At 46.0% G+C, this 57671-nt stretch carries 47 protein-coding genes and 1 riboswitch (2 of these 48 running past the window's edge); of the genes, 22 read left to right on the forward strand and 25 right to left on the reverse strand.

The window, feature by feature from the left end; translation table 11 throughout:
• A protein-coding gene (locus HUB64_RS07785) for a glycerophosphodiester phosphodiesterase family protein (protein ID WP_173496745.1) crosses the window boundary here: on the reverse strand, positions 1-450 show its beginning. Its footprint begins 828 nt before the window's first position; 450 of the gene's 1278 nt are visible here — the first part of the coding sequence; it begins with the start codon at positions 448-450; its stop codon lies beyond the left edge, outside the window.
• A 370-nt stretch (positions 451-820) separates the two neighbouring features.
• Between HUB64_RS07785 and HUB64_RS07790 the strand changes: the two genes are divergently transcribed.
• Positions 821-1123 carry a DUF3622 domain-containing protein gene (locus tag HUB64_RS07790; RefSeq protein ID WP_105250177.1) on the forward strand — a complete coding sequence of 101 codons (303 nt, stop codon included), beginning with the start codon at positions 821-823 and terminating at the stop codon, positions 1121-1123.
• A 380-nt stretch (positions 1124-1503) separates the two neighbouring features.
• Positions 1504-2688: a DUF3103 domain-containing protein gene (locus HUB64_RS07795; RefSeq protein WP_173496746.1), complete on the forward strand. Its 1185-nt coding sequence runs from the start codon at positions 1504-1506 to the stop codon at positions 2686-2688.
• A gap of 97 nt (positions 2689-2785) precedes the next feature.
• On the opposite strand, the gene azu is transcribed toward HUB64_RS07795, so the two are convergent.
• The 3 genes from azu to rihA form a co-directional block, all read right to left on the reverse strand.
• Positions 2786-3262, reverse strand: a complete 477-nt coding sequence (gene azu, locus HUB64_RS07800; RefSeq protein ID WP_028759449.1) for an azurin — start codon at positions 3260-3262, stop codon at positions 2786-2788.
• A gap of 294 nt (positions 3263-3556) precedes the next feature.
• A complete protein-coding gene (gene rbsK, locus HUB64_RS07805; protein ID WP_173496747.1) occupies positions 3557-4468 on the reverse strand; it encodes a ribokinase in 912 nt (303 codons plus the stop codon).
• 19 nt (positions 4469-4487) lie between these two features.
• Positions 4488-5444, reverse strand: coding sequence for a pyrimidine-specific ribonucleoside hydrolase RihA (gene rihA / locus HUB64_RS07810; RefSeq protein ID WP_173496748.1), 957 nt, complete (start codon positions 5442-5444; stop codon positions 4488-4490).
• A 234-nt stretch (positions 5445-5678) separates the two neighbouring features.
• Here rihA and HUB64_RS07815 point away from each other — a divergent pair, with 234 nt between their 5' ends.
• From HUB64_RS07815 to HUB64_RS07825, 3 genes are all read left to right on the forward strand, one after another.
• Entirely contained in the window at positions 5679-7121 is a 1443-nt protein-coding gene (locus HUB64_RS07815; RefSeq protein ID WP_173496749.1) for a hypothetical protein, read from the forward strand.
• A gap of 134 nt (positions 7122-7255) precedes the next feature.
• Positions 7256-7491: riboswitch (cobalamin riboswitch) on the forward strand.
• Positions 7492-7599: 108 nt separating this feature from the next.
• Complete coding sequence (locus tag HUB64_RS07820; RefSeq protein WP_173496750.1) at positions 7600-9561, forward strand: TonB-dependent receptor; 1962 nt, start codon at positions 7600-7602, stop codon at positions 9559-9561.
• Positions 9562-9839: 278 nt separating this feature from the next.
• Positions 9840-10568 (forward strand): HDOD domain-containing protein, encoded by a 729-nt coding sequence (locus HUB64_RS07825; RefSeq protein ID WP_105250172.1) that lies wholly within the window; start codon positions 9840-9842, stop codon positions 10566-10568.
• A gap of 79 nt (positions 10569-10647) precedes the next feature.
• Here the strand turns inward: HUB64_RS07825 and HUB64_RS07830 are convergent, their stop codons facing one another.
• Positions 10648-11553 (reverse strand): LysR family transcriptional regulator, encoded by a 906-nt coding sequence (locus HUB64_RS07830; RefSeq protein ID WP_105250171.1) that lies wholly within the window; start codon positions 11551-11553, stop codon positions 10648-10650.
• A 200-nt stretch (positions 11554-11753) separates the two neighbouring features.
• Here HUB64_RS07830 and metE point away from each other — a divergent pair, with 200 nt between their 5' ends.
• Positions 11754-14024 (forward strand): 5-methyltetrahydropteroyltriglutamate--homocysteine S-methyltransferase, encoded by a 2271-nt coding sequence (metE, locus tag HUB64_RS07835; protein ID WP_173496751.1) that lies wholly within the window; start codon positions 11754-11756, stop codon positions 14022-14024.
• A gap of 105 nt (positions 14025-14129) precedes the next feature.
• On the opposite strand, the gene queG is transcribed toward metE, so the two are convergent.
• Positions 14130-15332, reverse strand: a complete 1203-nt coding sequence (gene queG / locus HUB64_RS07840) for a tRNA epoxyqueuosine(34) reductase QueG (RefSeq protein ID WP_173496752.1) — start codon at positions 15330-15332, stop codon at positions 14130-14132.
• A gap of 174 nt (positions 15333-15506) precedes the next feature.
• Here queG and HUB64_RS07845 point away from each other — a divergent pair, with 174 nt between their 5' ends.
• Complete coding sequence (locus HUB64_RS07845) at positions 15507-16304, forward strand: ABC transporter substrate-binding protein (RefSeq protein ID WP_173496753.1); 798 nt, start codon at positions 15507-15509, stop codon at positions 16302-16304.
• Here the strand turns inward: HUB64_RS07845 and HUB64_RS07850 are convergent.
• On the reverse strand, positions 16301-18157 hold the full coding sequence (locus tag HUB64_RS07850; RefSeq protein WP_173496754.1) for a GGDEF domain-containing protein: 1857 nt from the start codon (positions 18155-18157) through the stop codon (positions 16301-16303). The two genes, HUB64_RS07845 and HUB64_RS07850, sit on opposite strands and share 4 nt — an antisense overlap.
• A 220-nt stretch (positions 18158-18377) precedes the next feature.
• Between HUB64_RS07850 and HUB64_RS07855 the strand changes: the two genes are divergently transcribed.
• Positions 18378-18902 (forward strand): phosphatase PAP2 family protein, encoded by a 525-nt coding sequence (locus HUB64_RS07855; protein ID WP_105250166.1) that lies wholly within the window; start codon positions 18378-18380, stop codon positions 18900-18902.
• 32 nt (positions 18903-18934) lie between these two features.
• Entirely contained in the window at positions 18935-19369 is a 435-nt protein-coding gene (locus HUB64_RS07860; protein WP_105250165.1) for a DUF3069 domain-containing protein, read from the forward strand.
• Positions 19370-19501: 132 nt separating this feature from the next.
• Here HUB64_RS07860 and HUB64_RS07865 read toward each other — a convergent pair whose 3' ends face one another.
• The 4 genes from HUB64_RS07865 to HUB64_RS07880 form a co-directional block, all read right to left on the reverse strand.
• Complete coding sequence (locus HUB64_RS07865) at positions 19502-21190, reverse strand: NAD-dependent malic enzyme (protein WP_105250164.1); 1689 nt, start codon at positions 21188-21190, stop codon at positions 19502-19504.
• Between the two features lie 269 nt (positions 21191-21459).
• A complete protein-coding gene (locus HUB64_RS07870; protein ID WP_168824742.1) occupies positions 21460-21924 on the reverse strand; it encodes a DUF1456 family protein in 465 nt (154 codons plus the stop codon).
• Positions 21925-22064: 140 nt separating this feature from the next.
• Positions 22065-23339 carry an Nramp family divalent metal transporter gene (locus HUB64_RS07875; protein WP_173242876.1) on the reverse strand — a complete coding sequence of 425 codons (1275 nt, stop codon included), beginning with the start codon at positions 23337-23339 and terminating at the stop codon, positions 22065-22067.
• Between the two features lie 151 nt (positions 23340-23490).
• Complete coding sequence (locus HUB64_RS07880) at positions 23491-24030, reverse strand: PH domain-containing protein (protein WP_113939056.1); 540 nt, start codon at positions 24028-24030, stop codon at positions 23491-23493.
• A 242-nt stretch (positions 24031-24272) separates the two neighbouring features.
• Here HUB64_RS07880 and HUB64_RS07885 point away from each other — a divergent pair, with 242 nt between their 5' ends.
• Positions 24273-26858, forward strand: a complete 2586-nt coding sequence (locus HUB64_RS07885) for a TonB-dependent receptor (RefSeq protein ID WP_113939055.1) — start codon at positions 24273-24275, stop codon at positions 26856-26858.
• A gap of 127 nt (positions 26859-26985) precedes the next feature.
• Here HUB64_RS07885 and HUB64_RS07890 read toward each other — a convergent pair whose 3' ends face one another.
• The 5 genes from HUB64_RS07890 to HUB64_RS07910 all read right to left on the reverse strand — a co-directional run bounded on the left by HUB64_RS07890 (position 26986) and on the right by HUB64_RS07910 (position 31989).
• A complete protein-coding gene (locus HUB64_RS07890; protein ID WP_173242879.1) occupies positions 26986-27486 on the reverse strand; it encodes a DUF4447 family protein in 501 nt (166 codons plus the stop codon).
• Between the two features lie 30 nt (positions 27487-27516).
• A complete protein-coding gene (locus HUB64_RS07895) occupies positions 27517-27924 on the reverse strand; it encodes an SMI1/KNR4 family protein (RefSeq protein ID WP_113939053.1) in 408 nt (135 codons plus the stop codon).
• A gap of 173 nt (positions 27925-28097) precedes the next feature.
• A complete protein-coding gene (locus tag HUB64_RS07900) occupies positions 28098-28883 on the reverse strand; it encodes a RelA/SpoT domain-containing protein (RefSeq protein ID WP_173242882.1) in 786 nt (261 codons plus the stop codon).
• Positions 28884-29088: 205 nt separating this feature from the next.
• Positions 29089-31173 carry a M13 family metallopeptidase gene (locus HUB64_RS07905; RefSeq protein WP_168824750.1) on the reverse strand — a complete coding sequence of 695 codons (2085 nt, stop codon included), beginning with the start codon at positions 31171-31173 and terminating at the stop codon, positions 29089-29091.
• 261 nt (positions 31174-31434) lie between these two features.
• Positions 31435-31989, reverse strand: coding sequence for a sugar O-acetyltransferase (locus HUB64_RS07910; protein ID WP_173242885.1), 555 nt, complete (start codon positions 31987-31989; stop codon positions 31435-31437).
• Positions 31990-32066: 77 nt separating this feature from the next.
• On the opposite strand from HUB64_RS07910, the gene rsuA reads away from it, so the two are divergent.
• Complete coding sequence (gene rsuA / locus HUB64_RS07915; protein WP_173248550.1) at positions 32067-32819, forward strand: 16S rRNA pseudouridine(516) synthase RsuA; 753 nt, start codon at positions 32067-32069, stop codon at positions 32817-32819.
• Between the two features lie 71 nt (positions 32820-32890).
• Here rsuA and HUB64_RS07920 read toward each other — a convergent pair whose 3' ends face one another.
• From HUB64_RS07920 to HUB64_RS07930, 3 genes are read right to left on the reverse strand one after another with little or no spacing between them, the layout of a single operon-like run.
• Positions 32891-33847, reverse strand: coding sequence for a DUF4097 family beta strand repeat-containing protein (locus HUB64_RS07920; RefSeq protein WP_105250154.1), 957 nt, complete (start codon positions 33845-33847; stop codon positions 32891-32893).
• Positions 33844-34428 carry an anti-sigma factor gene (locus HUB64_RS07925; RefSeq protein WP_113939048.1) on the reverse strand — a complete coding sequence of 195 codons (585 nt, stop codon included), beginning with the start codon at positions 34426-34428 and terminating at the stop codon, positions 33844-33846. Before HUB64_RS07925 ends, HUB64_RS07920 begins: the two co-directional genes overlap by 4 nt.
• Entirely contained in the window at positions 34428-34961 is a 534-nt protein-coding gene (locus tag HUB64_RS07930; RefSeq protein ID WP_105250152.1) for an RNA polymerase sigma factor, read from the reverse strand. Before HUB64_RS07930 ends, HUB64_RS07925 begins: the two co-directional genes overlap by 1 nt.
• A 439-nt stretch (positions 34962-35400) precedes the next feature.
• On the opposite strand from HUB64_RS07930, the gene HUB64_RS07935 reads away from it, so the two are divergent.
• A complete protein-coding gene (locus tag HUB64_RS07935; RefSeq protein ID WP_173496755.1) occupies positions 35401-37263 on the forward strand; it encodes a methyl-accepting chemotaxis protein in 1863 nt (620 codons plus the stop codon).
• Between the two features lie 185 nt (positions 37264-37448).
• Here HUB64_RS07935 and HUB64_RS07940 read toward each other — a convergent pair whose 3' ends face one another.
• The 3 genes from HUB64_RS07940 to lolB form a co-directional block, all read right to left on the reverse strand.
• Positions 37449-38396, reverse strand: a complete 948-nt coding sequence (locus HUB64_RS07940) for a ribose-phosphate pyrophosphokinase (protein WP_006080255.1) — start codon at positions 38394-38396, stop codon at positions 37449-37451.
• Between the two features lie 112 nt (positions 38397-38508).
• Complete coding sequence (gene ispE / locus HUB64_RS07945; RefSeq protein WP_173242894.1) at positions 38509-39363, reverse strand: 4-(cytidine 5'-diphospho)-2-C-methyl-D-erythritol kinase; 855 nt, start codon at positions 39361-39363, stop codon at positions 38509-38511.
• A 1-nt stretch (position 39364) separates the two neighbouring features.
• Positions 39365-40009 (reverse strand): lipoprotein insertase outer membrane protein LolB, encoded by a 645-nt coding sequence (lolB, locus tag HUB64_RS07950; protein ID WP_173496756.1) that lies wholly within the window; start codon positions 40007-40009, stop codon positions 39365-39367.
• Between the two features lie 253 nt (positions 40010-40262).
• On the opposite strand from lolB, the gene hemA reads away from it, so the two are divergent.
• The 3 genes from hemA to prmC are packed head-to-tail and all read left to right on the forward strand — an operon-like array spanning position 40263 to position 43470.
• Positions 40263-41513 carry a glutamyl-tRNA reductase gene (gene hemA, locus HUB64_RS07955; RefSeq protein ID WP_028761678.1) on the forward strand — a complete coding sequence of 417 codons (1251 nt, stop codon included), beginning with the start codon at positions 40263-40265 and terminating at the stop codon, positions 41511-41513.
• Positions 41514-41527: 14 nt separating this feature from the next.
• A complete protein-coding gene (gene prfA / locus HUB64_RS07960) occupies positions 41528-42619 on the forward strand; it encodes a peptide chain release factor 1 (RefSeq protein WP_113939045.1) in 1092 nt (363 codons plus the stop codon).
• 2 nt (positions 42620-42621) lie between these two features.
• Positions 42622-43470, forward strand: a complete 849-nt coding sequence (prmC, locus tag HUB64_RS07965) for a peptide chain release factor N(5)-glutamine methyltransferase (RefSeq protein ID WP_113939044.1) — start codon at positions 42622-42624, stop codon at positions 43468-43470.
• Positions 43471-43824: 354 nt separating this feature from the next.
• Here prmC and HUB64_RS07970 read toward each other — a convergent pair whose 3' ends face one another.
• Positions 43825-44376 (reverse strand): outer membrane beta-barrel protein, encoded by a 552-nt coding sequence (locus HUB64_RS07970; RefSeq protein ID WP_173242900.1) that lies wholly within the window; start codon positions 44374-44376, stop codon positions 43825-43827.
• A gap of 625 nt (positions 44377-45001) precedes the next feature.
• Here HUB64_RS07970 and HUB64_RS07975 point away from each other — a divergent pair.
• From HUB64_RS07975 to HUB64_RS07985, 3 genes are all read left to right on the forward strand, one after another.
• On the forward strand, positions 45002-45874 hold the full coding sequence (locus HUB64_RS07975) for a pirin family protein (RefSeq protein ID WP_173242903.1): 873 nt from the start codon (positions 45002-45004) through the stop codon (positions 45872-45874).
• 337 nt (positions 45875-46211) lie between these two features.
• A complete protein-coding gene (dbpA, locus tag HUB64_RS07980; RefSeq protein WP_173497897.1) occupies positions 46212-47588 on the forward strand; it encodes an ATP-dependent RNA helicase DbpA in 1377 nt (458 codons plus the stop codon).
• A 288-nt stretch (positions 47589-47876) separates the two neighbouring features.
• Complete coding sequence (locus HUB64_RS07985) at positions 47877-48950, forward strand: hypothetical protein (RefSeq protein WP_173496757.1); 1074 nt, start codon at positions 47877-47879, stop codon at positions 48948-48950.
• Positions 48951-49146: 196 nt separating this feature from the next.
• On the opposite strand, the gene HUB64_RS07990 is transcribed toward HUB64_RS07985, so the two are convergent.
• Entirely contained in the window at positions 49147-50691 is a 1545-nt protein-coding gene (locus HUB64_RS07990) for a DEAD/DEAH box helicase (RefSeq protein ID WP_131524303.1), read from the reverse strand.
• Between the two features lie 653 nt (positions 50692-51344).
• Here HUB64_RS07990 and HUB64_RS07995 point away from each other — a divergent pair.
• Positions 51345-52391 carry a DUF3626 domain-containing protein gene (locus HUB64_RS07995; protein WP_173496758.1) on the forward strand — a complete coding sequence of 349 codons (1047 nt, stop codon included), beginning with the start codon at positions 51345-51347 and terminating at the stop codon, positions 52389-52391.
• 135 nt (positions 52392-52526) lie between these two features.
• Here the strand turns inward: HUB64_RS07995 and HUB64_RS08000 are convergent, their stop codons facing one another.
• Entirely contained in the window at positions 52527-53045 is a 519-nt protein-coding gene (locus HUB64_RS08000; protein ID WP_173496759.1) for a type II secretion system protein, read from the reverse strand.
• 279 nt (positions 53046-53324) lie between these two features.
• On the opposite strand from HUB64_RS08000, the gene cydD reads away from it, so the two are divergent.
• The 3 genes from cydD to cyaB all read left to right on the forward strand — a co-directional run.
• Positions 53325-55274, forward strand: coding sequence for a cysteine/glutathione ABC transporter permease/ATP-binding protein CydD (gene cydD / locus HUB64_RS08005; RefSeq protein WP_173496760.1), 1950 nt, complete (start codon positions 53325-53327; stop codon positions 55272-55274).
• Positions 55271-57022 carry a cysteine/glutathione ABC transporter ATP-binding protein/permease CydC gene (gene cydC, locus HUB64_RS08010; protein WP_173496761.1) on the forward strand — a complete coding sequence of 584 codons (1752 nt, stop codon included), beginning with the start codon at positions 55271-55273 and terminating at the stop codon, positions 57020-57022. Before cydD ends, cydC begins: the two co-directional genes overlap by 4 nt.
• A gap of 91 nt (positions 57023-57113) precedes the next feature.
• Positions 57114-57671 carry the 5' portion of a class IV adenylate cyclase gene (gene cyaB, locus HUB64_RS08015; RefSeq protein ID WP_173242923.1) on the forward strand. Its footprint extends 30 nt past the window's final position, so the window shows 558 of its 588 coding nt (coding positions 1-558); the start codon lies at positions 57114-57116; the stop codon falls past the right edge of the window.

The following is a 57671-nucleotide window of genomic DNA, read 5'->3' on the forward strand; positions in this document are numbered from 1 at the left end:
AGTGAATGGGCTCGAACATTTATTGGCAAGTTCGGGTATGGCTAAAATGTTGGTCGTGCTAGCAAGATCGCACTGTGAGTGGCGGCAAACTAAAGCTTTATCGGCGGTGAATGTGACATCACATTCGACTATGCCTGCGCCCGAATCGATAGCCGCTTGGTAGGATTCCTTTGTATGCTCAGGGAATTTCATTGGCGCGCCACGGTGACCTATGGAAAATTCGCTGCGATAAAAATTGTCAGTGGTGCATTGTTCTAAGCGGGTTTTAAGTGTGCTGTCTTGCATCTGACGTACGAGGAATAAGGGTCTTTCTCCCACTTGAGCTGGAACGGGTTTGCTGGTGGGTGGCGTGACTGCGGCGTTATCATCGTCATTATTGCAACCGGCTAATAAAGCGCTCGTGGCAATTAACAGGCCGAGTGAGAGCGACGAAATAGGGCGTAGTTTCATCAGATTTACCTATGAGTAATGATGTAAGTTATTAATATTAATCAGAAACTCTAAAGTGTTAATGTGACTGAAAAAGCCTATTTGTATGACATAAACAAGAATATATACCGTTTGCACGACTATTATCTAAGGCACGCTAGCTTGCGATAAACTGCCTTAGACAGAGGACGGTCGGGATATATGCACAGTGTTGCTTTAGATGTGAGCATTGACTCCACTGAGCGAGTCGATGAAACTGGCATGAATATTTTCATCTGGGCGATCTTTCTGGGCCGAAATCAAGTACACTGCGCTCCTTTTGTTTTATGATGAGCGTTTGGTTCGCTTGATAAGACAAACGTGACAAGCATCATTTAGGAAATAGAGCAGAATGAGCAAGGGCAAAAAATACGATTTTCGCGTGACACAGGGCGACAACGGTTGGAAAACTGAAATCACTCGTCGCATGACATCAACTAAAACAGTTGTGTCTAAGAGCCACGATGGCTTTGCGACTGAAGCCGAAGCGCAAGCTTGGGGCTTAACTGAATTACAAGTGTTTTTAGGCACGTTAACTGAGCGCAATAAACGTCGCTCAGAGAAACAAGCTAAAGCAAAATTAGCCGCTGCATTAGCGGCTGAAGCGGCAACTGATGCCGAAGATCTTGATGAAGATGATTTCGACGAAGAGTAACACTCATTCGTTTAACCTTGTCTTATCAAGCCAGTGTGACTGTTAGGGCGCGCATAACGGGTTCTGAAACGTCACTTTGGCGATGAACAGCAAAAGGCAGATCTTAAGATCTGCCTTTTGTGTTTTTGTCGCTCGCGAAACTGTGCATATCAATTCATTTCATCCTATTTCCTCGTTTATCTTCATACACTCTGTTCGGCTGGACTGATCTGTTGATGCTGTCATTAGCTTGTTTTTATCGCATTTAGCCGGGATTACGTACCCTATACCATTAATAATTAACGATAACTATTATCATTTGATTTACTTAGATGCTGCTCTGTGCTCATATGTAAGGAATTCGAACGCACGTTTAACTTTATCAAGGTAAGGGAACTCCTATGAAACTACTTCAATCCAGTTTATTGCTGTGTTTGTCGGCTTCGGCAACCCTGAGTTATGGCCAAGCCTTAGATGGAGAGGCGTTACGCTTACTACAAGCGTCGCTAAAGGATTCGACTTTGGATGCACAAGCTCAGTTAACCAATACAAAGCGGGCATTGGCGTTAGATTTAAGCCATCAATATGCGCAGCTTGCGCCTATCTTACAGACTGAAATAAACCAGTATCAGTTAGCAGTAAATGCCGATGAGATTCTGTCCCAACATAGGCTCAATGATAATGTGATCACCAAAGCCGATGCATCAATTCGCCGAGTGAAGGGCTTAAGTGCCAAAGCGGATTCTCTGGTGCAAGTGCGTCTGGCGGATGAAACCATGTTAACCCCATGGCAGCAAGGTGAGTCTCCTCTATTTGCCTATGAGCCCGATGGTGACGAGCGTCAGTGGGATTATATTGAAGCCTTTGATATTCATGGGCAAGTGCATCAATTAGACGTGTATAACCTGCCGCAGCAGCCAGTGTTTGTGGTCGGTATCGATAGCAAAAAAGCCTTTGTGGCTGGCTTAGAGGTGATGCGGGCGACATTTGCCGAGGCGCAGTCAGCGAAAAAAGAGGGCGCGCTACTGAGCCGTGCGCAAACACAGGCGGTGGCAGACAAGCCGATTTCAACCACAGTGATCAAGCAAATATCCTTGAAGGATGACCATGAGCCGTGGATTTCTGGTCGTGCCGAAATTTACGGCATAGTGACTGGGGTTGATCCAAGCCGTGAAGAGCCAGTGCTCGATATCGTCGAAATGCCCTATTTAGATTATGCGGATACGACCTATTATCCGAATCAAATCATCATACATTGGGAGCGTTATCGTTGGGCGGCTGCGGACATGATCTTAATGGAGCATGACGATGGTACTAACTATAAAGTGTTGGCCACTAAGCTGTTGGAAGCGGCGGAGCAGATCTTAAAGTCGATCCCCGATCCTGAAGCTCAGGGTTATGCGCTGATTCCGCAAATTACCAATGGTATTTTAAGTGTGATGCCGGATGCTTGGTTCACCAATGACGATGACTTTGTCGACGTGTATTACACTTTACAGGAAGGGGTTGAATATCCTAACTTGAACGGCGCTAACGGTAATGCGATGACAAGCTTTGCGCCATTAGTCATCCAACCAAGACCATGATGGATTAGTGCGGCTAAATGCAATGGCTGAAATGTAAAAGCGGATCCTAAGATCCGCTTTTTTATTGACTAACTTAAGGTGAGGCTAGGCTATTCCTTTAAGCTTTTAACTTGAAACTGCCTTGCATAATCGCCCAGTGACCTGGGAAGCTGCAGAAGAATTGGTAGGCTTCGGTAGCGCTCATACCGGCAGTGCTAAAGGTGATAGACGTTGATTCGCCACCGCCCACTAAATCTGTGTGTGCGATAACGCGCGTATCACCGGCTTTGACATAGGCTGCATCAGGACCGGCACTCATGCCTTCAGTTGCTACTGCTGACATATCGGCTGCTTTAGTTAATACCCAGTTATGGCCCATGGCTGCTTTTGGCAAAGTGCCTGAGTGGGTTAAGGTTAAGGTCACTTCTTTACAGCTTGCAGGCACGGACAGCTCTTTAGTGTCAAATTGCATTGCATCAGTGGCGGCAATTTTCAGTTCACATTCGTTGGCACTCGCTTGGCTAGCGAATAATAATCCTAGGCCGATTAGGCTAGTGCTGGTCACGTTACGTAAAGCTGTGCTTTTTGCTTTCATCTGGTACTTCCTTATTTGAACAAGGGTAGCCGAGCCGTTTTGACTCGGACATGCACCTGCCAGCATAAGCAATCTTCATTAAATGGGAATGAAATCAGCGTGTAAATTATGTATATGCAACTTTCGGTTGAAAGCTTACATTGTTATTGGCGGCAAAATTGTTAGCGGTAAACATAGGTGAGTACTTAGTTGGAGTGAACTAAGTACTCAGCGCTTATTATTTATATGTTTGATTTATAGATGATAATTTGTAGGTTCTAACGCAGGGCGTCTACTTCAGAACTTCTTACGTTTTTAGTACGAAAGCTCCTGTCGATAGGGAATCGCACGTTGTGCACCTGGGCGAGTGACAGTAATGGCACTGGCTGCATTGGCAAATCCCACGGCTGCAGCAATCGACATGCCCTCGCTTAAGCCCACAACTAAGGCGCCATTGAAGGTATCCCCTGCGGCGACTGTGTCTATGGCCTGCACTTCAAACGCAGGTATTAGCCCATTAAAACCTGGGCTGCTGATATATGCGCCACGGCTACCTAAGGTTATGACCACAATCTTTACTCCCTGCTGGTGGAGAAGTTGCGCTGCCATGTGTGCATCATCAATATGGTTGATCTCAACTCCCGTTAAGGCTTCTGCTTCGGTTTCATTGGGGGTAATAATATCTACCCACTTGAGTACATCTTGGCCAAGTGCCGTCGCTGGAGCAGGATTTAGTACAGTCGTCACGCCAAGATTCTTGGCTATTTGCAGCGCCTTTGCCACTGTGGCAGCGGGAGTTTCCAATTGTGCTAACAAGTACTCCGCATTAGCAAACAGAGCGTAATGAGCTTCTAAGTCATCGGGTGAAAGGCTGGCGTTGGCACCTGCGGCAACGCCAATCGTATTCTCACCGTTATCACCGATAAAAATCATGGCAGTGCCAGTGCTCAGTCCGGCTATTTGGCGGATCCCTTCTGCACTGATGCCATCTTTCATCCAGCTTTGACGCATATCATCGCCGATACTGTCTTGGCCGAGATGGCAGATAAAATCAGTGCGTGAACCTGATTTGGCTAAGCGCGCGCAGGCGACGGCTTGATTGGCCCCTTTGCCGCCCTGTTCGAGGCGGTAATCTCGGCTCATTAAGGTTTGCCCTGCAGCGGGCAGGTACTCAAATTTCATCACATGGTCGGCATTTGCACTGCCGATAACGAGTATCTGGCTCATAGAAGACTCACTGTCATTTTTATCTGCGATTGAGATAAGTTGCATCATAGACGCGTAAACTGTCTACCAGTAAATCGACAAAGCCTTGCCTATCGATCCCAAACAGCACAGTCGCATTGGCGGCTTTACCTGTGAGCTGATAGCGATCGACCACTGTCATGCCTAAGGTTAACTCACTTTGGCTTTCAATCCCGACCCAACAATCTTGTGCTTCAAACAGTTCAGGTTTAAGCAACCAAGCGATAGTGCAGGGGTCGTGCAATGGCGCACCAATAAAGCCCCATTTAGGATCTCTGTGGTAAATCATAAAGAAATCCAATAATTCGGCGACGCACTGAGCAATTGGATTTTGAATCGCGCGAATGCGTTCTATGTCTTCATCCATGATTTGCGCCTGATGAGTCACATCGAGCCCACACATAGTGATGGGAATACCTGACTTAAAGACGATATCGGCAGCTTCCGGGTCGACAAAAATATTAAACTCGGCGGCTGGTGTCCAATTGCCGACACCGGCTGCACCGCCCATTAGCACTATGCGTTCGATCTTGGCGTGTAATTCGTGGTGGCTGGCGAGCAAAAGCGCGATATTGGTGAGTGGTCCTGTGGGAATTAAGGTTACTGGCTGATGACTTTGGCGAATTTGCTGCGCCATTAGTTCAACTGCGGTAATGGCTTGAGGACTAAAACTTGGATTAGGCAATGCAGGGCCGTCGAGTCCGGTTTCACCATGGACATTGTCGGCAATGATTAATTCGCGAGCTAATGGCTTGACTGCGCCGCCAGCGACAGGAATATCACTGCGATTTAATAAGGTTAAGATCCGCAGGGCATTATTGAGCGTTTTATCCGGCGTTTGGTTACCGGCGCTGGTGGTGACGGCCAGTGGAACCAGCTCTGGATGGGCGAGAGCTAAAATGAGCGCAATAGCGTCGTCATGGCCGGGATCGCAATCCAGAATAATAGTGCGAGTCATACTGTTACTCCTTTAAACAGCGGTGATGGGGGCTTAGAATAGCATGCCATCAGTTAGGCGCTAGCCTGTGTAGGGGACTTGCAGAGTAAACTGTGAGCATTTTCGTCTTTTTATCAACAAGCTGCTAGAATTCTGCCCATTTTTGACATTAGGCGATGTTAGGTAAATCCATTCTCGCTCTGTCCGCTGCACAACATTGAATGACATCTCCAAGCAAATATAAGGAAATAAGTAATGCTCACTCATCGAATCACTTGGCCTAAGGTTTTACTCGTGGGCATGGTTGCCATGCAGATCTCTGGCTGTAGCGATCCTCAACCTATGGCCGTTGTGGAAAGTAATAACGAGTCATTGCTACAGTTTGATAACGGTAAACTCATCCAATTTAAGGAAAATCCGAGTCCACAGTATCGCCATATTCCTTGTGATTTACCCGCAGTCGAGACTGTGGTCACCAACAGTTCGGCCTTTGCGGCGTTAACTACATCCGGTGAGGTGATCACTTGGGGTGACAGTTATGCTGGCGGTGATAGCCGCGAGGTGACGGAGCAGCTTAAGCAAGTGAAGCAAATCGTCCCAGTTAAGGACGGGTTTGCCGCGCTACGTCAAGATGGCACTGTGGTGTACTGGGGCAATGCGGGAAAATATAGCCTCGACAAAGCCCTACAAAACCGCATGACCAATATTACCAAGTTGTTCGCCAATCAAGAGGCCATTGCCGCCCTTGATGCCAATGGCAAGGTGCATACTTGGGGTTATGGCCCCTACGGCGGCAATAGCTTACATGTGCAGGATCAATTAGTTGATGTTGTCGATATCTTTGCCAGAGGTCGCAGTTTTGTCGCCCTCAAAAAAGAGGGCAGTGCTGTGATTTGGGGGCAGGTTGAAGAGTCGACCAATATGAAAAAGTTACTCCCGCAGCTTACGGATGTAGCGAAGATCGAATATTTTCAACACACTTATGCCGCCTTGAAAAAGGACGGCACTGTGGTGAGTTGGGGTTGGCGCAGTGATGCTTACTCGATCCGCAGCGCCTTAAAGGATGTGGCGAGTATGACGGCAAACAATTGTGCCTTTGCGATTTTAAGCCCTACGGGGGATGCGCATTTTTGGGGCGATGGGATTAACTGTGGTGTCGATTGGATTAAAAAAACCGATATCACAGGGGTAAAAGAGATTATCAGCATTGGCTCGGGCTTTTTATTACTGCGGGATAAGGCCGTGCCGCAAATAGTGGCCGACGATACTGATTACGCTCATATGTTTGGGTTTCACTATGCCCAAGAGATTCTTGATAAATATTGGCAGGAAGGCAGCGTCATTACTCGAGGGCCAGCCTCCTTTGTGTTTACGCGTCCCGATGGCAAAGTGGTGCCTGTTGGTTATCGCGCCAACCGTGAAAATGTGGAGAAGTTGATTGCACGTATTCCGCGCCTTACTTGGTTAGATGGCGCAAATGACGGTTATGTTGGCATCAGCGAAAAGGGGGAGTTGGTCTCTTGGTCGATGAATTTGCCAATGTTCGACAAGTCGCCAGTGCAACCTGCTGACTCGTTAGTGATTAAACAGCTGGATTTTACCCCCGTTGCCCAATGCGAAACCCCTGAGCAGCGTCAGGCGATTTTGAGTAAAGACAGACCAAAACCTGCGGCAAAAAACTGGGATGGTGTTTTCTAGCTCATGTGAGTTTTCTCGCTAATTTGAGATTAATGGACTTTCATCCGTATAGACGTCTATAATGCGCGCTCTCAGGTCTGATATGCCCTGAGCCTTGTTGGGCGTTAACAGGTTGTACGCCCTTTGAACCTAATTTTGAGTCAACCTTCTGTGGTGCTTGCGATGATAGCGTCGTGAGATAATCGGGAAGCCAGTGAAATTCTGGCACTGCCCCCGCAACGGTAAAAGGTGAGAGACGACCGCGTTTGATTGGTGTGTTCAAGACAGAACCCGAAAGTCAGAATGTGAAAGGTCAGTCTCGCGTTAATCTAACTTTTAATGGACTAACATAGCCTAAGTCCGGAGACCGGCCCTAAAGGTGTTTTTGAGATTTCGGTGGGCAGATCTCAAAATGCGATAATCACCGTCAGTATTTACGACTGAATTAACGGTATCGTGGCGTCAATGCCCCGTTTTCCTTGCAGGAGTTAAAGGTAAAATGGGAACAAATCCAACAAAAATCGCGCTGCTGATCGGCAGCCTATGCAGTTTTTCAATTATCGCGCCCGCTGTGGCGGCTGACGATACCAGCACAGCTAAAGTCGACGAGCATCTTGTCGTGATCGGCCGCTCTGATAAGACCCCGTTAAATATTGCCGCCAATGTGAATGTGATTGATGCCGCTGCAATTGAAATGAGTGGCGCGACTAATTTGACCGACGTCTTACGTGGTCAAAGCGGTATTCAAATTTCGGATAACAATATTGGAACTAGCTTTGCGATGCGCGGTTTTAGCGCCAGCACTGCCGTTAATAACACGCTGATTTTACTTGATGGTCGTCGTCTCAATAATATCGATATCGCAGCGCCTAGCCTTAATGCCATTCCGCTTAATCAAGTGGATCGTATTGAAATTTTATCGGGTAGTGCAGGTGTACTTTATGGCGATCAAGCCGTGGGCGGGGTGATTAATATTGTCACTAAGTCCCCTGAAAATACTGGCGGCAGCGTGCAGTTATCCGGCGGCAGTTTTGATACCTATGAAGGTCGTGGTGATGTGTCTGGCGCGATCAACAAAGATTGGCGTTACTTTTTCACCGGTAGTTACAACCAAGGTGACAACTATCGCCAGCATAATGCCAACGAAACCGGCTCTATTCTTGGCCGCATTCAATATAAAACAGCCACAGACTCGTTCTTTGTTGAAACCAGCTACTACGATAACGATCGTGAAAATCCGGGCTCGCTTACTGAAAAGCAATTTAAAGACGATCCCCGTGCTTCATCAAATAAGGTAGAGTATGCCCACGAGATGACCACTGCGGCGCGAACGGGTTACCAGCATCAGCTTAATCAAAACTGGGCGCTGGCGGCGGATTTAGATTACAGCGATACCTTAGTGTCTTCTCTTAATTGGGGGGCGAACAGCCATAACACACGCTCACTGTTAATGTTTAGCCCTAAAGCGTTAGCGAATTACAGTACGCGTCAAGGCGAGCTAAACCTAGTCACAGGTTTAGACATCAGCCGTGGCAAGGCTGATTTTGACACTATGGCACGCAGTAATGTGCAGCAAATGCAAAGCGCCTATCTACAAGCTACAGTGCCTTTAAGTCATACTTTAAGTTACGTTGTGGGTGGACGATATGCGCGGGTGACCGATGAGTTAGTCGATGGCAATGTCTATCCTAATGGCATGGATTTAGACGAAAATGCCCACGCATTCGAACTGGGTTTAAATTACCGCCCAACTGCGGAGCACAGACTCTATGTGCGCGCCGATGATAACTTCCGTTTTGCCAAAGTGGATGAGCAAGCTTATACATCGCCGGGCGTATTTGGCTTAAAGCCGCAAACAGGCCGTTCCTATGAGGCGGGTTGGGATTGGGCTGTCGCTAGTCAAACTCTGCGAGTCAGCCTATATCGTCTCGATTTAGAGGATGAAATTGTTTATGACTCGAGTGCAGTTAAACCCATTGGTGGAAATTTCAACGGTGCAAACGTCAATGCTGACGCTTCTCGTCGTTATGGCGCGGGTGCCGATTGGGATTGGCAGATCACTAAAGCGCTGCAGCTAGGGCTGGAATATAACTATACCGACGCCGAATTTACCGATGGTGCTAACGATGGCAAAGAGCTGTCTTGGGTGGCAAAACACACGGGACGCGGTTATGTCAGCATGGATTTTGCTGAGCATTTCCAAGTATTTGCCGAAGCTATCTACACGGGTGATCGTTTTCTCGAAGGCGATAACGCTAATCAAGGTGATAAGCTAGCAAGTTACGTGCTTGGTAATTTAGCCTTGAATTATAATCGTGATGCTTGGCTTGCCAGTCTGCGTATCGATAATGTATTCGATAAAGATTATGTCAGTGCAGGTTATTACGGTGGCGATTGGGGGGATAGTTACTATTCTGGTCGAGGCCGTGATATTCGTTTCACTGTGGGCTACCGCTTCTAAATATTAATGAGCTATTTAATAAAAAGCCAGACTCAGTCTGGCTTTTTATTTTTTACGCTGAGTTCAAAGAATAAATCTTAAAATAGGTATAGTCTTGAATATCGTTTTAGTAGAGTGGTTTAATTGTCGTTATCTATAGTGTTAGCGGGCAGTCATTACTAAATAGGAGTAATTTATATTTTACTCTGCTGTTTATGGCTGAAATTCTTAGTATTTTAGGTATGATGTGAGCTGTAACCGAATCATCTTATTGTTAATAAACAGGTGTAAAGTGTCTTATGACTGATCTTGAGCAACAGGTTTTTACTCAAGTTAGAGCTATCATAGCGAACGAAGAGCAAGTGATTGGCCGCCGAGGAATTCTAATTCCACTCAAAAAAGCGATTCTTGCTGAAGGCGACATTCGTAATGTGATTGACATTATCTCGAGCGATCCCGCATTGGCAGCGCACATGCTTATGCGCAGTAATTCCGCGCAGGCTGCTGTAGTGGAAAATCACAAAACTCGCTCGTTGAAAGAAGCTTTGATCCGCTTAGGTCAAGTTAATATCTATCGCTACGCCTTTACGTTCTATTTAAAAGAACGCCTCGATGAACTGCCACAGCCCTATAAAAAGTTGGTCCAAGGTTATTGGAAGCTGACTGAAGATATTGCAACGGATGCGGTAGATAGCTTAGCGGATATGGAAGGTGTGGAGGTTGATGCTGACGAAGTACAAACCTTAGCTCTGTTCAGTGTGTTCGGCCAAATTATCGCACTGACCGCATTTGCCTATTTAAATGCTAATGCCGAACAGTCATTTCCTTTAAGTGTGATTAAGTCATTGATTGATAATCAACAACAGACCTTAACCATCGAAGCGTTCGAGGCGTTAGATCTCGATCAGGATCTGCGTCAAGAATTTATGATCGCCCATAATTTGCGTCAGACCCGTAATCCTAATTCATCAGGGTTGATACTGCGCCGTGTCTTGTCTATGCGTGGATTGTTGATGAATCCGCTGTAATTTGTCGATGCTATGAAATAGTCATTTGACTCAATAAACAAGCCTGCATTCGCAGGCTTTTTACTCTATGTCACCCGCATTAATTCGTCTTCTGCTGGCGGGATAAACCTTCCCTCGCCACCAGTTGTAACCAATTTTGGATCAATGCAGAGTTAGCACTGTGGCGGCGATAGGCACCAAATAGCGGTCGTTTCAGACCTTCTTGGCCGAGTTTTACCGTAGCGAGACTCAGTCCATGTCCTTCATTAATCGACCAGCTTGGCAGTGCGGCTATGCCGTCTTTACAGGCGATGCGTTGCAATAACATCATGGTTAAATCACAGGTTTTTTGCTCGCCCGCCTCTATGCCCGCAGGCTCTAAAAAGTGGCGATAAATATCTAAACGTGTCAACGGCACTGGATAACTGATAATAGGCAAGTGTGCTAATTGCTTAGGGGTGACATAGGCTTCTTTCGCTAAAGGATGATCCTTAGCAACCACTAACTTCACTTCAAAATCAAACAAATGCTGGTAGGCGAGTGAATGCCCAGGCACAGGATCTGAGGTTAATACAATATCCAGTTCACCCATTTCTAAGGCATTGAGCGAGTCGAACAGATGACGGCTCGACAAGTCTAACTCGGCTGCCGGATGATCTTGCCTAAATTGCTCCATCACAGGCATTAACCAGCGAAAACAGCTATGGCACTCAATGCCGACCCGCAACTGATTGGTTTCGGTTTCCAGCCCATTCTTCAAATCTGTCTCTGTTTCTAACACCTTAGGCAAAATCTCTTCGGCCAGATGCAGCAGGCGTGCACCTTCTTGGGTGAATGACAGTGGCTTACTCTTACGCACAAAAATGGGCGAGTTAATCCTTTGCTCCAACTCCTTAATCTGGTGGGAGAGGGCGGATTGAGTGACAAAACGTTTTTTGGCTGCGCCCGCCAAACTGCCGCTTTCTTTCAGGGCCATTAAGGTTCGCAGGTGTCTTAGTTCGATCATGTTCACTCCAAGTGAATTTCGCTCATGTTGTGCTTGAAATCAATTCGGTTGCTGGAATAGAGACTAACACAATAAACTTCTAGACGTCCAGACGCCCATTGTTATTTATCAAGGCTGAAGTGCTTAAAAGTGCCAAGAGAAAACAATCTGGTGGGTGCAAGTGCCGAATGTGGCTTATCTCAAATAAAGGAAGATAGAGTATGCAATTAAATAGTCTTGGGTTTCCCCGTATTGGGCGTCGTCGTGAATTGAAATTTGCCTTAGAAAAATACTGGCGTGGTGAGAGCACTCAGGCACAATTACGTGAAGTGGCGAGTGAACTTCGCCGCACCCATTGGCAGTGGCAAGCTGCTGCGGGCATTGAGCAAGTTCCCGTAGGTGATTTTGCCTTTTATGATCAAGTGCTGACCTTAAGCGCGACTTTAAATGCCATTCCTGATCGTCATCGTGGTGAAGGGGCAATCGATCTCGATACTTTATTCCGTGTTGCCCGCGGCAGAGCGCCAACGGGTCAAGATGCGCCAGCCTCTGAAATGACCAAGTATTTCAATACTAACTATCACTATCTGGTACCTGAGCTCAGCCAAAACCAAGAGTTTTCGATTGCCTATGAGCAGTTCTTTGATGAAGTCAGCGAAGCGCAGTCCTTAGGTTATAAAGCAAAACCTGTGCTACTCGGCCCTGTTAGTTACTTGCACCTTGCTAAAACTGTGGGCCAAGAGTTTGATAAGTTAAGCTTATTACCCAATTTATTAACTGCTTATGCTGACATTTTGGCGCGTTTTGCTGCTCAGGGAGTGCAATGGGTACAGCTCGATGAACCTATTCTCGCATTGGAATTGGATGGTGAATGGCAAGCGGCGATCACTGAGGCGTATCAAGCCCTCAGCATTACTAAGGTGAAGATCCTTCTTACCAGTTACTACGGCGGTATCGCACACCATCAAGCGCTGGTATCGACCTTGCCGGTCGCGGGGTTGCATGTCGATTTAGTCACAGCGCCGGATCAATTGGCAGTCTTTGCCCATGCGCTTGGTCAAGATCAAATTTTGTCGGTGGGTGTGGTCAATGGTCGCAACGTGTGGGCGGCAGAGGCGGATTTGATTGCCGAACGCATAGGCACGGTTGCCCGTGATCTCGGAGATCGCTTGTGGATCGGTACTTCTTGCTCACTCCTGCACAGCCCTGTGGATTTAGAGGTAGAAGCCACGCTTGAGCCCGCTCTGCGTCAACAACTCGCGTTTGCGAAGCAAAAATTACTCGAACTTGCCAATGTGCGCCAATTGCTACTGGCACCTGAATCGGTCGCGGCAAAAGAGATTGTGCAAACCTGTTTGGCACGCCGTGAGGCGAAAGCGCAGGCCGCCGACAGTCAAGTGATTGCCCGCGTTGCCGCGTTGACATCTGCCGATTATGAGCGCGTCAGTGATTTCACCGTACGCCAAGCAGTGCAGCAGCAGAAATACCGTTTACCTCTGTTGCCGACCACCACCATTGGCTCCTTCCCACAAACACCAGCAATCCGTGGACTACGCAGTCGTTGGCGCAAGGGCGATCTGAGTGATGCACAATATACAGAGCAATTGCAGCAAGTCACCCGCGATACTATCGACCGCCAGCTTAAACTCGGTATCGATGTACTGGTTCATGGTGAGGCCGAGCGCAACGATATGGTGGAATACTTTGGTGAGCAGCTTGCGGGCGTTGGCTTTACCAAAAATGGTTGGGTGCAAAGTTATGGCTCACGCTGTGTTAAGCCGCCGTTGATCTATGGTGATGTCAGTCGTCCAAAGGCGATGACGGTCGATTGGGCCGAGTTTGCCCAAAGTCTCACCGACAAGCCTGTAAAAGGCATGCTGACTGGCCCGGTGACGATTCTGCATTGGTCATTCGCCCGTGAAGATATCGGCCGCGATGTGATTGCGACTCAGCTGGCGCTGGCGATTCGTGATGAAGTGGTGGATTTACAAAATGCAGGTATTGGCATTATACAAATTGATGAGCCCGCCTTCCGTGAAGGTCTGCCATTGAAACAAAGTGAGTGGCAAACCTATTTAGATTGGGCGGTTAATGCCTTTAAACTCAGCGCTGCTGGCGTGACTGATGAGACTCAAATCCACACCCACATGTGTTACAGCGAGTTTAACGACACTATTGCCGCGATTGCCGCCATGGATGCCGATGTGATTACTATCGAGACTTCGCGTTCACGGATGGAGTTACTCAACGCCTTTGAAGATTTTGAATATCCCAATGAAATCGGCCCCGGTGTGTATGACATTCACTCGCCAAACACCCCAAGTGTGGAGGCCATGGTGCACTTAATCGAGAAAGCGGCGCAAAAAGTGCCCGTACGTCAGCTGTGGGTCAATCCAGATTGCGGCCTAAAAACCCGTACTTGGGATGAAGTTGAACCTGCACTGAAAAACATGGTCGATGCCACGCGAGAACTACGTCACCGCCTTGGTTAATATTATGCTTGAGTGAAATATTTTTTTACTGAGCTTATTGAGCTTATTGAATTAGTAACAGCGGATGCTTATGCATCCGTTGTTGTTTATTGCTTGTCGACTAACTTAAGCATCTCGCGGTAAGCCTTTTTCGATAATGCGCACCATACGCTCGGTTTTGCGGCGGGCTTTTTGTTGTTCAGTTGCAGCGCTTTCAGCAAGGCGCGATTGCTGGGCATTAAGCGCCCATTCAATATGCTCACGCACTATCTCATCGATATCTTCGCTGTGATTGCGGGCGTTAAGTGCGGCAACAATGCTTGGGCTTGCGGGAGCGTTACCCAGTGCTACTGCAATATTACGTAGCCAACGTTTATGTCCAATGCGACGAATGGCGCTGCCTTCAGTTTGTTTAAGAAACTCGGCCTCGCTCCAAGCAAAAAGGCTGAGAAGGTCAGGTTGCTTTAACTGCGGACGAATATGAAAGTCAGTTTCTTCAGTCAGCGGCGCTTGGCGATTGATGGGACACGCGAGTTGGCAATCATCGCAGCCATAGATGCGATTGCCCATGAGTGGCCTAAATTCTTCAGGAATAGCGCCCTGCAGTTCAATGGTGAGATAGGAAATACAGCGTCTGCCATCGACTACATAAGGTTCTACGATTGCACCCGTTGGGCAAGAGGTAATGCAGGCGACACAAGTGTTACAGCCTTCTTGAATGGGAATATCCACTGGTAGAGGCAAATTGATCAGTAGCTCACCTAAAAAGAACCAACTGCCAGCCTCATGGTTGAGTATGAGTGAGTGTTTACCTGTCCAGCCTATACCGGCTTTTTCGGCTAAGGGGCGCTCAAGTACAGGGGCTGAGTCAACAAAGGGGCGAAAGTCAGCGGCATCGAAACCGAGAGCAACTAACTCTGCACTGATTTGATCTCCCAGCTTTTTAAGTCGAGCGCGGATCAACTTGTGATAGTCGCGACCTCCGGCATAACGGGAAATATAACCTAAGTTGGGATCGGTGAGATTCGTTGCAAAGCCAGCTTCGGGTGGCAAATAGTCCATCCGTACGGAGATCACCCGCACTGTGCCCGGATGCAGTTCTTGCGGGCGAGCGCGCATCATGCCATGGGTGGCCATATAGGCCATTTCGCCATGAAAACCTTTGTCTAGCCATGCTTGGAGTTTGGCTTCTTCAGCGGTTAAATCCGTATCGCAAATGCCAACCTGGGCAAATCCGAGTGCTTTTCCCCACGTTTTAATTTGCAGAGCGAGCCGCGACAGCATGCTGGCATAGGATTGGCTTGGGGTTTGATTGGCTAAAGTTGACATGAATTGATGGCAGCGAGGCTCTTGGCTAGGTGGCAATATGATAGCAGTTTTCACTTATTGAGGACGAGTTTACTCAGAAGGGGGCGTGAGGCGATATTTTCTTTGGGGTATTTGTTTATTTGCTGTTGGGATTGAGTCTATGATTAGGTCTAATGTTTATCGTTTGGTATTCGTATGCTGAGTGCGTTTCCCCTTAGGGCGTGTTTTCTTGCGATGAGCTTATTAGGCTTGATGCCTAATCTTGTTTTTGCGGCGCCTGACAAGCTGAAATTGGTGACCGAAGCTTGGCCTCCCATGAGTTACGAGCAAAATGGTGTGCCGCAAGGTTTTGCGGTGGACTTAGTCAATACCTTGCAATCAAGACTGGGTCAGAGTGAAAAAATCGATGTGTTACCTTGGGCTCGGGCGTATTCGATTGCTAATACCTCTGCGAACGTTTTACTTTTTGCTACGTCAATTAATGATGAGCGAGCTGACCAGTTTGATTTTATCGGTCCTATTGCAACCAGCAAAATTGCATTGTACGCAAGGGCGGCAGATCCTATCGCTCTCGATCAACTTGCTGAACTTCAATCGACAGATATTGTGGGGGTTTATCGGGAATCGGCGGGTGCGCAGTTGCTACAACAAGCGGGCGTGGATAATTTGCTGGTGGCGAGTTTTCCACAGCAATCGGCGAAACAGTTGCTGTTTTCTCGAATTCGTTTTTGGTGCCAAGCGGATCTTGCGGTAAAGCAGATACTCGAAGAAGTAGGCGCGAGTGAGACAGATATCCGCCAAGTGTTTGTGGTATCGGAGATTAATCTCTATTTAGCTTTTTCTAAAGGGACATCGGCGGCAACCGTTATCAGTTGGCAAACAGAGCTTGAGAAAATGAAAGACTCAGGTGAATTTAGTCGTTTGTATCAGACATGGTTTGGCACTTTGCCACCGCCATTACAACATCAAGTGTTTTGGCATAAGGCCGTTTAATCCTCTCTTAAAGCCTCATTCTTGGCTGATTTCACACAATTTCTGCCCGAATTTTTAGCCTCATAAAGAGCATTGTCGGCCCGCTTTAGCAAGGTGGCAAAATCTTTATCTTGATATGCATCTTCAGTATTATTTTGTGGTTCTAAAGTGGCGACACCAGCGCTAACGGTTAATTTGAGTTCTGCTGGTAAATTCTGTGCGCTAAGGCGGCTAATATGGTTCTGCAATTGATGCGCCAGCGCTAACGCACCTGTGGCATCAGTGTTAGGCAATAGGATTAAAAACTCTTCACCACCGATGCGGCCAACGAGGTCTTTATTACCCGATAAGGCTCGGCCTGCATTTGCAATGGTCATAAGGGCGCGATCGCCTAATTCATGGCCGAAGTTATCGTTGATTTTTTTGAAGTGATCCGCATCAAAAATAATCACTGAAAAAGGGCTTTGATGTTTTAAGGCTTGCTGAAAATATTTCGCGGCTTGGGCATAAATATGCCGACGATTAGGGAGTTTGGTAAGGTAATCCGTGAGGGCAATAACTTGCAGTTGGCGATTTCTATGTACTTGTTTATAAGCGAATATAGACACTATGGTCAGGATAAAGCCCGCTAGTAATAGGATAATGTGTTGCAGTGATTTGTTCTTTTCGAGTAGCGCGAGCTCTTGTTCTTTAAGGTTTTGGTTTTCAATCAAGCGTTGATTTTCAGATTCAATCCGACTGGTATCAAACTTGACCTTTAATTCTGTCGTATGATGGGAGAGAGAATTGCCATCGACTTTTTTTGTTAGGGTAACAAATTCTTGCAGCGCTCCGTAGGCGGCAGATAAATCATTCATAGCCACATATATGTTACTTTTAAGCTGCAGCAGTTGAGTGAGTCCCCGATTATTCTGCAGAGTGCGAAAGGCTTTTTCCCCTTGCTCAAGTTCGGTAAGTGCCTCTTTATAGCGAGCTTGTTGAAACTTTATATCGGCCATAAATAGCTTCATGAAGCTGTAATCGGTCAGATCTTTTTCATTAATAACAGTATCGGCTTCGATTAAATACTTTTCGGCTTCGTTTAGACGATTGAGTTTGATTAAGCTGTAGGCAATATTCGTTGCCATAGTTGCTGCCACTTTTTCCTGCTGATGTTCCTTGAAGTATTGATAACTTACTAAGAAATTATCTACGGCCTGTTGATGTTCACCGAGTTCATCTAAGGCAAGGCCAATGTCCGAGTTGACATACATTGCCTGTTCTTGGTTATTGTTTTTTAGATAGAGAGCTTTGAGTTTGGTGTAATAGCGGATTGCACTTTGGGGATCGCCATAACGTCTAAAACTGGTAGCAACATCGGCAAGGTTAATGTTAGCCCAACCGCTTAAATTGAGTGATTCATAGAGATCTTGCGCTGTGACGAGATCGTCTAATGCCGCAGAAAAATCGCCAATATAAGAGTAAAGTGCGCCGCGAATGCTGCGCGAGTCGGCGATTAGCTTAAGGTCTTCATGCTCATAGGCACGTTTAACACTGAGATTATAGCCTTCCATCGCGCCATCCATATCACCACTTAATTGCAGAAACCAAGAGCGGCAGAGCGTGAGGTCGGTAATGAAATGGGGGGAGGCGGTTGGCGGAATATTGCTCAGTGCTTGGTTAGTATTTTTAAGTGCCAGTGCAATAGCGGTGTCGTTTTCTGTATTCTGATCCCAGCATTTAAGCAGTTGCAGCTTTTCATGACGGGTGACATCGTCAGTTGAAATTAGTTTGCTTAATAACACTAGATTGCTTTCGATTTCTTCACGGGTCATAGGGACGCCGCTTTCAAATCTTGCAAATATTTTATCAACCTGAGTTTTTTCTTCTGCCATAGTGTTGCTAAGCGGCAGTAGAAGCAGCAATAAGGAGAATGATAAATACCTAAGTTTATGTAGCAAAAAAGATTCCTGTTCGCATTAAAATCAATAGCTAATTATTAGCTTAGCATAACTTGTTTGTTCATTTTTAATATAGATGTATAGCAATTTTGCATTCGGTTAATGATCAAGGTATAAACTCCGCCTTGGTTATTATCCCACAAAGGAATCACCCTTGAAGAAATTACTCTGTGCCGCATTATTCATGATGAGTGGCACTAGCTGGGCAGGCTCAGATTTAGAAACCTCTGGCGATGTATTGCATTTATTATTACCCGCTACTGCGATGGGCGCGACCTTGTTTTATGAAGAGGGTTATGACGGTAGTTGGCAGTTAATTCAGGCAGCGGTGTCGAGTCGGTTAATTGTTGAAGGTCTTAAGTATAGTGTGAGTAAAGACAGGCCAGACGATAGTGGCGATGATTCGTTTCCATCGGGTCATACCTCAGACAGCTTTATGGCGGCGACGTTTATTCAGCAGCGCTATGGTTGGCAATATGGTTTACCTGCCTATGTTGCCGCATCTTATGTGGGTTACACACGAGTGGCGAGCGACCAACATTATCTCGAGGATGTGTTAGCTGGCGCGGCGATTGGAGCGCTGGCGGGTTGGTATTTTACTCAACCCTATGAGGGGATTACAGTTACGCCGATTGCGGGTAACGGCGTTTATGGTTTATATGTGAGTGGTCAGTTTTAAGACTATTTTTTGGGATGTGAATCGAGATTTTTATGAGCGAATTATCAGCTGTTTACCGCGAAACTGCCGAGCAGATTTCTTACAATGTTGCGAATAAAGTATTACCAATGGCTAAATTACCGGGTGACTTATTAGCAGCGTACCAAGGTTTGTGTGCCGAACTGTTGGAAGACAGGGAAGGTAAATTTAGCCAAGCTTGGGCATCTTTACCTGCCAGTGCACGTAATCTAATGGAACAAGCCGCATTCCACGGTTTCTATATCGCGAATGCTTGGTTGCAATTGAGTCGTGTCGCCCAAGAAATTTCTGAGCAAGCCGATACCGATAGTGCAATCCAAGAGCAAGAATATAATGGCATTTTTACGCGCTTAGCCGATGAATCGCTCAAAGAAAGCCTACGTAAGTTGAAGAAAGCGCGTACCGATCGCGCTTTGCTCAATAGCTTTAAACAGGTGATGGCACCTTAGTGTTCTATTGAAATGAAAAACTGTGCCTGAAATGAAAAAGCCCGTTACTGCAAAGTAACGGGCTTTTTGCTGGCTAGCACAAACGCTCAACTAAGCTGTTTTACTGCAACTTAAGTCGCGGCAACGCTATGCTTAGAACGAAGTGCGTTTGTAACGGCGATATTCTGGACTCCAGAAATTGCCTTCAATCGACTGCTGTAAGATCTCATCGCTCATTGGCAGCGTTAACCCTTGTTCAACTGCGACTTTACCTACGGCGAAAGCAATATGCTTACTCACCGCATGGATATCTTCCAGTTTAGGCAGTAGTGGACCTGTACCATCGATTGCCAGTGGCGAACATTCGGCAAGTGCGCGACTTGAAGCCATCAGCATGGCATCGGATACGTGACGTGCGCCAGAAGCTAATACGCCTAAGCCAATACCTGGGAAGATAAAGCTGTTGTTGCACTGGGCAATTTCATAGGTTTCACCATCGACAACCACAGGCTCGAATGGGCTGCCCGTAGCGACGAGTGCTTGACCTGAGGTCCAATGCAAAATGTCCTTCGGTGTCGCTTCTACGCGGCTGGTGGGGTTCGACATAGGGAAAATAATCGGCCGAGCACAATGGCTGTGCATAGCACGGATGATTTCTTCGGTGAAGAGACCCGGAACGCCAGATACCCCAATCAGCACTGTCGGCTTGGCGTTGTTAACCACATCGAGCAGTGAAATATTGTCGCTGAAATTGCTCCAATTTTGGATGTTGGTGCATTTCTGCGCCAATTTTTGCTGGAATGGCAACAGGTTAGGCATGTTGTCCAGCAATAAGCCCCAACGGTCAACCATACACACTTGAGTGCGAGCTTGCTCGTCGCTGATCCCTTCAGACACCATTTGTGCCACGATAGCTTCGGCAATACCGCAACCGGCACTACCAGCACCGAGGAAGGCGATACGTTGTTGATTCAATTCAGTGCCTGCAGCCTTACACGCGGCGAGCAAGCAACCAACAGCAACCGCAGCAGTGCCTTGAATATCATCGTTAAAGCAGCAATAGCGATCCTTATAACGCTCTAGGATCGGCATGGCATTCTTTTGGGCAAAGTCTTCGAACTGGATCAAAGTATCCGGCCAACGCACGTGGACGGCTTGCATAAAGGCTTCGATAAACTCGGCATATTCTTCGCCACCGATGCGTGGATGGCGCCAACCCATATACATAGGATCTTCTAACAGCTGCGGATTATCTGTGCCTACATCTAAGGTAATAGGCAGGGTATAAGCCGGACTGATACCGCCACAGCTAGTGTAGAGTGACAGCTTACCGATAGGGATCCCCATGCCGCCAATACCTTGATCGCCAAGGCCTAAAATACGTTCACCATCAGTGACTACGATAATTTTAACTTTTTGACGAGTCGAGTTATTGAGGATGTCATCGATCCTATCTTTGTTCGGATAGGAGATAAACAAACCACGGTTGCGGCGATAGTTTTTCGAGAAACGTTCACAAGCTAAACCTACCGTCGGCGTATAGATGATGGGCATCATCTCGCTGATGTTATTTTGCACTAAACGATAAAATAAGGTCTCGTTTGTGTCTTGGATATTACGTAGGTAAATATGCTTGTCTAAGTCGTTATTGAAACTTCTAAATTGATCGTAGGCGCGAGAAGCCTGCTCCTCAATCGTTTCAATGGCATAGGGGACTAAGCCTTCGAGGTTAAAGAAAATACGCTCTTCTTCAGAAAATGCACTGCCCTTGTTAATCAGTGGGGCTTCAAGAATGGCAGGTCCTGCAAACGGAAGATAGAGGGGGCGTTTATTATCGTCCATGGGTAACCTTTTGAGTTATTGTTTAAGTGGTCAATACGTGCTGTAAGTCACGTAAGGTTATCATGAAATGTGATCTTTGTTGTCCGTGGAACGAGGTATTTGTGGTTTTTTTTGCAGCAGTAAAAAAGTCAGCTGTTTTAAACAGGATTTCTGAGGTTGTTGAGATGGAATTGTTAAGGTCTTGTTTATATCCAAACAAGCTCAGGTGTAGATAAAAACGGATATAAAAAAACGCAGCCTAAGCTGCGTTTTATGTCATAAGTTTAGCGTTATACGCCGCGATACTTAAGTGATAAGCCGCGGATAAAGTTACGCAGTATTTGATCGCCACACTCTTTAAAATTCTTGTGGTCTGGATTGCGGAACAGGGCGCTTAGCTCTGATTTTGACATTTGCACTTCGGCTAAAGCCAAAGCTGCTACTATGTCTTCTTCACGCATTTCGAGGGCAACTCTCAGCTTTTTAAAGATGAGGTTGTTGTTTAAACGTGAAACGGGCGCTGGAATTTCTGCACCTTCACGTAGACCGCGCTTCTCTATGATAAGACCATCTAAAAACTGACATAAGGTCGTGTCGTTACAAGCTTTATAACCTTCTTCCTCTTCTTTACGTAGAAGATCAATCATCTCTTCGACAGGCACTTCTCTTCCAGCTTTAGCAAAAATTTTAATCATTTTTGCATTGCTAAAATCAAACACGAAGCGCAAACGGCGCAAAATATCATTATTAATCATGGTCATCTCTTGGCGCGGCTGCGCTATCTGGTTTAAGAGCCCGCATTATATACCCAAACCACCTTAATTGCAGAATTCAGCGGGAATTTAATGGCAGTTAGTTAAGGCCATTTATTGCTCCGGCATAAACATTCTGGCAATTAACCTTTAATGATGTTGTACCAATAGATAAACAGTGCTGCGAAAATCAGTAGATAAATCAGGCCAAACCAAGAGAGGAGTTTCATCTTAGCGCCATATCTGTCTGTCTCGGGGAGCTGTTTGCTGGTCATTAAGCGGTAATTTAACCAAGCAAAAATGACTGTGGTCATGAAGGCCAAGATCATCACAAACTCGAGTAACGGTAAGAGTGCACCTTTAAAGAAGAGGATCAGTAATAAGCCAAAGGCACTGATGGCGAGCATGATCCCTGTGAGGCGTTTGTCTGAACTGGTCTTTGAGGTGAGTAACTGCCAGCCCATATCTAAGGTACGGCTATAGCCATCAATCACTGTAACTGTTGTGCTGAAAATACACAGAAATGCCACAATACCAATAAGATAACGACTCTCGCCGCCCATCACTTGGCTGTAAAGATTAATCAATTGATTAGCAAACTGCGCGCCGGAATCTGAAAAGTGTTCGCCACTGCCATGCATCACTAAAGCGCCCAAGGACAAAAACACGATCGCGAGGATCGCAGTGATGATATAGCCTAAGTTAAAGTCGAGCAGCGCCTGCGCTTTCGTCACTGTCTGGCTTTTTTGTTTTTCGAGCAACCAGAGAGAATTCCAAGCGCTGACTTCAATCGGGGCTGGCATCCAACCCATCATGGCGACCAGAAATCCCACATGGGCCCATTGCCAAGGTGAAGGAGAGGCAAAATTGCTCGCTAATGGTTGAGCGTGATCCCAAGCTAAGGCCACGGCAATTAAGGTGGTTAAGGTTAGGGCGAACATGATGATCTTAGTGAGTCTATCAAGGAGTTGATAATGGCCTAAAATCAGTAAAGCCAATGAACTTAGCAATACCAGCAGGGCTAACCAATCGATGGGCAGCGGAATAAATTGGGTCAACATAGCGGCGGTTAACATGCATACCCCTGCAGTACTGGCAATGGCGGCGATCACATTGAGCCCAGTAAACAGCAGTAAGTAACCTCGGCCCTGTTTTTGGTAGCCGTGCAGTAGACTCTCCCCTGTGGCAGCTGTGTAGCGTGCGCCAGCTGCAAAGAAGGGATACTTAAGTAAATTCACCCCAAGAATAACCCAAGCTAGTTGCCAACCAAATTCGGCGCCCGCCCGAGTCGAGGCGACTAAATGGGATGCGCCAATCGCCGCGGCGGCCATAAGAACACCTGGGCCCATGGCTTTAATGCCGAGAGTTAGGTGTGTCATCCAAGAGGATGAAGGAGAAGTTACTGAAGATTCTGTCATGTCGTTATTAAAAATGCCTGTTGAAAATTAATCTGGGGAATCGAACACTCCCTCATGTTAAGGCTGCGCTCATGTTAAAGCCGCGCTAACGCTAAGTGAGTGGCTCAACATTAAAGGTAAAGTGATTGAACTAAAAGTCGTTTTATTCAATTTATCTGTTTAATTTTTGACTGAGTAAAGTTTCAATGCGTTTTAAGCTTGCAGCCATTTCGACTACGATTTGTAACAGCGTATTATCTGGCTGTGCCGATGGGCTTATTGGGTGCAAGGGCTGGGTAAGCCGTTCTTTTTGTTCTAATACGCGGGCTCTAAATCGAGGCGCATCGACTATGCCGACTAAGCTTATCAATGCGCCTGCGCCCGATTGCCCTGCGGTTTCTACCGTGAGTTTATGCAGACCAAATAGGCGCATAATTGGGCCTTGGATCAATGCCATATCGGTAATTTTGTCCAAAGGCACAGTGTTTTCAGTACGAGTTAATATGCCCCTCCTGACAATAAGTTTATTGCTGGTGAGCTCGGCACTCATGTTGTTAATATAGCGGCGAGTCCCCCACAGCCCTATTGGAAACCAAAGTAATAACAAGGGAATACCTATTATGCTTAGGCTGAAATAGGCGGCCCCTGAAAGCAACCAATACCAACCTAAATGGGTTTCAAACTCTGCTTGATAAATAATCTTGTCTTCCATATTTCTTCCTTTAATTCTGATATTCAAATACTGCGACTTGTCTTGTAGGTTGAATTTTTAGTGCTTAGACCTTCTTTGATTCTCGTATGAGGAAAATACACTGCCTCAAATGTAACAAAAGCTTAACTTTTATTTCTCTGCCATTGACTTTGGTTTGTAACTCATTACCTTGTGTGTTGTTAATTTAGGGTTTTCTTATTGTTAAAATAATTTTAATGAGATAAATAAAACAAGGGAAATGTATGAACAGACCTCAGATTCTACCCAGTGCTTGTGCAATCGCAATTGCTATGGCATATGCGCCAACAGTGGCCCATGCTGCCGATAAAGGTGCAGAAAAAGTTGAACGTATTGAAGTAACGGGTTCCCGTATTAAACGTACCGATATTGAAGGCCCTTCCCCTATTCAATCGATCAGTAAAGACGATATTGCCAATATGGGATTTGATAACCTGCAGCAATTACTTGAACGCATGCCTGCCAATGGTGCTGGCGCGTTTTCTACCCGAGGAAACAGCCAAGATTCAACCGCCAACGGCGGCGCATCTATCAGTCTACGTGGTTTAGGCCCAGACGCGACCTTAGTGTTAATTAACGGTCGTCGTGTTGCGGCGAGTGCTTTTGCCGAAGGTATCACTAATTCCTTTGTTGATATCAATAATATTCCGGTATCAGCTATTGAACGTATCGACATACTGAAGGACGGTGCATCGGCTATTTATGGTTCTGATGCGATCGCGGGTGTGGTTAACATTGTTCTGAAAAAAGATATTGAAGGCATTGAGGTCAATCTTGGCTACGGTGATGCTTCAGGCACTGGCTACGATGAAACGACAGCGAATATGGTGTGGGGGATGAAGTCCGATAAGGGCAGTGCTTCCGTTATCCTCGACTATTTCAAAAATGATACTTTAGCTGCGACTGATTTAGGACGTTTTGGTGTTTCAAATCAATCACCTTATGGTGGTGAAGATTTTCGTTCTTCCCGTGGTTTTCCTGGGTATTTCTATGTTGATGGTGTTAAAACTATCGATCCTGCTTGTCCTGCTGATAGTGCAACCGCGAGTGGAAGTTGTTTATTTGAGTACGGCTCATACAATTTTGTTGCGCCGGCTGCGGAGCGCGTAGGGGCTATTGGCCAATTTGACTATCATTTTAATGATGATTTAACAGCATTTTTAGAGTTAGCGGCGCAGCACAATACCTCAATCGCAGGTGGAGCACCGACACCACTTGACGAGGATGCTGGTTTAACTGTACCTGGATCTCACCCGAATAATCCTTGGGGGAAAGATATTGAAATTGGTCGCTTCCGTACGGTTGATGCGGGGGCGCGACGTTGGGATATTGAATCCGATAGTTTACGTTTAGTTGCTGGTTTACGCGGTGTAGTAAAAGAGTGGGATTGGGAAGCTTCTGTTCAAAAAGGTCGCAGTGAGTCGACTCAAACGGGTGATCGCAGCCAAGGCTGGGTAAGAACAGATTATTTGCAACGTGAAATTGATGCGGGTCGTTACAATCCTTTCGGCGGCACGATGAACTCACAAGAGGTCATTGACGCTATTACCACCAGTTTAGTACGCCAAGGTTTGTCAAACATGACATCTTATGCGGCTAACATATCTGGTCAAGCATTTACCTTGGCTGGTCGCGACATCATGATGGCGGCGGGAGCTGAATATCGCGAAGAAGATGTCAGTGATGTGCCCGATGAGCAATTCCAACGTGGATTGATTTTTGGTACTGAAGCTGTCTCTGCGGCGGCATCCCGTGAGCAATATGCCGCTTATATGGAATTATCTATTCCAGTCACGGATAACTTCGAGTTGCAACTCGCTGGTCGATATGATCATTACAGCGATTTTGGTTCAACGACTAACCCTAAAGTCGCCTTTCAATGGGGAGTGACTGACGAGCTAACGGCGCGCGCGTCTTGGTCTACGGGCTTCCGTGCACCCTCGTTAGCGCAGATAGGTCTTGGTCCATCTCGCGAAAGTAGTTTCTTTGTCGATACTTACCGTTGCGCCGCCGATAATGTTGATTGTGAAGCCTTAGATTACAACACTGAATTTGAAGGTAACTCTGAGCTGGATGCTGAAGAATCCGAAACTTGGAACGTCGGTATGATCTGGGCGCCGAGTCAGACGTTTGATGTGGGTTTTGATATCTTTAGCATCACGCAAGACAACAAAATTGATAAACAGCCATTAGGCGATATCTATACTGCAAATTGTAACGATCAAAATAGCACAGTGTGCGAGCGCTTAGCGCCACAGCTAGGTCAAACTTTAGGTCCGATCAGTATTATCCATTCAAGCTTTATCAACTTAAGCTCTCAAGATGTACAAGGGATGGATGTCTCTAGTCATTATGGTTTTGAGCTAGATAGCTATGGGGATTTGAAGTTTGGCTTAGAGTACAGCTACTTACATAATTTTGAGAAAGATGGTCTGGATTACACGGGTGAGTATAAGTTCCCTCAACATCGCTGGTTACTCACCACTAACTGGACTATGGATAATTTTGCCGCCAATATTAATTTGAGTTACATCGGTGAATTTGAAGATACCCCAGATATCAATTTCGATGGTGTACTTGATTTTGAAAGTAATAAGTCTCGTATGATCGACTCTCAATTATTGGTCGACATGTCTGGTACTTATCGCTTCAATGAAATGTTCAAGCTGACACTAGGCGTGAACAACGTATTTGATGAAGAGCCACCATTTGCTATCGGTGACGGGGATACGGATCTCTACGGCTATGTTATTTCAGTACATAATCCTATGGGCCGCTACATTTACACTAAATTCACGATGAACTTCTAACTACCGCTTAGCGTCATTTCATTCGGAATGGTGCGTCATTTATGATGGGTGGTGTGATCTCTAATAAAAAAGGCCAATAATGATATTGGCCTTTATTTTTATAGGGTTAAACTTGTGACGGTTGAGTTTATAACTGCGTCGCTGCCCACTTTGCGCGACTTTCGCGGCTTTCACTCATTTTGGTCGGTTCACGGAAGGCTTTGTAGGCCTCCACGTCGAGGGCCACTAGGCTGACGTCGACTTCTAGGACCAGTTTGCACTCTTTCTTGATGCGCCAAGCGGCCGTGTTGTACAGCTCAGTAAAAGGCAGTGAACTTAAGAATTCGGGGTTGTATTGTGTGTAAACCGCTTGAGTGGGGTAGACCACGAAGGCTAAGTGACGCTTAGGTTCTTTCTTAAATAGTTCTTCGATACCATCGCAGGTGTTGAGCACTTGCATCTCAATGATGTCATCAATATCAAGCAGTTTCTTTTGTGCCAGCTCAGGTGCCAGTTGTTCACCGCTTTCCCAGGCGAGTACATCGGCTTCGCTATGGTTAGTCAGAGCACCAACTTGAGCCGTGCTTAAGCTGAGTGACTGGCGTAAGTAGCTCATTTCGATGGCATTCAAGCCAATGTTCTTAGACATAATCGTGTTCTCAATGCAATAAAAGTAAAATTAGTATTTGATCTTTAACCAGATTTCTTCAACCCATTCCCAAAACGACTCCCAATAGATATCGGTAAAGTCGCCGTTTTTCCAGAAATGTACTTGACCATCTTGGTCGATACAGTAAAAAGCATCACCTTGCTGACATATGGCAATCATGTCCCTTGGCATACCGATGGACCACGCATAGCAAGTCACTTCGGGCAGGTAGGTGTGCGAGTAGGGATCCGATGCTGTTACTGGCTCTATCGTGCCGTAAATCACATCACTGGCATACAACAGGTATTCTTTTAGCTCCCTTGGCAATGAAATCAGGATTTGCTCTTCGACTTCGACGAGCTGCTCAAATGTGGGTAATTCGAGTGGTACAGGAACAGTTTCGCTGCGTTCTTGGAGTTGCTCAATAATGTCGTGCATGGCATTTCCTGCTGATAGGGCTATGGCGCGGGATTATATACTTAAAAAGACGTTCGATGCGAGAGAGTGCATTTTTCAGCTTATTTTTAATATGTTTTTTCAGGCACTGTAAAATATAAAAAAAGGCGCTGGCACCTTTACAGATAACCAGCGCAAGAGTGGAAGCTTTTTAGTTAAGCGACCGAGGCTCTTAATAAACTGGCTTCATCAACCCGTTTATAGTTAAGCCATGCCTTGTGGTACAACTTATGTGATTCTTGACGTAATTGGGCAATCTGCGCGAGTTCAAACTCACTTAGTGAACGTTGTTGTTTACGAGCATTGGCCTCAATCCTTTGTACTTTTTCATATACCTTGTGTTCAGGACCATTTTTGATATCAGCGATATCCTGTAGGTGTAACTGCACTTCAGCAATCATGCCTGATTGGGGTAAGCGTACCAGTAGATTGAGATCGCGATAGCCAGAGGCTTTAGGTTCAGCAAAGCGGTTTTTTTGTTTCACAACTTGGGTGTGCTCATTCAAAGTTTGGTAGGCATGCATCAGATCTTGAATGCTGTCGGTCACAATACTTGCCCTTGCAAGGTCGGTAATTTGGCTGGCATCACCGTTAAATTTTGTCGCCACTTTATCGGCAGCTCTTTGGTAACTCTTTACTGGCGGAACAATCACTTGTGCCTGTGAATAATGGGCAATATTGGTGAGTAATTGGGCGAGTTCAGCTTGTGCATCATAGGCTTGGTGATGGAGCACGGATAAGTCATTCGAGGGTTGATGAGGCGCATCGAAGGTCTGACTGCTGAGTGCATATAGACCATGTAGGTCATGGCTTGATGCCTGTCTTGCACTGTAATTACCACGTTCTGCTTTACTGTCACTGATGTCGAGAGGATTTGTTACACCAGCGCGGCTCGATAATAAGAGTAGAAAAATAAAAAAAGTACGAAATAACTTAGTCATGCGGCCTACTTCCTTATGGGTGAGTTATTCAGGTCACGCACCCACCATAGGCTTCTATTGCTTAATTAAAGCTGAACCAACCATGAAGACTTGTTCATCTTGCGCATGGGGCTCAGTGGTTTAAGGAAATAAAAATGGCGCCACCTTTAACAGTGAGCGCCATTGTTGGCCAGCTTATGCCGCTGAACAGTGATTTAAATTTGGCTTACCAAATTTTTACGCGTTTCTCTGGTGCGATATACATGGCATCGCCAGGTTTTACATCATATGTAGTGTAGAACTCAGGCATGTTAGATAGGGCACCCAGAGCGCGGAATTCCGCAGGTGAGTGTGGATCGGTCGCTACGCGGTTACGCATGGCTTCTTCTTTAGCTTTTGCGCGCCAAATTTGCGTGAAGCCTATGAAGAAACGTTGATCGCCCGTTAAGCCATCGATAACGGGTGCATCTTTACCGTTAAGCGATTTCTTATAAGCACGATAAGCGATAGTCACACCTGACAAGTCACCAATGTTCTCGCCTAAGGTTAAGCTGCCGTTGACATGCAGATCATCAAACACTGCGTAACCATCGTACTGTGCGATTAGCGCTTTGCCGCGAGCAGAGAACTCTTTCAAGTCTTGCTCTGTCCACCAATCACGCATGTTGCCTTCGCCATCGAATTTAGCGCCTTGGTCGTCAAAACCGTGGCCCATTTCATGGCCGATCACCGCACCAATACCACCGTAGTTGACTGCATCGTCAGCCGCCAAATTGAAGAAGGGTGGTTGCAGAATGGCAGCAGGGAACACGATTTCATTCATGGTTGGGTTGTAGTAAGCGTTAACCGTTTGTGGCGTCATGTGCCATTCGTCTTTATCGATTGGCGCGCCCAGTTTGGCTAGTGATTTAGCATGTTCAACTTCGCTGGCACGCATAGCGTTACCGACTAAGTCGTCTGCCTTGATGGTCAGCTTACTGTAATCTTCCCATTTGTTCGGGTAACCGATTTTCGGGTTGAATTTTGCTAATTTATCCGCCGCAGCCACTTTAGTGCTGTCGCTCATCCAAGTTAATTCTTTGATGCTGTCGCCGTAAGCACCACGCAGGTTTTCAACCAGTGCTTGCATACGGTCTTTGGCTTCTGGAGTGAAGTGACGTTTGACATACACTTTACCCACAACTTCACCAAGAACGCCATTGACGGCTGCAACGCCACGCTTCCAACGAGGTTCTTGTTCTTCTTGACCATTTAAGGTTTTAGAGAAGAAAGCGAAGTTTTCATTGTCTAACGCTTCACTTAGATTGCTCGCCGCGTGCGTCAGCACTTGCCATTGCATATAGGTTTTCCAAGTGGCTAACTCAGTCGTTTTTAAAACTTCGTTTAATCCTTGGATATAGCTAGGTTGGTTAACTATGATATCGGTTTGCTTGTCAGCGCCAAGAGCGGCTAAGTAGCCTGCCCAATCGATATCCGGTGCCAGTGTTGGCAGATCTTTGACTTGATATAGATTGTAGGTCTTAGTGCTGTCGCGGTTTTCAACCACATCCCAGTGCTTGGCAGCAATGGCCGTTTCTAAGGCTAAAATAGCTTCAGCACTGGCTTTAGGGTTAGCAAGACCCGCAAGGGTAAACATTTTTTCGATATGGGCGACATATGCCTTACGGATATTAACGAAGCGTTCTGATTCGTTAAAGTAGTAGTCTTTCTCTGGCAGGCTTAGGCCATATTGATAGAGATGCGTTGCGTAACGGCTAGAGTTTTTCGCATCGATATCGATATAAAATGCTATTGGGGTACCCGCGCCAGCGATTTGGCTGTGGGCGAAGTACTTCACTAATTCATTCTTATCTTTTAAGGCATTAATAGCATCAAATTCGCCTTGGATTGGTGTGACTCCCAGCTTATTGAGTGTCTCTGTATCCATAAATGAACGATATAAATCGGCCACTTTTTGCTCGTCTGTACCAGCGGCGAGATTGGGCGTTGCAGCCACTTCTTCGATAATGGCTTTTACGTCGTCACGTGATTTTTCACGTAAATCGTAGAAAGCGCCAATGCTAGTGCGATCGGATGGGATCTCAGTGTTTTTTAGCCAAGTGCCGTTAACGTATTTATAGAAATCGTCTTGTGGACGAATCGCTTTATCAAAATTAGCAAATTCAATTCCAGAACCTAGTGCTTGAGTCACTGCCGCTGCGGTGGCTGTTTTAGCAGTTTCAGGTGCTTTAACTTCGGCAGCTTTGTCATTACAGGCAGTCAGGCCTGCGATAAGTGAGGCACACAGTCCCCCAATGAGTACTTTTCTCATGTTGTTTCCTTCGAGTTTATTATTGTGCCCATTATTGGGGCTGTTATTTTGGCAAAATGGGATTGCTTCAGGCGCAATGAACTATGTTAATGCCTTACTAGGAATCGAAACAAGGTCATTACAGTGTTTATCGTGGATTTATCTTGAGTGATATGTAACTAAAGGTTACCAGTGAGCATATTTAAGTCAGTAGCTGCAAAGTTACCGTATGCAGGCCTTTTCAGGTAAGCGAGCACTTCGCTTTCTCATTTTAAAATAGGGTTAATTCAGTTGCCTAATTAGTTTTGCAGGGTTACCTGCAACCACTGTTTTGGCTGCGACATTTTTAGTTACTACGGCGCCAGCACCGATGACGGCATCATCACCAATATTGATTCCTGGCATTATGATTGCGCCGCCGCCAATCCATACCCGTTTACCGATGTGAATCGCTTTAGCGGTTTCCAAACCTGAGCAACGTAGCTCGGCATCAAGTGGGTGACTTGAGGTATAGAACTGTACATTGGGGCCAATCATAGTCTGTTCATCAATAAAAATGGGGGCATTATCCTGCAAGGTGACATTGACATTGATGAACACTCTGTCAGCAAGAGTAAGATTAATGCCATAACTGATAAAAATCGGCGTGGAGATAGTTGCGACTGGCGATTTAAGGGGTATAAGTTGTTGGCAGAGTTGGGCGTACTCAGTGCTATTTTGAGCAATCGTTTGATTTAATTGTCGATTCAGTCGCTGCTGTTGTGCTCTTAAACTTAAGAGTTCGCTGTCAAGACAATCATATTCTTGGCCTGTGATCATCTTTTGGAATTCAGTCATAGCATCTTTCCCTATGGTGATTACTGTCAATGCGTAAGGGCTAAATAGAAACACAGCTCGTGTTGAGCAGCAATTCTTTGCCCTTTGAACGGGTCGGCTTCATAATACGGCAGTTTTCTTTATTGAAGTTGAGTATTAACGTGCGTTTAGACAAATTTATCTGTGAGAGTACCTCATTGACTCGCTCATTAGCGAAAAAAGCCCTGCATCGCGGTGATATTACTTGTGATGGCTTAGTCGTTAAAGACTCGGGTTTTAAAGTGACTGAAGGTATGTGTGTTTGCCTTGAAGGCGAGCCGATTGTCTTAGTGGGCGAGCGTTATTTAATGCTTAACAAACCGGTAGACACTATTTGCTCGACGATAGATGAAACCTACCCTTCGGTATTGAGCTTAGTGGATGTACCTAAGCCAGAAACTCTGCACATTGCTGGTCGTTTAGATGCCGATACTACAGGGCTAGTGTTGATTACCAGTGATGGTCAATGGTCGCATAAGATCACCTCACCGAAGAAAGAATGTGGCAAACGCTATTTAGTGCAACTCGCTGAGCCTGTGGATGCTAGTTTGATTGCGGTATTTGCCGCTGGCGTTGAATTGCGCGGTGAAGATGGTCTAACTAAGCCAGCGTTACTGGAGATTATTGATCCACAATTAGTGCGATTAACCATCACCGAAGGTAAGTATCATCAAGTGAAGCGTATGTTTGCCGCTGTGGGCAATCATGTGCAAGGGTTGCATCGTGAAAGTGTAGGGCAAATTGAATTAGACCCCACCTTAGCACTGGGTGAATGGCGATATTTGACGGCTGAAGAGATAGCTTCAGTCTGATGAGTTTGATATAAAAAATGCCGCCCGAGTTTTACTTTGGCGGCATTTTTATTTGTGCTAAATAGCTTTTATTACTGTTTCTTTAAAATCAGATGACCGCTGATGGTATTCATCTTCACGTTGGCTGCACCAGAGCCTGTTTGGAATGATAACTCTGTGCTTGGTACATATTTTTGTTTTTGCGGTACATCTTGGGTTAAACCGTTGTTGATTTTTCCACCAGGACCACCATTTAAGTTGAAGCTTGCATCGGGAACATCATTAAAGATCACGGTAATATCGCCACTCACACTTTCTAAATTCGCTTTGTTGAAGTTTTTAGCGAGTGACACTTGTGAATCTCCGCTGACGGTTCTGAGCTCGATTTCCTTGGTGACACTAAAGTTAGCATTCACTTCACCTGAGACTTGTTCAATCGTGACTTTTTCTGCTTGAGTGTGGCTTTTTAAGTCACCGCTAACGAGGCGATAATTCATTTCTCCTTTACTGTCAGTGTCCTGAATCGTGCCGGATACGGTTTCTAATTTGATTTTTCCATCAAGTGCTTTGGTCGTGATATCACCAGAGACTGTATGTAACTCAGGTTTACCACTTAAGTTGTTGGCGTTGATATTGCCGCTTACCGTATTCAAATCCAGTTCACCTTGAGTTTCGGCAACTTGCAGATTGGCAGATATGGTATCTGCACTGAGTTTAACTGTTTTTGGGACTTTAATGGTGAGCTGTGATCCTTTGTCATTATTGCCATTATAGTGGCGAGGCATCTTGTCTTCGATATTGAGACTATTTCCCTGTTGCTCAAACACAAAGCCTTCGCTCAATTCATCTAATGTGCCAGTGACACTCACTTCGCTCTTATCCCATGTTTGAATGGTCACATCACCGCGTTGGACTTTGATCTGCAGTTGAGTGTCGCTGCTGACACTTAACTGTTTATCAACGCTTTGTGCTGCTAACACATTGCCCATTAAGCCTAAACAGAGTGTCGAAACCAATAGGCTAGCTTTAGTGAGATTGCGGTTACTCATAGGGTGTTTCCTTGTGTCGAGTTTCTAATGGGTAATTTTTGGCCCTGTTGTAATAGGTCGAGCTCACGCTGCTGCACCCAAAGCCAGAGTTGCCAAAGTTGTTTATCGGTTGGATTTGCTTGTAAAGCTTGGTAAATCTGTGTTGCCGCGAGCCTTAGCTCAGTTAAACCTTGCTCAACGGGTGCGCTGAAGCTGCTCGTTTGCCACATTAGCGCATTTGGCGCCTGTTCTAGGTTGTCCACTTGCGCTTGGTGTGATGTTGCAATTTGGGTGAGTAATAAATGTAAGGCCGCATCCCCTGGTTGCTCTGGCATAGCTTGGTTCTGGGCAAGCTCTGTCTGCTGCATTATGAATGAGTTGAAATAGGGCAATTGGGTATATCCCAATGCCGCTAGAATAATAAACGAAGCCGCTATCGCCCAAGCGTGACTCTTCTGGGATTTGTACGTTTGGGGTATCAGCGTTTTATCCATGCGTTTTTCAATGCCTTGCCACAGATCATGTGTAGGCGACATCTCTTTGGGCGCGCTATTGATCAATTGCTCAAGCTGTTGTTCACGGGAAAGCGGCGTTAACGTCATTACAGCATCTCCTGTAGTAGTTGCTTAGCTCTATGGTATTGGGTCTTGCTGGTGCCGACGGCAATGCCAAGTAAGTCAGCGATTTCATCATGTTGATAACCTTCGATTGCACAGAGTACGAAAACCATGCGAGCGCGTTCTGGCAGTTTGAAAATTAACTTATCTAATCCGCTATAGCTGCTATCAGAGCTTAAGGGCTCAGTTTCATGTTCCAGCGGAATAAATCGTGACCAAAAGGACTTTTGTTTACGAATGCTGCTCAATGCTTGATTGACACAAATACTGTGTAACCAAGTGGAAAACTGACTCTCACCTCGAAATTGTGGCAACTTCTGCCACACTAAAATAAAACACTCTTGGGTAATTTCTTCGGCCATAGCGCTATGGCCGCAAAGGCGCAGTGATAGGGCGTAAATACGTTGGTAATGGCTTTGATACAGCAACTTGAAGGCAGTTTTGTCTCCTTGGCTCGCTAAGGTGACCAGTTCAAAGTCAGACATTGAGCCATTGAGTGGGAGGATCCCTGCTGTCACTGTAATTTCCTGCCATAATGATTGAGTGTTGTAGTTTTGACGCAGTGGGCGCTACAAAAGGTTTGGAACCTTAAAAAATATATTTTATTTAGATCAATTATCCAGCGTAACATTTTTGTAATTTGTAGTAGAATTCGCCCGAAAAAGTACTGCTAAGCTAATGAAGTAATTCATTTTATATCAATTGATATTATGACACTTACATCTGCTTTGAGACGGTATATTTAACGTAATTAAAACGAAATACTTTGTAGTAACGGTAGGGGATCACCCTGAAGAACTAAGTTAAAAATAATGCGGTACTCACAGTATGGGAGCTTAAATCGACAAGCTATCAAAGTATTTGATGTGAACTTTTAATGTATTGCTATGTTTGCGCTGTTAAAGGCTTAATTTCCAGCTATCTTTTTAAGATAGATTATATATTCGGGGACTTTCTATGCTAATCCGCTCAAAGTTGTTACTCAGTGCTGCAGTGTCTATTTCGGCACTAATTGCCATGTTTGGATTACAACTCTATTCAAATTCGGTGAAATCGGAACTTTCTAACGCGGCTCAAAGTGTGCTTGATTTAGAGCGCGACGTCTTAATTTTGCGTAAAAATGAAAAGGACTTTTTCGCTCGCAAGGATTTGAAATATGTCGAGCTGCATAAGCAAAGCCACATGGCAATCGACAGTATTGTCCCTGAGTTAGAGAAAGTCTTTAAAGAATATGGGGTGTCGACTGCCTCACTTGAAAGTTTTGACCGTAATTTAAATCAGTATCAAGCCGCTTTTTCTGAAGTGGTGCAGCTACAACAAGAGATTGGCTTAACACCTAAAACAGGTTTGTACGGTACGTTACGAGCTGCGGTGCATAACGTTGAAACGCTACTCAAGGAATTTGATCAGCCCGCACTCGAAGCCGCAATGCTGCAACTTAGGCGTAACGAAAAGGATTTTATGCTGCGTCGTGAGCTAAGTTATGTCGAAACCTTCGATACTAATATTAGTAAGTTTAATGACAAGCTTCATGCCTCGAGTATCGATATTGATACTCAACGAAAAATTGAAGAGCTTATTACTCAATATCAAAAGGATTTCAAAAGCTTAATTAATAAAGAACAGCAGCTTGGTTTGACCGAAAATGACGGTACTATGGCGCGAGTTTTAGCTGCAAACCAGCAAACTGAGAGCAGTACGAGTGACTTGAAAAATTTGGCTCTTAAGGCCATTGATGATGCTGAGAGTAGTAGTGTTAATGTCGGTATTACTGTGTTTATCTTTATTGCGTTACTACTATCAATCATTACCTACTTGATTATCCGCAGTATTATCGCGCCTGTTGAGCGTATCACGCAGATCATTTCTCGCATCGAAGTGAGTAAAGATCTGACATTGAGGTGTGATGCTTCTACCCAAGATGAACTTGGTGAAATTGCACAGCATTTCAATAGCATGGTGAGTAGCTTCCAACAGCTGATTGAGCAAGTGATTGAGTCGGTCGCAACGATTAACACTTCCTGTAAACGTGTTTCAGAAAATGCCATGCTCGCCTCCGAAGGTGTGGGTCAACAACTTAATGAGACCGACATGGTCGCAACAGCAATCACTGAGATGGGCGCAACGATTGAGGAAATCGCTAAAACAACCGAATTAGCTGCATCAAAAGCGGGTCAGACCCACGATAATGCCCAAAGTGGTCAATTAGAGGTTGAGCAAACGATACATAAAATCCAGTCACTTGCTGAGCAGCTGAATAGCTCTGCAGCGGTCGTTAACGAATTGGAACGTGACAGCGAGACTATCGGTAGCGTGCTAGATGTGATCCGCGGCATTGCTGAGCAGACTAACCTTTTAGCCTTGAACGCTGCGATTGAAGCGGCGCGTGCGGGTGAGCAGGGCCGTGGTTTTGCTGTGGTTGCCGATGAAGTGCGTAACTTAGCGATGCGGACGCAATCGTCAACCCAAGAGATTGCTAACATCATTCAAACCCTGCAGACGCGTACCCGATCGATTGTGCAATTGATGGAATCTAGCCAAAAACAAGGCGTTGAAAGCGCTGAACAAGCGGCAAGTGCTGGCGCTTTATTGAAGCTTATCAATAACGACGTGCGTAATATTATGGACATGAGCACTCAAATTGCGGCGGCTATTGAAGAGCAAAGTATGGTGGCGGCTGAAGTGAACAAGAACGTGGTGGTGATCCGCGATATCGCTGAGGAGTCATCCCATGCGGCAGATGCAAATGCGTCCGCATCGGATGAGCTTAAGGCGCAGGCTGAGTTCTTATTCCGTGCGGTGAGTAATTTTAAAATCTAATGTGTAGAAGCCAGTTTACATCTGATGATCAGAAGCTGGCTTAAAAAATACACTAACAAAAACGCACTCCGAGGAGTGCGTTTTTATGTCTGAGTGGTTAGCTCTGCAAGCTTAGTGATTCGTTAAAACAGTAAGCTGTGCATTGGAACCACTCAGATTAGTCAGAACGTTCAGTAACAGAACTATTAGTGACGGAACATGGCAGAAATAGACTCTTCGTTGCTTACGCGACGAATTGCCTCAGCCAGTACCGCAGACATAGTTAACTGAGTCACTTTAGCCACTTTCAACATTTCTGGGCTTAAAGGAACAGTGTCAGTCACAATCACTTCATCAATCACTGAGTTAGCGATATTTTCAGCCGCTTTGCCTGAGAAGACTGGGTGAGTTGCGTAAGCAAATACGCGGTTCGCACCATGTTCTTTTAAGGCTTCAGCCGCTTTACACAGAGTGCCGCCTGTGTCGATCATATCGTCAACGATAATGCAGTCACGACCTTGAACATCACCAATGATGTGCATAACTTGCGCAACGTTCGCTTGTGGGCGACGTTTATCAATGATCGCTAAATCAGAATCATCCAACAGTTTTGCTACTGCGCGAGCGCGAACAACACCACCGATGTCTGGAGAAACAACGACTGGATTATCTAAGTTCTTCGCTAACATATCTTCTAGCAGCACTGGGCTACCAAATACGTTATCAACAGGAACGTCGAAGAAACCTTGGATTTGCTCAGCGTGCAGGTCACAGGTCAGAACGCGGTCAACACCCACGCTAGACAGGAAATCGGCAACCACTTTTGCAGTAATAGGTACACGGGCGCTACGAACGCGACGGTCTTGACGAGCATAACCAAAGTAAGGAATAACAGCTGTGATACGGCCAGCAGATGCACGGCGCAGCGCGTCAACCATCACGATGAGTTCCATCAGGTTGTCGTTTGTCGGCGCACAAGTGGATTGGATGATGAACACATCGGCTCCACGTACATTTTCGTTAATTTGGACACTGATTTCACCATCGCTGAAACGACCAACCACTGCGTCTCCGAGTTTGCAAAATAGACGATCGGCTATCTTTTTAGCGAGACTGGGGGTGGCGTTCCCAGCAAAGAGCTTGATGTCGGGCACTGTATGAACCTCAGGCGTTTGCTTTATATTTTAGTGGCTAGAGTAACGACGATGTAGGGACGGGAGGAACCCGAGGCGTTATCGTTAAGTGGTTACTCTAGAAGAAAGTAGTTTAAGGGTGACTGAGTCGCGTGATGAGCGGCGAAAGATTCATCCCTTGTGCAACAAATCCTTGCATTTCAGACGGTAATTTCGCCAAGGCTGCGAGAGCTTGTTGCTTTTGTGTGAATTCCCCGAACACGCATGCGCCTGTTCCTGTCATTCTCGACGGCGCATATTCTAGCAGCCAGCCTAATGCCTTGGCAACTTGAGGGTATTTAGAAACGACTAGTTTTTGACAATCATTTGCCCAAGGTTGGTTCATTAGGGTATCTATGGCCAGTTTCGGGGTATCACGTGGTAAAAGTGGATCTTGGAATACTTCAGCGGTGGAAACATGGGCATCGGGTGCGATGATTAAGTACCAAGGCTCACTCGGATTTACCGCTTGCAAGCGTTCACCTACACCTTCGGCAAAAGCGGCGAAACCATGAATAAAAACAGGAATATCGGCACCCAATTTAAGGCCGATTTTAGCCAGTTCTTCGGTCGATAATTGGGTGTTCCATAACGTGTTCAGTGCCACTAAGGTGGTGGCAGCATCTGACGAGCCGCCACCTAAACCTCCGCCCATGGGTAGACGTTTATCCAACCAGATTTCGGCGCCGCCAGTAAAGCCTGTGATTTGTTGTAATGATTTTGCGGCTCGCAGAATTAAGTTATCGCTATCGGCGACAACATTAGAGATATTGGAGTGCAAAATCAGTTCTGCGGTTTCAGTGACCTTAAAATCGAGCATGTCACAGTAATCAATAAACTGAAACAAGGTTTGCAGTTCATGATAACCATCTGCGCGGCGACCATTCACGTGTAAGAATAAGTTAAGCTTGGCTGGTGCTGGCCAATGGCGTGAAATTGCTGCGGGCATGCTAAGGTTTCTCTTCGAGTATGATTGCAGGCTTGCCGAGGGCTTGCCATTGATTCAATTGTAGTTTGAGTTGTAAGTCACCACGCTCAAGCTTTAATTGATGGGGCACGTTGGCGCCGCTCTGGGATTGCCAACTTAAAAATGTGACCTGCCAAGGCGGTGGGGTTTGAGTGTTCGTGAGCTGTTTAGGTTTGCCTTGGCTATCGCTTTCAAGTACTTGATCATTCAGGCCAACTTGACCAGTGATCCACAAAGGTAAATCGGCCAAGGGGATGGACCAACCGCTGACGCGCTCGAGTAAACGCTGGGCATTATCGTCGCGAAAATCTTTGCCATCGATATGTAAATGGGCAGAGTTCGAGGTTGAATTAAGCGTCAACACAGTTGTACCTAGCATAGTCGTGAGTGTGAGTTCATCGCGATCTTCACTGTGGCGCCAGTAGATATTGGCACTGAGTTTATCGTCGGGAGTTTTTATCGCTAGTTTTCCCTGTAATTCCCAAGCTTTGGCTTGGCGCGCATCATTGACTGTGATTGGGCTTAAGTCAGTCATCGGCGGCAAGGTTTCACACCCCACCAGTAAGAGTAGGGCGCTTAAGGTAAAACAAGAGAAAATGGTTTTTGTGAGGCGCTTCAAATTATTCATCTATGACTGATATACCAAAGTCCTTATGATACGAGGGCTTGGAAAGAATACCAATGCCAAACGTAAAATTTCCATCGGCGGTCACTTAGATTTGCTCCCTTGGGACAAATTTTGCCTTACCTATTATTGATAGAAAATTTAGGTAAGAAGTTAGACCTTTATTCGGTTTTGTTAAGCGTATTCTGTTTTTAGTTGGGCCAATTCAGTAGAATGCCCTTATTAAGAGAGTCGCCAAGAATCTAGAAAGAGTCAGATGAGCCTTGTAGCAATCGGTATTAACCATAAAACAGCCACGGTAGACCTGCGTGAGAAAGTCGCCTTCTCTCCGGACAAAATTCATGACGCTATGAAGAGTCTGGCCAGTCGTACACGCTCGGGTGAAGCCGTTATTGTCTCGACCTGTAATCGCACTGAGTTGTATTGCAACAACGGCGATGAGGCCGACATTATTGCGTGGCTTGAAGAGTATCACGGCCTAGATCATGAGGATGTAGCACCTTGTCTCTATAACTATCATGGTCAAGATGCCGTCAGGCATTTGATGCGCGTAGCCTCTGGGCTCGATTCTTTGATCCTTGGTGAGCCGCAGATTCTCGGTCAAGTAAAGCAAGCGTTCGTTAAGGCCAAAGAGGCTGGTACGGTTGCGCTAACCATAGATAGACTCTTTCAGAATACTTTTTCAGTCGCTAAGAAAGTCCGCACTGACACTGAAATTGGCGCCGCCGCAGTTTCTGTGGCATTTGCCGCGGTAAGCATGGCGAAACATATTTTCTCATCGATATCGACCACTAAAGTGCTGTTAATTGGTGCGGGTGAAACCATAGAACTGGTTGCGAAGCATCTTAAAGATAACGGCGTGGCTTCAATGGTCGTAGCAAATCGGACGTTAGAACGTGCCCAAGGCATGTGCGAGGAGTTTGGCGCAACAGCAATTACACTGGCGCAGATACCAGATTATCTCCCAAAAGCCGATATCGTGATATCCTCTACCGCCAGCCCTCTGCCTATCCTAGGTAAAGGCATGGTCGAAAAAGCGCTAAAGCAGCGTCGCCATCAACCTATGTTATTGGTTGATATAGCAGTTCCCCGGGATATTGAGCCGGAAGTCGCCGATTTGGATGACGCGTTTCTGTATACAGTGGACGACCTGCATAGCATTATTGAACAGAATATGGCTTCTCGAAAAGAAGCCGCCGAGCAAGCTGAAGTAATTACTGAAGAACAATCTTTCCTATTTATGGATTGGATCCGTTCTTTAGAGTCGGTCGACAGTATTCGCGAGTATCGCAGCCAGAGCATGGCGGTAAAAGATGAGTTAGTGGAACGCGCCTTGAATAAATTAGCCCAGGGCTCAGACACTGAGCAGGTATTGATTGAACTAGCCAATCGCCTGACCAACAAACTTATCCACGCACCGACACAGGCCCTCACGGCAGCGAGTCGTCAGGGCGATTTGAATACTCTCGGTCAGTTAAGATCAGCGCTTGGATTAGATAAAAACTAAGGTTAGCGAGTTAAATGAAGGAATCCGTTATCCGCAAGCTGGAAGGCTTGCTCGAGCGCAATGAAGAAGTCATGGCTTTGCTGGGTGATGCTAGCGTCATTTCCGATCAAGACAGGTTTCGTGCGTTATCGAAAGAATATGCCCAGTTAGAAGACGTTGTTGCTGGCTTTAAAGCCTATCAGCAAGCGCAGGCCGATCTCGATTCTGCCAAAGAAATGCTGGAAGAAGACGATGCTGAAATGCGTGAAATGGCGCAGGAAGAGATGAAAGCCGCTAAGGCCAAACTCGAGCAGCTCGAAGACGAATTGCAAATTCTATTATTGCCAAAAGATCCTGACGACGATAAAAACGCCTTCGTTGAGATCCGCGCTGGTGCAGGCGGCGATGAAGCGGCTATTTTTGCCGGTGACTTATTCCGCATGTACAGCCGTTATGCTGAAGCGAATCGCTGGCAGATCGAAATCATGAGCTGCAACGAAGGAGAACATGGTGGCTTTAAAGAAGTGATCATGAAGGTCAGCGGTGAAGGCGTATACGGCAAACTTAAGTTTGAATCCGGCGGCCACCGTGTACAGCGTGTGCCAGAAACCGAATCCCAAGGACGTGTGCATACTTCAGCGGTTACTGTAGTGGTACTTCACGAAGTGCCTGAAGCGGAAGCGATTTCAATCAACCCAGCCGATCTGAAAGTCGATACTTATCGTTCATCAGGTGCGGGTGGTCAGCACGTTAACAAAACTGACTCAGCTATTCGAATCACCCATATTCCTACTGGGATCGTGGTGGAATGCCAAGATCAACGTTCGCAGCATAAGAACCGTGCCCAAGCCATGAGTGTACTGGCCGCACGTATTCAAGCTGTTGAAGACGAAAAACGCCGTAGCGCCGAAGAATCGACCCGTCGTAGTCTGGTTGCCAGTGGCGATCGCTCCGAACGTGTGCGTACTTACAACTTCCCGCAAGGCCGCGTGAGCGAACACCGCATCAACTTGACCTTATATCGCTTGAACGAAGTGATGGAAGGCGATCTCGATGCTATTTTATTGCCTCTGATGCAAGAGCATCAAGCCGATCAGTTAGCCGCACTGGCTGACGAGCAGGGGTAATTTTGTCAGATCAATCTAGCATAGCCGAAGCCCTGCAATGGGCTTATGTGCAGTTAGCATCAACCTCTGAATCCGCTCATCTGGATGCAGAGGTTTTGTTGTTATATTGCCTCAATAAAAGTCGCAGCTATTTATACACTTGGCCTGAAAAATCCTTGACGGTTGAGCAGTGGAAACGCTTCCAGCAAATGGTGCAGAAACGCCAAAAAGGCGTACCTGTGGCACATATTGTCGGTGAGCGCGAATTTTGGTCGTTGCCTTTTATCGTCAACGACACCACTTTGATCCCGCGTCCTGATACGGAAATTTTGGTTGAAACTGCATTGAACATGCCGCTTTCCACCTACGCCAAAGTGCTCGATTTAGGCACTGGTACTGGGGCAATTGCGCTGGCGTTGGCGTCTGAGCGTGAGTCATGGCAAATCACCGCGGTCGATAAAGTCGATGATGCCGTGGCTTTGGCTATCGCGAATCGTGAGAACTTAAAGCTGCCACAGGTCGAAATTCTCCAGAGTGACTGGTTCAGTGCCGTAAAGTCGCGGGACTTTGATTTAATCGTCTCAAATCCGCCCTATATTGATGAAGCTGACGAACACTTGCACCAAGGTGACGTGCGTTTCGAGCCCCAAAGCGCGTTAACCGCCGCCGAGGAAGGCTTTGCCGATCTTTATTATATTGCCAACACAGCTCGAGATTACTTAAAGCCTAACGGTTATATCCTGCTCGAACATGGTTTTGAGCAGGCTGTGAAACTGAGGGCTAAGCTTATCGAACTAGGCTACGAGAATGTCGCCACAGTGCGAGACTTTGGCAGTAATGACAGATGCACTATGGGTAAATGGGCGGAATAAGTTACTAAAAATAAATTCGATGACCCATAGAATAATGATGAGACTTTAGACTTATTAACTTGTCATCTCAAATATAACGCTATTGCCAATCTGCAATGGCGTTTTTTATGTGTGGGTATTTTCTTAAAATAGTGTCTTCAGTGAATATAAGATGAATATTCTTAGGAGATATAGTTTAATCAGCTGTGGAATGGGATATTTTTCTTCAGCATTTGCTATAAGTTTTATATAGCGTTAATAGAAATAACGTAATTAATTATGATAAAAATGGATTTTTTCTAGAATTCTAAATTAAATTTTTATTGGGAACATAATGCCAGTATTTACTGGCATTAAGGTTTTAAATTTATAGCTTTAGAAACTGTAGCCTATTCCTACAGTGAAGCTCGTCATTTCAAATACTCCAGAATCCTGGTAGGCTAATGTTGTCATAATTTCGAAGCCATTATAAAAACGACAACGCCAACCTAATGCGGCATATAAGCCATATCCATCGTCTGAATACTCCTCTATAGTTATAACATCATCACTACTATTTCCGTAGTCATTCAATTGATAATTAGCTTTAGATTGAGATAATCCGGCCTTAAATATCGCATTATGTCTTGCTGATATTTGGTATGTATATGTGCCAGCAAGCCGAGAGGAATAAGAGTTCTCCAACACGTAATCGTCAAAAACACCATGTATTGCTGCGGTAAAAGGCTCACTTTGAAATGGTGTGTAACCTACTTCTACTCCCCAATCTGGGGTGAATTGATAGCGATAGGCAAAGTCATAATGGGTAATCCCCCCATAGTCTTCTGTTGAGCCTAAACCCAAGCCTGCAGAGAAACCATGGGTTTCGTCTGCGCTAGATGCTGTAGTGGAAATGAGTAAAGCTAAAAGTATAAATAAGCGTTTCATTGTACTTCCTGTAATCACATTAATCCATGAACGCTAAAAGTAACAGATTTGGTTGCTAATTGTAAATGTTTTGATTTTTATTTATTTCGTATGGTCTCCCGATAAGTGGGCAGATGTCTGTAAGTTTATATTGAAACAAATGTAATAATTTATTATTTCTTATTAGACTTCAGTAATTCGCTATGTATTTTACTTGGTAAACAGTGATTATTGTTAAATCCTCATTGTTTCTAAATGAACTAAATTAGATTTTTATAGTATTTTTTGTGTTGGTTGTATTCGTATACAGTGTGCGGAAATACATTTTTAATGAATGGAAGTTATTTCATTCAGATTTAAGGTTTGATTTTTATGTTAACGCTATTTTTGATTGCCACGAGTTCAAATCCGAAGTGCGAGATTTGGCAACTAAACCACTATTTTATTATCCAGTTATAACACTAGGTTACTCGCTCATTCCTGCATACCGTTCTATTTTTTCGAATGTTTAGGTCGTGATTTCGCGTTATTCTTTTGTAAACTTCCTTGTTATTCTGCTTCCATCAGCAAAGCGTTTGCGTCTTGTGTTAGCCGTATGATCTTGGCGTTTCACGTATCGCTTTGCTCAACCGATAGGAGAGCAGCAATGAAAGTATTAAGTCAGTTTTCCGCCAAAGCCGCGATGGATGGCGATGGGGTCAATATTCGCCGTGTCGCCGATTTTGTGACGACTAAATTTGATCCTTTCTTGATGATCGACGAAATAAAATCCGATGATGAACAAGACTTTATCGGTGGCTTCCCCGCACATCCCCATCGCGGGATGGAGACGTTCACTTATATTCGTAAGGGCGGTTTTGAGCATCGCGACCAAATGGGTAATGTGAAGGCGATTCGTGCCGGCGATGTGCAGTGGATGAGTACCGGGTTCGGGGTAGTGCACTCTGAAATGCCGCTGGCCGATGCTGTCGATGGTCTGCATGGATTCCAAATTTGGGTCAATATGCCCGCCAAAGACAAGCTGCGTCCAGCGAAGTATCAAGATACTGCGGGTAGCGCGAGCGTTGAAGTGGCCAATGACACGGGTGCTAGCTTAAAAGCCTTAGCGGGTGATTGGGGCTTTAAAGATCAACCGCTTATTAGTGCAGCTATTCAAGGGTTAGCGGGCGAAGCAGCCATTGCTGATTTAAGTCTATCGCCAAATGCTGAGGCCACGCTTGATTTGTCTCAACATGAGTTTGTCGCCTTGTACTTGTACCAAGGTGACTTAAGTAAAGGTGAAGACTCACAGTGGTCATCTGCTTCAAATCAACATCATCAGGGCGAGTTTTTAGTGCTCGATAGCCAAAGTGTGCTTAAGCTTAAAGCTGATGAGCGCGGCGCTGGGATGTTACTATTTGCGGGTAAACCTATCCGTGAAAAAATCGTCCAGATGGGTCCCTTTGTGATGAACACCCAAGCGGAAATTCAGCAGGCGATTCGCGATTACCAAGAAGGGCGTTTCGGCCAGATCGCGTAATTTGTTAAATCTGTCGCACTGAGCTAATTCTAAATCCAAGCCAATTTAAGTTTAAGCCCTGTATTCCTACAGGGCTTTTTTGTTGCTGTTCACGCAAGCTATGTCTATTGCTTAAGGACTTGAGGCAAAAGCCGCGCTTTGTTGCTACAATAGCCGTGCTTTTGGGTTGAGCGAGCCTAGCGCTTAAATCTAAACTCAAGCTAGCCCAAAGCTAACCTGAATCTTGATAGACCAGTTAAATCGATAAGTAACGCAATTTCAGTAACCTAGCAGCCGCTTCGTTACCCACCACAGGATATTCACCTTGAGCAACTCTGATACTAAGCCTAATCCATCAATGGCTTTTTCGACTCTTAAGCTAAAACCCGAACTGCTTGAGAACCTTTCTTCTATGGGCTACAACGAGATGACGCCAATTCAGGCGCAAAGTTTGCCACCCATTTTAGCGGGGCAGGATGTGATAGGTCAGGGTAAAACTGGCTCGGGTAAAACGGCCGCCTTTGGCTTAGGGTTACTGAACAAGTTAGACGTTAAACGCTTTCGCATTCAAACCTTAGTGTTATGCCCAACCCGCGAGTTGGCCGACCAAGTGGCGCAGGAAATCCGCACCCTTGCCCGTGGTATTCATAACGTTAAAGTACTGACACTTTGCGGCGGTGTGCCTATGGGGCCACAGGTTGGCTCGCTGGAGCACGGTGCACACATTATTGTGGGTACGCCGGGTCGTATCGTCGATCACTTAGATCGCAATCGCTTAGATTTAAGCAATCTCAACATGTTAGTGCTCGATGAAGCCGATCGCATGTTAGAAATGGGCTTCCAACCCGCTCTAGATGCGATTATCGAACAAGCCCCGCGTGAGCGTCAGACGCTGCTATTCAGCGCGACGTTCCCTGAGCAAATTCAATCAATTGCCAAGCAAATCATGTATGACCCAAGCATGGTTAAAGTTGAAGGTAATCACGACAGCTTAAGCATAGCCCAGCATTTTTATCACTTAGACGATGACAAGGCGCGTATGCAAGCGCTGCAATTATTGTTGTTAGAACATAAGCCTGAAAGCGCAGTGGTGTTTTGTAACACTAAACGCGAAACCCAAAAAGTGGCCGATGAGCTTGAAGGTTTAGGCTTTAGCGTATTGGCTTTGCACGGCGATTTAGAGCAAAGAGACAGGGACGAAACCCTGCTGCAATTTGCTAATAAGAGTGCCTGTGTATTAGTGGCGACCGACGTTGCTGCCCGTGGTTTAGATATCGATGCGCTGGATGCCGTGTTCAACTATCACGTCGCCTATGACACCGAAGTGCATATTCACCGTATCGGTCGTACTGGCCGCGCGGGCAGTAAAGGCGCCGCTTATACCTTCTATAACGACCAAGACGGTTACAAAATTGCCTTGTTAGAAGAGTATTTAGAGCGCGAAATTACCAGCGAATCACTACCATCAGAAAGTCTGCTCGGCAACACGCCTTCAGCGCCAACCATGATCACTCTGCAGATCGATGGTGGTAAGAAGGAAAAACTGCGTCCAGGGGATATCTTAGGCGCGCTGACAGGCGAAAACGGTATCGAAGGCTCGCAAGTGGGTAAAATCCAAGTGACCGATTACCGCGCCTATGTGGCCGTAAATCGTAAGGTTGCCAAGAAAGCACTGAACAAAATTACTGGCGGCCGGATCAAAGGAAAATCTTACCGCGCTTGGCCAATGAAGTAAGTTTGGCATAGCTTGATTTGAATCGTACCTCGATTTAATTCGCTCTATTTTTAAAGGGAATAAACTCAGGTTTATTCCCTTTTTTGTTCGGTTTTATAGCGGTAGTCATTACACCTTTGTGTCTACTTCACCGCGAATCTTATTGGGCGATTAAGTAACACTTTGTATTTGTCTGCTTAATTGATATGCCCCTCAGCTTGCCTGTGTTAGAAGTGATTCTGAGTAAAAAATAAATGAGCGGATTAACGGCTTTGTCAGGTGATAAGGCTGCATCGGTTTGGAGTATTTATGTTTCGATGGACTATTTTACTAAGCATCTTTTTAAGCGCAGCGAGCGCTGCATCAATTCAGCCAGAGCCGCAACCGGAGTCTAAGTCAGAGTCGCAACCGTTACAGCACTTCATCTACATTAATCATCGTGAGGCCAACGGAGAAAACATTCGTGCCGACAAGGCGCTACGCGATCCCCGTTTTGGCGGTGCGCAGATTGTTTATACTTGGCGCAGTTTAGAGCCTAAGCAGGGCGAATATGATTTCAGCGCGATTAGGGCCGATATTGCGTATCTCGATTCGATAGGCAAAAAATTGTGGATCCAGCTGCAAGAGAAATCCTTTACGCCCAGAGTCAATGTGCCGCGTTATTTGCTCGATGATCCTATTTATCAAGGCGGTGTGTTGAAGCAAAGCATGTTGAGTGCACCAGAGCGTGATCCCAATAAACCGGTGACGGATGATGAGTATGGCTGGTCAGCCAAAATGTGGGAGCCCTCAGTGCGTGCGCGTTATCAGCAATTGGTGCGCCAGCTAGGCCAAGAGTTTGATGGGAAAATTGCGGGCATTAACTTTAGTGAAAGCTCAATTGATGTGGGGACTGAAAACGCCGATGGAACGACTACCTTCCCCAGTGATTTTAATCCTAAAGCCTATATCGATGCGATTGGCGAGAATATGCAGGTATTAGCTGAGTCATTTCAGCATTCAACCGCTATGGTGTATTTGAACTTTTTGCCAGACGAATGGCTGCCATGGAATGACAAAGGCTATATGCGAGGCTTATTTGCGCAAGCCAAATCGCTCAACATGGGTGTGGGTGGCCCAGATCTGATGCCTTACCGTAAAAGTCATATGGCACAAAGTTATGCCTTTATTAAAGATTACCCAGCGACACTGGTGAAAGGTATGGCGGTGCAAGACGGTAATTTGCGGCAGATTAATCCTAAAACGGGTAAAAAGAATACTGTGCCTGAGCTGCTGGATTTTGCGCAAAATTACCTAGGCTTAGACTACATTTTTTGGGTTGAAGATGAACCTTATTTTACGGATGAAGTCCTGCAGCAGTTGCCAGATACAAAGGCGAATTAACTTAGGTTGCCGTTTTAGGCTGTTTTTAAGGCAGTGATTGTTCAAGCCGATTATTGTTCAAAGCGTAGATAACGAGCTAAGCATCGATCAAGACAAACTAAGACAAACAAAAACGCCCAATTCCATGCGGAGTTGGGCGTTTCTGTTTAGGACTTAATACGGCTAAATCGCTAAGCAAGTTCGCTTAGCTTTTGCATTAATCCTGTGAGTGTCTTGGACGACTCGCACCATTATTTGGGCGACGGGTGTTTTTCTTTGGACCATTGGCGTAAGGATTCTCACCCGCTTGGCCACGATTTTCGCCAGCGCCTGAACGGCTTTCAGTTGGACGACTAGCGCCTGCGCTATTGGCTCGGCCATCGTTTGAACGTGGTGGACGAGGTTTGGCATCACTGCGGGGGGCGCTACTGGCTTCACCGCTGTGTCTTGGATTCTTGTCGTTTGGCTTGTGACCGCGCGCGACGTCACCGCTGCGTTGACCATCTTTATGCTCGGCGCTTCTTGGAGCACCATCGCGTGAGCTCGGTTGGTTTGAGCTGCGGGTATTTCTACGGCTTGGTACTGATTTACCGCTACTTTTTCCGCCGCCACCTAAACGTGATTCTGGCAATTCATGGTTAAAGCCTTCAACCATTTCACGGTCTAATACGCGATTGATTAAACGCTCGATATCGTTTAGCAGTTTGATTTCTTCGTTACTTACCAGTGACACGGCTTGACCCGATGCGCCAGCGCGGCCAGTACGGCCGATACGATGCACATAATCTTCTGGCACGTTCGGTAAGTCGAAGTTAACCACTTGTGGTAATTGGTCTATGTCTAAACCGCGGGCAGCAATATCGGTTGCAACCAGTACGCGAGCTTGACCATTTTTAAAGTCGGCCAAGGCTTTAGTACGGGCGGTTTGGCTCTTGTTACCGTGGATAGCGGCGGCTTTGATACCTGCCTCTTCAAGGCTTTTCGCCAGACGGTTAGCGCCATGTTTAGTGCGCGAGAATACCAACACTTGTTGCCAATCGTTTTGCTTGATGAGTTGGATCAAGAGTGCCGATTTTTGGCTCTTATCAACTGGGCAAACCCATTGTTTTACTGTGGTCGCTGCCGCGTTACGTGGCGTGACCGAAATTTCGACCGGATTGTTGACTAAGCCTTTTGCCAGCTCACGAATTTCATCGGAGAAGGTGGCCGAAAACATCAGGTTTTGACGTTGCTTAGGTAAAATGGCCAAAATCTTACGGATGTCGCGGATAAAGCCCATGTCGAGCATGCGGTCGGCTTCATCTAACACTAAGATCTCAAGCTGGCTGAATTTCACCGCTTTTTGATTATATAGATCCATCAATCGACCAGGCGTCGCGACTAATACGTCGACACCGTGGCGCAATTTCGCGATTTGTGGATTGATAGGCACGCCACCAAATATCACCGCTGAGCGCAGTGGTAAATTCTTACCATAGGTTTCAACACTTTCTGCAACCTGAGCTGCCAATTCGCGTGTCGGAGTTAACACTAATGCGCGCACTTGGCCTGCTTGGGCACGGTTACCTTTACTTAGGAGTTCGAGCATAGGTAGGGTGAAACCTGCTGTTTTACCTGTTCCTGTTTGGGCGGCCGCCATCACATCTTTGCCTTGAAGCACAGCGGGAATTGCTTGAGCTTGGATTGGCGAAGGTGTGTCGTAGCCTTGTTCGGCAACGGCTTTAAGTATCGGGGCCGATAAGCCCAGGGAGGTAAAACTCATAGATTGGTCTCTTGTGGCAACACTGTGCTGCATTTATGGTCAATAGCCAGGTCTGCTGGCGGGCGTGCAGCTTACAGGATCAGGGCTTTAAGTGCCATCTAATAAAGGTTTTTGGGTTGGGTTTCATTCATATTGGCACATAAATCGCTTGTCGGCGGCTTTCACTCGGCCTCGCTTATCTTTTAGGCGCAAGTTTAGATGGCAGAGTTTGAGGTTATGGAAGTTAATTGATTTCAAGGAACAAGATGACTATTAGGCTTATTTCATCATATCAATTGAAGTCATAGGTATTTTTTTATCTAGAGTTAGAATGAGTTAGCGGTAGATCACGCTACAATAATGAGAGTGGTATAAACTAAAGTCGATTGGAGTAGAATTAATCAATGACGCAATTGGTTTAGCTATTTGTTCAGTTCGTGATTGATGTTATTTGCTGAATTTTTAACAATGAACCGAGCGAAAGAATTATTGAGTGTTTTCACAGTCACGTTTAACTGAGTCATTCATGTTTAACCGAGTCATTCATGTTTAACTTAGTTATTTAGATGGAGTGGCTTAAGAGCAGTTCTCTGCATGCTTGCGATTTATCTCACGTTTATTTTAGGATGAGGCATTGTAGGAACGGTTAAACGCCTCTCATTTATAGGTGGATTATGACAGCGATACAGCATATTGAACGCCTTGCACGAGGACGCAGTGAACAAGCCGTCGCTGTGATTAAAAATGTGCAGCAGATGTCAAATATCCCCATGCATGAGATGCAACTCGCGCTTAAACAATTGCTCAACTGTGGCCGAATTGCGCTGCATTTTCACCCCGATAGAATCGATAGCCGTGGTATGACGGTTGCCGAAGGTTTACTGCGCGATGGTCAATACCGTAGCCAGTTTGAGACGCATATTTCCAATGGTCAGTTGTCACCTGAGTTAGGTGGCCCGCGGGATCATTGGGAAAATCAGCTTTTTGGGGATGTATACAAGGGCACTAAATCTCGGCCTAAATACGGTGCACTCGATCTGGGAATGTGGCAGGACGGCCCTGCGCCGCGCTTTGGTAGCTGCTATTTTCTGACTCATACGAGTGCGATGGCGCGCTCAACCTTTAGTTATCTCGACTCGTATCGTAATCCGAAAGAGAAGGGCACACTGTCATGTTTCGATGATATTTTAGCGGCGCTGCTGACTGAGAGTTTTGAGCGTCACTATGCCTTAGGCAAATCCGACTTTAAGCCGCTGAATGTGATCCATTATTTGGGGCATCAGCTCAATGCTTCCTTGCTGTCACGTTTCGAGCGGCCGCTATCGAATAATCTTGACCATTATATAGAGGCGCAGATCCATGGCGATGTTTCCCTCGATGAAGATATCGCCATGCTGGTGGCGGATCCCAGTTTTAAGGGTACTGATATTGGCGCAAGCTTAAGTAAAATTTGCGATAAATATGATATTGAGCTGCAATATCATGGTGGCTTTAGCCTGCATACGGCGCAGATCCCCAGTGATTTCCGTGGGCCAACTATGCCATCGCTGGCTAATCGGATTGCCATAGAAGACAGAGTTGATGCCCATGCCATAGGCGTGGCGGCGCGGGATTTATACCATTCCCCCCAGCATTGGCGTGAGCGCGGTAATCGTGCGCAAGTCGCCCATGAACTTAAGTTGCTCTGGCATGTACTAGTGAAATACGGTGGAGTGCAATAAGCGCGAACTCTTTAAAAATGCTTAATTGTAAACGTAAGCATTAACAACAAAATGAGTTTAGGGCGTAAATAAAACAGCGAGATAACATCAGGTTAACTCGCTGTTTTTCTATAGATATTTTATCGTTAAGGTCGCCTAGCAACCAGTGTCGACTTTTTTATAAGTGGGGACGCCCGTTGTCTCCCATTTATAGTCGATATAACAATTTGTCGCTTCGACTTGCGCTTCTGTGGGCGTGGCAAGGTTCAGTTTTTGCTTTGGTGTGGCGATAACTTCATAGGTGCCGTTGGTGGTGTAAATTCGATAGGACCACTCATTCACATTTAGCCCTGCCGCTTTAAAAATTTCTGGCGGAGTCGTGTAAGCCGTACTTGGCGTTATACCGCTGGTGCTGGCAGCCCAAGGCTGATAGTTTTCGCCACGGATTTCGTCGTAAACGACTCTATTCGTGGTGCCGCTGTGAGCAATTTCCGACTTTGATTTGAATAAAGTGACGGCGGATTTCATCGAAGCCAGTGCACCTGAGAGCTGACTCTTATAGGCATCTGATTGTAAATTAATGAATTTAGGTGCAGCTACTACGGCTAATACGCCAAGAATAATAATAACCACAACGAGTTCAATCAGGGTGAAACCAGCATTTTTATTTGGCATAGATAGAGGACATTTAATACAAAGAGCTTCATGCTACCTAAGTTTTTAAAATCAGGCTAGTACTAGGTAAAGTTCCGTTAACTCCTAGATTTATTTATCTTTAGCTCGTTTTTGTGAGTCCGCTAGCAAAAGTCTGTGATAGGGTTTCATCTGTTGTAGATGCCTGCGATACTGCGTCCCTATCGGAACTTTTTAGCTGTTGCAAGCCCCTTAAACTGAATTGTTATCGATAGTCGATCCCCGCTACGAGTCGCTTAATTGTTTTCTTGTTGGAGCACCATGGATAAGTCGTTAGAAAAATCCCTTCTTGTTTGGCTTAAAGCCCAGAAAAAAGCCTGTGGCCTGTTCCTTAAATTGTCGTTATGGCTTGGGATGATAAGCGCCGTCGCTATGGTGGCGCAGGCTTATATTATCGCGACGATTCTGGATGGCGTGATCATAGGGCAAGTTATACCGCTTACTGACAATGCCCAAACGATCAGTTCCAGCGTGAGTATTGATACCTATATTCCTAATTTTATTGCGTTAATTGCCTTGATGTTACTGCGTGCCTTGCTGGCTTATGGGCGTGAGCGCGCCAGTTTTGAGGCGGGTAAGCGTCTACGTGGCCATATTCGCGCGGCAGTGATGGACAAGTTGACTAAGCTAGGTCCAGCATTTATTAAAGGTAAACCCGCAGGGAGTTGGGCCAGCATAGTTTTAGAGCAAGTCGAAGATTTACAAGATTTTTATGCCAGATATCTCCCACAAATCAGCCTTGCAGGTTTTATTCCCGTACTCATTTTAGCGGCGGTATTCCCGATTAACTGGGCGGCAGGCTTAATCCTGTTACTCACAGCGCCATTAATCCCTATGTTTATGATCTTAGTTGGCATGGGCGCTGCCGATGCTAATCGCAAAAACTTCAGTGCGCTTGCAAGATTGAGCGGCCATTTTATGGATAGATTAAAAGGCTTAAGCACGTTGAAACTTTTTCACCGTGGTGATGCCGAGCTTAAGGTGATCGCGAGTGCTTCAGAAGAGTTTCGTAGCCGCACTATGTCTGTGCTACGCATGGCCTTTTTAAGCTCAGCAGTCTTAGAGTTTTTTGCCGCGGTATCGATTGCTGTTTTGGCGGTTTACTTTGGTTTTAGTTACTTAGGTCACTTAGATTTTGGCTACTATGGCGCCCATGCCAATATCAGCTCAAGTACAGCTCCTGACATGGGTGGTATTCCTTTCAGCCTATTTACTGGGCTATTTATTCTGATTTTAGCTCCTGAGTTTTATCAACCGCTGCGCGACATGGGGACTCATTACCATGCTAAGGCGCAGGCTATAGGCGCGGCAGAAGCCTTGATTACCTTGCTCGAACATCCGGAACCTGAGTTTTTCGGCCACGTCCGTATCAATAGCATAGAGACGCTGAGTGCCGACAATCTTGAGGTGTTCAGTGTTGATGGTACGCGTTTACTTGGCCCACTGAGTTTTGAGTTAAAAGAGGGTGAACGCTTAGCTTTAGTTGGTCCGAGCGGAGCGGGTAAAACCAGTTTACTCAACGCCTTATTGGGATTTTTACCCTACAAGGGCCATTTGTTGATTAATGGCCATGAGTTATCCGCATTAGACTTAGCCCATTGGCGACAGCACTTAGCTTGGCTTGGACAGGAACCGCAGTTATTTCACGGCACTGTGCGGGATAACGTTGCCTTAGCCGACCCTACTCTGCCCGACGATATGCTGTGGCACTTACTGGCTGAGGCCAATATCAGTGACTTCGTTAAGGCGCAACCACTGGGTTTAGATGCGCCGGTCGGTGAGCAATCTTCCGGTTTATCCGTCGGCCAAGCTCAACGTATTGCTTTAGCAAGGGCGCTTGGGCAGCAGGCGAGTTTGTTTGTCCTCGATGAACCCACAGCTAGTTTAGATAGCCAGAGTGAGCAGGCGGTGAGTTCTGCGCTGAATCGCGCCATGGCGGGTAAGATGTGCATTATGGTGACCCACAGATTAGATCAGTTAGATCAAATGGATACTATTCTTGTGCTCGATAAAGGCTTGATAGTACAGCGGGGCGACTTTACCACTTTGTCTAACACAAACGGCTTATTCCAAACTTTACTGCGTGAAAATGTTGAGTCCGTGGCTGATATTGAACTTGTACCGTTATCGGCAAGCGCCAGTGAGACGCAGCCTGATAGTGACGCTCCACTCGACATTGCCGCCGAGTCCACTAAAGGAGATGCCCAATGAAAGTGCTGATCCCCTTTATTCGATTGTTCTCGCGTCAATGGTTGATGATGTCCGTGGGCTTGCTGCTGACCATTATTACTTTGATGGCGGGCATAGGTTTACTGTCACTTTCGGGCTGGTTTCTTTCCGCTACTGCTGTTGCAGGTTTGACGATAGTCACGGCGCAGTCCTTTAACTTTTTCACTCCTGCTGGCGGGGTACGTTTCTTATCAATTGCCCGAACCGCTAGTCGTTATGGCGAGCGTTTAGCGACCCATGAGGCAACCTTTAAGTTGTTGACTGAGCTTCGTGTTTGGGCGTGGCGTAAACTCTTGCCGCTAAGTGCTAAAAATCTGCAGGGGCTACGCCGTGGCGACATGCTCAATCGCTTAGTGGCCGATATCGATACCCTCGATCATCTTTACCTGCGACTGCTCACGCCTATGGCGGCATCCCTTCTGATGACGGGGCTCTTGTATCTGTTTCTTGCTTGGTTCGATGCCAAACTTGCTCTCAGTCTTTGCTTATTCTTAGTCGCTGTTTGGCTGGAGATGCCACTGCTATTTTATCGCCTTGGACACGCGCCAAGCCGAACTATGCTCGAAACCAAGCGTCATTATCGGGTGCAGTTGCTGGATATGTTGCAAGGCCAAGCCGAACTCAGTCTATTTGGCGCGAACGACAGATTCAGGCAAAAACTGAATGATGCGCAGACAGAGCTGTTTCGCAGCCAAAGCGCGATGGCCAATATTACTGCACTCAGCCAAGCCATGTTGATCCTCTCCACGGGCTCAGCCTTGATCATGATGCTGTATTTAGCCGCTCAAGGTGTGGGTGATGCCGTGCCGCCGGGGCCCATGTTTGCACTTATGGTGTTTGCGACTATGGCCTGCGTCGAGATGATGATGCCGATCGCGGGCGCGTTTCAGCATTTGTCAGGTTGCGTATTGGCCGCAACGCGAATTAATGAAATCACCGAACAAAAGGCCGATATTCAATTTGCTGTCGATACTGGCTTGAGGGCAAAGTCTGGCGCATTACAGATTGAAGGTATCCACTTTGGTTATCGAGACGATCAAAACGTGCTGCAAGGTTTGTCCCTTGAGATAAAAGCCGGGCAAAAAGTCGCGTTACTTGGGCCAACGGGTTGCGGTAAGTCGAGCTTATTGACGCTGATTACCCGCGAATGGCAAGCGCAGCAAGGGCACATCAAACTCGATGGTCATGCACTTTCAGAGTACAGCGAGCGCGGTCTTAGGGATGCTATTACTGTGATTAGCCAACGCATCTATTTGTTTGCGGGTACATTGCGGGAAAACTTAGTATTAGCGCTACCTGTTATCGAAGGCGAGAAACGCACGGCCCACGACGCACGCTTGATTGATGTGTTACAGCGGGTTGGGCTTGGGGCTTTACTCACGGGTGATAAGCCGCTGGATATGTGGATAGGTGAAGGTGGACGTCAGCTTTCGGGCGGCGAGCAGCGCCGTATTGGTGTTGCTAGGGCGCTGCTGCGTGATGCACCGCTGTTATTGCTAGATGAGCCAACCGAAGGGCTAGATAAACGCACCGAGCGGGAAATTTTAAGTTTACTGTTTGAATTTGCTCAGGATAAAACCTTACTTATGATTAGCCATCGTTTAACTGCTATGGCGAAGATGGATCAAATTCATCTACTCGGTCAGGGGAAGATTATTGCGTCTGGTACTCACCAGAGCTTAATTGAAGACAGTGTGGAGTATCAGGCCTTGTACCAAAGACTCGCTTAAGGTTTTGGATTTAATCTTTTAGAATTAAGACGTTGGCGCTCAATATTATAAATAGCGATATATTTTACTCATTAAAAGCGGATATGAATCTATGAACCCTGCGATGCCAGAAGCATTAGCCCCACAAATTAATGCCCATTTTAATGGTAAGTTTGAGGTCGAGCTTAAATACCGCTTACTGGATCGCTACGCTTTTTTCGTTGCCTTACAAATGAGAAATCCCGAGGTCATGCTCGAAGATAACCTTGAGCATGACTGTTACTTTGATCTGCCATCACAGTCACTTAAAGGTGAGCACAAGAGCTTGTGTATCCGTGAGATGCAGCCATCGGGGATAATGCTGTGGATAGTGAAAGGGCCAGAAAAAGACCGCTGTGAAGCCGTTAATATCACTGAAGCAACAAAAGCAAAAAGTATGCTGCAGACCTTAGGCTATGAGTCTGTACTGGAAATTAAAAAGCGCCGCAGTATCTATTTTCTGGGTGAATTTCATCTAACAATCGATCATATCGAAGGTTTAGGGGATTTTGCTGAACTCGCGATTATGACCAATGATGAAACCCTATTGCCTAAATATGAAGTGCAATTACAACAACTCGCCGCTGACTTAGGCCTAAGTGAAGTGCAGCGAGAGTGGTTATCCTATCGG

Source organism: Shewanella sp. ISTPL2 (assembly GCF_013283205.1).
GTDB classification, from domain to species: Bacteria; Pseudomonadota; Gammaproteobacteria; order Enterobacterales; family Shewanellaceae; genus Shewanella; species Shewanella oncorhynchi.

What these genes read in the sequence shown, in the direction of transcription:
- HUB64_RS07790 (WP_105250177.1), top strand. Translation starts at nt 821, where the DNA reads ATGAGCAAGGGCAAAAAATACGATTTTCGCGTGACACAGGGCGACAAC.
- HUB64_RS07795 (WP_173496746.1), top strand. Translation starts at nt 1,504, where the DNA reads ATGAAACTACTTCAATCCAGTTTATTGCTGTGTTTGTCGGCTTCGGCA.
- azu (WP_028759449.1), bottom strand. Translation starts at nt 3,262, where the DNA reads ATGAAAGCAAAAAGCACAGCTTTACGTAACGTGACCAGCACTAGCCTA.
- rbsK (WP_173496747.1), bottom strand. Translation starts at nt 4,468, where the DNA reads ATGAGCCAGATACTCGTTATCGGCAGTGCAAATGCCGACCATGTGATG.
- rihA (WP_173496748.1), bottom strand. Translation starts at nt 5,444, where the DNA reads ATGACTCGCACTATTATTCTGGATTGCGATCCCGGCCATGACGACGCT.
- HUB64_RS07815 (WP_173496749.1), top strand. Translation starts at nt 5,679, where the DNA reads ATGCTCACTCATCGAATCACTTGGCCTAAGGTTTTACTCGTGGGCATG.
- HUB64_RS07820 (WP_173496750.1), top strand. Translation starts at nt 7,600, where the DNA reads ATGGGAACAAATCCAACAAAAATCGCGCTGCTGATCGGCAGCCTATGC.
- HUB64_RS07825 (WP_105250172.1), top strand. Translation starts at nt 9,840, where the DNA reads ATGACTGATCTTGAGCAACAGGTTTTTACTCAAGTTAGAGCTATCATA.
- HUB64_RS07830 (WP_105250171.1), bottom strand. Translation starts at nt 11,553, where the DNA reads ATGATCGAACTAAGACACCTGCGAACCTTAATGGCCCTGAAAGAAAGC.
- metE (WP_173496751.1), top strand. Translation starts at nt 11,754, where the DNA reads ATGCAATTAAATAGTCTTGGGTTTCCCCGTATTGGGCGTCGTCGTGAA.
- queG (WP_173496752.1), bottom strand. Translation starts at nt 15,332, where the DNA reads ATGTCAACTTTAGCCAATCAAACCCCAAGCCAATCCTATGCCAGCATG.
- HUB64_RS07845 (WP_173496753.1), top strand. Translation starts at nt 15,507, where the DNA reads ATGCTGAGTGCGTTTCCCCTTAGGGCGTGTTTTCTTGCGATGAGCTTA.
- HUB64_RS07850 (WP_173496754.1), bottom strand. Translation starts at nt 18,157, where the DNA reads ATGGCAGAAGAAAAAACTCAGGTTGATAAAATATTTGCAAGATTTGAA.
- HUB64_RS07860 (WP_105250165.1), top strand. Translation starts at nt 18,935, where the DNA reads ATGAGCGAATTATCAGCTGTTTACCGCGAAACTGCCGAGCAGATTTCT.
- HUB64_RS07865 (WP_105250164.1), bottom strand. Translation starts at nt 21,190, where the DNA reads ATGGACGATAATAAACGCCCCCTCTATCTTCCGTTTGCAGGACCTGCC.
- HUB64_RS07870 (WP_168824742.1), bottom strand. Translation starts at nt 21,924, where the DNA reads ATGATTAATAATGATATTTTGCGCCGTTTGCGCTTCGTGTTTGATTTT.
- HUB64_RS07875 (WP_173242876.1), bottom strand. Translation starts at nt 23,339, where the DNA reads ATGACAGAATCTTCAGTAACTTCTCCTTCATCCTCTTGGATGACACAC.
- HUB64_RS07880 (WP_113939056.1), bottom strand. Translation starts at nt 24,030, where the DNA reads ATGGAAGACAAGATTATTTATCAAGCAGAGTTTGAAACCCATTTAGGT.
- HUB64_RS07885 (WP_113939055.1), top strand. Translation starts at nt 24,273, where the DNA reads ATGAACAGACCTCAGATTCTACCCAGTGCTTGTGCAATCGCAATTGCT.
- HUB64_RS07890 (WP_173242879.1), bottom strand. Translation starts at nt 27,486, where the DNA reads ATGTCTAAGAACATTGGCTTGAATGCCATCGAAATGAGCTACTTACGC.
- HUB64_RS07895 (WP_113939053.1), bottom strand. Translation starts at nt 27,924, where the DNA reads ATGCACGACATTATTGAGCAACTCCAAGAACGCAGCGAAACTGTTCCT.
- HUB64_RS07900 (WP_173242882.1), bottom strand. Translation starts at nt 28,883, where the DNA reads ATGACTAAGTTATTTCGTACTTTTTTTATTTTTCTACTCTTATTATCG.
- HUB64_RS07905 (WP_168824750.1), bottom strand. Translation starts at nt 31,173, where the DNA reads ATGAGAAAAGTACTCATTGGGGGACTGTGTGCCTCACTTATCGCAGGC.
- HUB64_RS07910 (WP_173242885.1), bottom strand. Translation starts at nt 31,989, where the DNA reads ATGACTGAATTCCAAAAGATGATCACAGGCCAAGAATATGATTGTCTT.
- HUB64_RS07920 (WP_105250154.1), bottom strand. Translation starts at nt 33,847, where the DNA reads ATGAGTAACCGCAATCTCACTAAAGCTAGCCTATTGGTTTCGACACTC.
- HUB64_RS07925 (WP_113939048.1), bottom strand. Translation starts at nt 34,428, where the DNA reads ATGACGTTAACGCCGCTTTCCCGTGAACAACAGCTTGAGCAATTGATC.
- HUB64_RS07935 (WP_173496755.1), top strand. Translation starts at nt 35,401, where the DNA reads ATGCTAATCCGCTCAAAGTTGTTACTCAGTGCTGCAGTGTCTATTTCG.
- ispE (WP_173242894.1), bottom strand. Translation starts at nt 39,363, where the DNA reads ATGCCCGCAGCAATTTCACGCCATTGGCCAGCACCAGCCAAGCTTAAC.
- lolB (WP_173496756.1), bottom strand. Translation starts at nt 40,009, where the DNA reads ATGAATAATTTGAAGCGCCTCACAAAAACCATTTTCTCTTGTTTTACC.
- hemA (WP_028761678.1), top strand. Translation starts at nt 40,263, where the DNA reads ATGAGCCTTGTAGCAATCGGTATTAACCATAAAACAGCCACGGTAGAC.
- prfA (WP_113939045.1), top strand. Translation starts at nt 41,528, where the DNA reads ATGAAGGAATCCGTTATCCGCAAGCTGGAAGGCTTGCTCGAGCGCAAT.
- HUB64_RS07970 (WP_173242900.1), bottom strand. Translation starts at nt 44,376, where the DNA reads ATGAAACGCTTATTTATACTTTTAGCTTTACTCATTTCCACTACAGCA.
- HUB64_RS07975 (WP_173242903.1), top strand. Translation starts at nt 45,002, where the DNA reads ATGAAAGTATTAAGTCAGTTTTCCGCCAAAGCCGCGATGGATGGCGAT.
- dbpA (WP_173497897.1), top strand. Translation starts at nt 46,212, where the DNA reads ATGGCTTTTTCGACTCTTAAGCTAAAACCCGAACTGCTTGAGAACCTT.
- HUB64_RS07985 (WP_173496757.1), top strand. Translation starts at nt 47,877, where the DNA reads ATGTTTCGATGGACTATTTTACTAAGCATCTTTTTAAGCGCAGCGAGC.
- HUB64_RS07990 (WP_131524303.1), bottom strand. Translation starts at nt 50,691, where the DNA reads ATGAGTTTTACCTCCCTGGGCTTATCGGCCCCGATACTTAAAGCCGTT.
- HUB64_RS07995 (WP_173496758.1), top strand. Translation starts at nt 51,345, where the DNA reads ATGACAGCGATACAGCATATTGAACGCCTTGCACGAGGACGCAGTGAA.
- HUB64_RS08000 (WP_173496759.1), bottom strand. Translation starts at nt 53,045, where the DNA reads ATGCCAAATAAAAATGCTGGTTTCACCCTGATTGAACTCGTTGTGGTT.
- cydD (WP_173496760.1), top strand. Translation starts at nt 53,325, where the DNA reads ATGGATAAGTCGTTAGAAAAATCCCTTCTTGTTTGGCTTAAAGCCCAG.
- cydC (WP_173496761.1), top strand. Translation starts at nt 55,271, where the DNA reads ATGAAAGTGCTGATCCCCTTTATTCGATTGTTCTCGCGTCAATGGTTG.